The organism is Enterobacter cloacae complex sp. ECL72, assembly GCF_019056635.1.
Lineage (GTDB): Bacteria > Pseudomonadota > Gammaproteobacteria > Enterobacterales > Enterobacteriaceae > Enterobacter > Enterobacter hormaechei_C.
The window spans coordinates 1,886,122-1,943,344 of the sequence record NZ_CP077659.1 but is presented as its reverse complement, the minus strand read 5'-3'; the positions used below and the strand labels follow the sequence as shown (position 1 = coordinate 1,943,344).

Genomic DNA, 57,223 nt, shown 5'->3' with positions numbered 1-57,223 from the left:
AGAAAGACCCTAAGCATCCCTATCACAATGTTTCCAAGGGTAATTACGAATACTTTAATGACGTGGGCCTCGACAAGCTCATTCAGGATGTGAAAAAGATCGACGATTATCACGTTCAGTTCACGCTGAGTGAACCCAACGCGGCGTTCCTCGCCGACTGGGGAATGGACTTCGCCTCGATCCTCTCTGCCGAGTACGCGGACGCGATGCTGAAAAAGGGGACACCTGAATATGTGGACACCTGGCCAATCGGCACCGGCCCGTATGTGCTTCAGCAGTACAAGGTGGATTCGCTGATCCGCTACGTCGCCAATCCGAACTACTGGGAGGGTGAGGTGCCGACCAAACACCTGATCTTCTCCATCACGCCAAACGTTGAGACGCGTCTGGCGAAGCTGCAAACGAACGAGTGTCAGATCATTCCTGCGCCGTCGCCGGTGCAGTTTGAAGCGATCAAGAAAAACAAAGACCTGACCCTGCACTCGGTGGATGCGCTGAACGTGGGGTACCTGGCGTTCAACACGGAGAAAAAACCGTTTGATAACGTGCTGGTGCGCCAGGCTCTGAATTACGCAACGGACAAAAAGGCCATTGTTAACGCGGTCTTTATGGGGTCTGGTACGGTCGCTAAATCGCCGATCCCGCCGAACATGCTCGGCTTTAACAAAGACCTGAAGGATTACGGCTACGATCCGGAAAAAGCGAAAGCGCTGCTGAAGCAGGCGGGTCTGGGTAAGGGCGCGGAAGTGACCCTCTGGTCCATGCCGGTTCAGCGTCCGTACAACCCGAACTCGCGACGCATTGCGGAGATGATCCAGGCTGACTGGGCGAAAGTGGGCGTGAAGGCGAAAATCGTCTCATACGAGTGGGGGGAATATCTCTCCGGCATGCGTAAAGGCGAGCATGATTCCGCGCTGTTCGGCTGGATGTCTGATAACGGCGATCCGGACAACTTCGCCGATGTGCTGCTGGGTTGTAACAGCATCAAAACCGGATCTAACGCCGCGCGCTGGTGTGATAAGGGGTATGATGAGCTGGTGCAAAAGGCCAAACTGACCAGCAACCCGGACGAACGTGCGAAGCTGTATGGCCGGGCACAGGAGATTTTCTACCAGCAGGCACCGTGGATTGCGTTAGCTAACGGCAAAACGTTCTACGCGACCCGCAGCAACGTGACCGGGTACAGCGTGAGTCTGATGGGCAGTGACTTCTCGAAAGCGAAGCTGAACTGATCGTATTCTTGCCGGGTGGCGGCTATGCCTTACCCGGCCTACAGTTACCACCCGTAGGCCCGGTAAGCGTAGCGCCACCGGGCATTTGGAAAGGAGTGACAATGTCACATTTAAACGATGTTATCGCCCGCGTCGATGCCGCCATCGAAGAGAGCATAATTACCCACATGAACGAACTGCTGATCGAATTAAGCGACGATGCAGAGCTCAGCCGTGAAGATCGCTATACCCAGCAGCAGCGCCTGCGTACCGCGATTGCGCATCATGGTAAGCAGCATAAAGAAGAGGCGGAGGCGCGCCATGCCCACCTCACGCAGGGTGGGACTATCCTGTAAGGGTTAAAACTGGCGCCGTGCCACCAGCCAGGCGCCGACCACCAGCATCACTGCGCCGCAGACCGGGCCAACCAGCGCCCTCAGGGGGACACCGTTGCTCTTGAGGATGTCCATCACCAGGCCGCCAATCAGCTGGCTTGCTACCAGCACGGCAATGGTCGTTGCCGCGCCCACATTCTGATACCCGCTAATACTGGCAAAGACAAAAAATGACCCCAGCAGGCCGGGGATCAACGTCCACCAGCGCACCGTTGACGCCAGTTCGCTAAACCCCGCCAGGCCATTTTTCACCAGCAAAATGCTGACAAACAGCACAATCCCCACCAGCGAGTTCAGCAGCATGGCGATAAGAATAGTGGAAGAGGATTGCGTAATGCGCACCATCAGGGTGTTTTGCACCACCAGCCCAATCCCGGCGGCCACCAGAAACGCTAACGTCAACGATTGATTCATGGCAGAGCATCCGGATCGCTGCGCTCATCGAGCTGGAGTTGCATAAAGGTTAAATCCAGCCAGCGACCGAATTTGGTTCCCACCTGCGGCATATTTCCGGTGGTAATAAAGCCCAGGGTTTTGTGCAGATGAATCGACGCCTGATTCTGCGCCTCAATACCGGCAACCATCACATGTTTACCAATCTGGCGGGCTTCCTTGATTAATTCCGTCATCAGCAGCCGACCGATGCCTTTGCCCTGATGATCGGGATGAACGTAAACCGAGTGCTCCACCGTATGGCGAAAACCGTCGAACGCTCGCCAGTCGCCAAATGAGGCGTATCCCGTCACAACACCTTCTTCTTCACTGACCAGCACCGGATAACCCAACAGCGTGCGCGCCTCAAACCATGCAATACGGTTATCGGTGTCGACAGTTGTATCGTTCCAGATAGCGGCGGTGTGCAGCACCGCATGGTTATAAATTTCACCGATAGCGGCACAATCTTCTTTGCAGGCATGACGAACGATCATGGTTAACCTCTGGCTGTGTTGTTTACTATAGTAGTACGATTCACTCACAATATTACACAGTTCTTGTGTTGCATCGCTACGACAAAATCCCTATTTTTTTGTCACCAAACTGCCCCGAAAAACCATCCGTACACTATAGTATGACGTCATGAACACAATGACAGACAATATGAATCAACGCATTAGCGCCCGCATACGCCTTGAACGCGAGTCGCGGGGCTGGTCATTAAGCGAACTGGCCGAACGGGCAGGTATTTCACGCGCCATGATCCATAAGATTGAACGGGGGGACAGTAGCCCAACGGCGACGCTGCTTGCCCGGTTATCCGGTGCCTTCGGTATTAGCATGTCTACGCTCATTGCGCGCGCGGAAATGCAGGAGGGCAAACTGTTACGTCTGGCGAACCAGCCCGTCTGGCGCGATCCGCAAACCCACTATTTACGTCGTCATGTGTCGCCGCGCAGCGATATGCCTATTGACCTCGTCCAGGTGGAACTGCCCGCGGGCAGCGATGTGCCGATGCCCGCCTCCTCTTATGCGCTGGCGCGACAGCTGATTTGGTTGCAGGCAGGTGAACTGGTCTTTCTGGAGGGGGACACCCGCCATGAAATGAAGGCCGGAGATTGTCTGGAACTCGGGCCGCCGAACGACTGCCGGTTTATTAACGAAACGGATGAATCGTGCCTTTATCTGGTCGTGCGGCTTAATCAGTCCGGCTCATAATGCAAAGGCGATCCGCAGGATAACGTGCCAGACTTGAATGACATTTTCAGCTGTAAGGAGCGATGAATGAGTCAATCAACTACGCAAAACCGACGCTGGGTACTGGCTTCCCGTCCACACGGCGCACCGGTTGCCGAAAATTTCCGCCTGGAAGAGCAGCCGATCCCCACGCCCGCAGAGGGGCAGGTGTTATTACGCACCGTATGGCTCTCGCTTGATCCGTACATGCGGGGCCGTATGAGCGATGCCCCATCCTATTCACCTCCTGTCGAGATTGGCGCGGTGATGGTGGGCGGCACGGTAAGCCGCGTCGAGACCTCCCGCCATCCGGATTATAAAGAGGGCGAGTGGGTTCTGGGCTACAGCGGCTGGCAGGAGTATGAACTTTCCGACGGGAAAGGGCTGGTCAGGCTGGGCGAAAACCCGTCGCACCCTTCATGGGCACTCGGCGTGCTGGGAATGCCGGGCTTCACCGCGTATATGGGGCTGCTTGATATCGGCCAGCCTCAGGCGGGAGAAACGCTTGTCGTGGCGGCAGCCACGGGGCCGGTCGGCGCAACGGTGGGGCAGATCGGTAAAATCAAGGGGTGCCGGGTTATCGGCGTGGCTGGCGGGGAGGAGAAATGCCGTCATGCGGTCGACGTGCTCGGTTTCGACGCCTGTCTGGATCACCATGCGGATAATTTTTCCGAACAGCTGGCGAAAGCCTGCCCGCAGGGCATTGACGTGTATTATGAAAACGTCGGCGGTAAAGTCTTTGACGCCGTACTGCCGCTCCTGAATACCTCCGCGCGCGTACCTGTTTGCGGACTGGTCAGCGGCTACAACGCGACCAACCTGCCGGATGGTCCGGATCGCTTGCCGCTGCTGATGGGGACCATCCTCAAAAAACGCATCCGCATGCAGGGCTTTATCATCGCTCAGGACTATGGTCATCGTATCGACGAGTTCCAGCAGGAAATGGGACGCTGGGTGAAGGAAGGCAAAATTCACTATCGCGAGCAGGTCACCGAAGGGCTGGACGCGGCGCCGGAGGCGCTGATTGGGCTGCTGGAAGGGAAAAACTTCGGCAAGGTCGTGATCCGCGTGGCGGCGGACTAAACAGAGCATCGGTTATGGCGGGCAAAGTCCGCCATAATTATTTGTGAAGATACGATATATTGTCTTTAATTAATCCATAAGCATTGCGCGCCATCGGCCCAGCTGAGCCAGAAGTGGTAAACGTAATATTAATTGAACAATTTTTATTTTAACGCGCGCCCTTCATACCAGGCATGACGATACAGGATATATCAAACCGGCGATGTTTTTTTAAACAGTCGCTGAAAATGGCATTTTGTTTTGGCTACGGGAATTAAACATGCTTGATTTGGAAAATCTGGAAAAAGCACAAAGAATCAGTCTGACGATGCAAGTTGAGAACAGTTTAAAGGGAGCGTTAATTACGGGCTCATTAAAACCTGGGGCTCGACTCATCACGAAAGAGATTGCGGATAAATTAGGCACCAGCATCACACCGGTGCGCGAAGCCCTGCTGCGCCTGGTGTCGGCAGGCGCATTACAGGCCACGCCTGCTCAGGCGTTTTTGGTGCCAGAGGTTACGCTGGAGCGTTATAACGAAATTAACGCCATTCGAAAACAGCTTGAGCCGATGGCCGTTGCGGCGGCGTGTCAGAATATGACCGAGACCAAACTGGATGCATTACGCGCGCTGTCAGATAACTTCAGCACCGCCATGCATCAGGGCGACGTGCAGAAGGCGATCCATGCCAACCGCGTGTTCCGGTTTACGCTTTATCAGTATGCCGAAATGCCGACCCTGAACTCGCTGATTGAGCAGCTCTGGGTACGGATTGGTCCGTGTATCAACTACCTGCACGAAGAGATGAAAGATATCCCTGCAACGACTTACCATTATGCCGATCTGCTTTCTGCGCTTGAGCAAAGGGACGTGACGGCCAGTCGGGAAGCGATCGACCGAGCCATTGATGAAGCTAATATCCTCCTGCAACGGCAATACTACAGTTAAGGATCGCACTGGCGCACTTATTTTTTTATTCGTTTTAAACTTCCCTGAGTATATTCCCGGCGCTTAAGGCTACCGGGAATGATGTTATTTTTTACCGGCAACGTGCGCTGCCGGAAAATGTTTTACTCAAAGCGATAAGAGACCGACAGGCCCACGCCATAGTTACGGCCAGGGGCGGGTTCGTAATAGCGATTGTAGCCAGCGTTAACAATCTCTGAACCGACGTACTCTTTATCAAACAGGTTATCGACGCGACCAAAGATGTCCATTCCCCATTTGCCGTAATTGAGTTTATACCCGGTATTCAGACCGACCACGGTATAAGAGGGCGCTTTGGCGGTATTGGTGTCGTTTGTCATCACGTCGCTCATGTAGCGGGCATCTGCCCCCGCGTACCAGCCTTCCTCAGGCTCCCAGCCAAACGACGCATACCCCATGTTACGGGCAATACCCGGCATTCGGTTGCCGCTACAATCTGATTTATCACAGACGTTGGTACGGTAGGTCGCGTCAAGGTAGGTCCACGCCATTTTCAGCTTCCAGTTCTCGGCAAACTGCTGATCGAGCGCAATTTCCATACCCTGACGGCGCGTTTTACCGGCATTTTTATAGCTGGTACGGCGTTCATTGTCTTTATCTACCACGATCTCATTGTCGGTATCCGTGCGGAACAGCGCCGCCGTCAGGATGCCATTGCCGATGCGGGTTTTGCTGCCAATCTCATAGGTGTTGTTGGTTGACGGTTGCAGATTAATATTGAGGCCGCCTTTGCCATCAGAACGGTAGGAGAGTTCGTTGATGGTCGGGGTCTCAAATCCACGTCCCGCCGCGGCATACAGGTTCCAGGCGTCGGTCACGGCGTATTTCACCGCACCAGCCGGGAGCCATTTATGGTAGCTGGCGTCACCGCTGTCATCGCCGTTTTGCGGGGTAATGTAATGATCGTTGGAGTCAAACCAGACGGAGCTGTAACGCACGCCCGCCTCAACGGACAGCTTTTGCGTGAGCTGCCACTGGGTTTGCAGGTAGGGATCAAGGTTCCACATCAGGTTACGTTCGTCACGGCGTTTGTTACCCTTCACGCCAAAATCCGGCACGCCATTGTTCATCACGAAGTTTTCATACCCGCGGCGATTTTCACTCATATTTTCGTAGTTAAGGCCGGTGGTAAACGTTACCGGCACCAGCAGCTCGCCGCGGTGGGTCCAGCGGGTATCAATACCCTGATAATGGCGCTGCATATCAATTACGCCGCCCGAATGCGCAGGATTGTCACGCTGAGTGGACGCCGGAATGGACTGGTACTGGGTCATTTCACGCTCACCGGCATACATCATCACGCTGAGGTCGTCCTGTTCGCTCAACTGACGGTCGTAGCGGATCCCGGCCTGGGTCTGCTTAATGGTTTTACGCGTATTGTACTGATCGCCACGGGGTGACTGGCGCGGGTTGTTCTGCCACTCCTGATAACTCAGTCCGCCCGGATCGTTGGCTTTCATGTCCACGCTGTTAAAAATCAGCGTTAGCTTGCTGACATCATCAATGCGCACGCCCAGTTTCGCATTGGCGAGGTTTTTCCGTGCGCCGCTGTGGTCGCGATAGCCATGGGTGGTGAAACGGGTGGTGGATACCGCATAGTCCACATCCCCCGCCTGAGTCCCGTCGCCCACCGCACCGGTGGCCTTCATGCCGTAACGCCAGGTGCCGTAGCTGCCGTAATAGCTGCTGGCTTCAATTGTGGCTGGCTGTTGTCCGGTCTGGGTGTTGATGTTGATCACGCCGCCGGAGGCATTGCCGTACAGGGCAGAGAAGGGGCCGCGCAGCACGTCGACGCTCTCAATGCTGTTGAGGTCAATGTTAGACGTCTGCCCCTGGCCGTCGGGCATGGTTGCCGGAATGCCGTCCACGTACATGCGGATCCCGCGTACGCCGAAGGTCGAACGCGCGCCGAATCCGCGAACGGAAAGTTGCAGATCCTGAGCATAGTTCTGGCGGTTCTGGATTTGCAGGCCTGGTACGCTCCCAAGGGATTCAGAAAGGTTGATGCGCGGTGTGGCATGTCGCATATCCTCGCCGCTCACCACGCTGACTGCGGCCGGGGTGTCCAGTTCGGAGACGGTTTGCGGCGTGGCGCTGACGATCAGGGTCTGTTCATCCGCGGCCATCGCACTCAGCGGGCTAAAAATGACGGGAACGAAGAGCAGTGGTAGTGATGCCTTACGGGCAGTAATAATTTTCATGGAGTAAACCGGTTAAGAAAAATCGAACCAAATCAACTGGAACCTGTGTATATATGTTAAATCCTTTGTAAATGTTATGAAAACTATAACCGCACATTTCGTGAATGTAAGGTTTTGAAGGAAAGAAATACTCCACATTCAACTGATTAATGATTACTATTCTCATTAAAATAACGGCAAAGCGATGACTTTGCCCACCGGAAGTGATGTCAGTGGTAAATCTCCTCATTTAAAAAGGAATTGTTATGTCTTTACGTCATCTGTGCTCGCCGCGCCTGCGTGGGTCTCTGCTGTTGGGCTCTTTACTGTTTGCCGGTACGTTCCAGGTTCATGCCGCTGAAGAGATGCTGCGCAAAGCGGTCGGCAAGGGCGCGTATGAAATGGCCGTCAGCCAGCAGGAAAACGCGCTGTGGGTTGCGACGTCACAAAGCCGCAAAACCGATAAGGGCGGCGTGGTCTATCGTCTGGATCCGGTCACGCTGGAAGTGACGCAGGCGATTCATAACGATCTCAAGCCGTTTGGCGCCACGATCGATAACGCCACCCAGACGCTGTGGTTCGGTAACACCGTCAACAGCACCGTGACGGCGATTGACGCCAAAACGAGCGAGGTGAAAGGGCGCCTGGTGCTGGACGATCGCAAGCGTAGCGACACGGTGAAGCCGCTTCAGCCGCGCCAGCTGGTGGCCGATGACACGACCAATACGGTGTACATTACCGGTATCGGCAAGGAGAGCGTGATCTGGGTTGTTGATGGCGCAACGCTGAAGCTGAAGGACACCATCACCAACACCGGCACGTTCAGCACCGGTCTGGCCCTGGATGCGAAGGCAAAACGCCTGTATACCACCAATGCGGACGGCGAGCTGGTGACCATTGATACGGCAACCAACAAAATCCTCAGTCGTAAAAAAGTGCAGGATGACGGAAAAGAGCACTTCTACCTGAACCTGAGCCTGGACACTGCCGGCCAGCGTGCGTTTGTGACGGATTCAAAACAGCCAGAAGTGCTGGTGGTGAATCTGAAAGATGGCAGCGTGATGCAGAAAATCGCCGCGCCAGCATCGCTGGCCGTACTGTTTAACCCGGCGCGTAACGAAGCCTATGTGACGCACCGCGAGGCGGGCAAGGTGAGCGTGATTGACGCCAAAACCTACAAAGTGACCAGGACCTACGATACCCCGGTTTACCCGAACAGCCTGGCGCTGTCTGCGGACGGTAAAACGCTGTACGTAACGGTGAAACAGAAATCAACCCGTCAGCAGGAAGCGACCCAGCCTGACGATGTGATTCGTATCGCGCTGTGATGGTGGAATTGCCCGGTGGCGCTGCGCTTACCGGGCCTACAAAACCATGAGATGTAGGCCGGGTAAGGCGAAGCCGCCACCCGGCTTTTTTATTAACGCGAGGTTTCTTCTACCAGCGGTGCGTCGTGCTTTTCATCGTCGTGATGAAGCGGCGCGGTGCTGTGGATCTCGTGAACGCGCTTACGCACGCCGAACCAGCCAGCAATCAGCAGAACCGCCAGCAGTGGGATCGTCGCGATGGTGTAAGTACCGTTCGGGTAGTCAAACGCCATCAGCACCAGCACGCTGAACAGGAACAGCAGGGTAAGCCAGGAGGTCACCGGCGCGCCCGGCAGCCTGAAGCTGACATCAGCCGCTTTTCCTTCTTTGATCGCTTTGCGCAGACGCATCTGACACACCACGATAAAGGCCCAGGAGGCAATAATGCCCAGCGCAGCGACGTTCAGCACGATCTCAAACACCTGAGACGGCACCAGATAGTTCAGGAACACGCCAAAGACGTAAACCACCAGCGTGGCCAGAATACCCGCGTAAGGCACCTGCTGCTTGCTCATCTTCGACATAAACTTCGGCGCAGACCCCCCCATCGACATGGAGCGCAGGATACGGCCCGTCGAATAGAGCCCGGAGTTCAGGCTGGAGAGCGCGGCGGTCAGTACCACGATGTTCATGATGCTGCCCACGTACGGCACGCCCAGCTTAGAGAAGAAGGTCACAAACGGGCTTTGCCCCGCCTGGTATGCATTCCACGGCAGCAGCAGCACCAGCAGCACCACGGAACCCACATAGAACAGACCGATACGCCAGATCACGCTGTTGATGGCTTTTGGCACCATCGTCTGCGGATCTTTACATTCGCCTGCCGCCGTACCGACCAGTTCGATGGAAGCAAAGGCGAACACCACCCCCTGCACCAGAACCAGCGCTGGCAGCAGGCCGTGCGGGAAGAAACCACCGTTATCGGTAATCAGGTGGAAGCCGGTTGCGTTACCGTCCAGTGGTTTACCGGTACCGAGGAATACGGTCCCGACCACCAGGAAGATCACAATGGCCAGCACCTTCACCAGTGCGAACCAGAACTCCATCTCGGCGAACCATTTCACGCCGATCATGTTCATGGTCCCGACAATTGCCAGCGCCCCAAGGGCGAACACCCACTGCGGCACATCGCCAAACGCGCCCCAGTAGTGCATGTACAGCGCAACGGCGGTGATATCGACGATACCGGTCATCGCCCAGTTAACGAAGTACATCCAGCCCGCGACATACGCGGCTTTTTCACCAAGAAACTCGCGGGCGTAAGAGACAAAGCTGCCGCTGGAAGGGCGGTGAAGTACCAGTTCGCCGAGGGCGCGAAGGATGAAGAAAGAGAAGATCCCGCACACCAGATAGACCAGGGCGAGAGCGGGGCCAGCCATTTGCAGACGTGCGCCTGCACCTAAAAACAGACCTGTACCGATAGCGCCGCCGATGGCGATCATCTGCACCTGACGGTTGCCCATCGCCTTGTGATAGCCCTCTTCATGAGAGTTCAACCAGCGACGTTTCGCAGCATGATGATCGGCTGCGCTTTTATTGCTTGTATTCATTGAGTTACCTGTTTGCCTGTCTGAACCATTAACGTGATAGTCCTGCCTGGCAGATGCCGAAACAAACGATTGCTTCTGCGCAGACACATGCCGCCTTTCCAGTCATTCTGTGTATGGATAAGGCAAAACATGGCGAGGCATCCTACCCGCAATTGTTAAGCGACGCAAAATATAACCGTGTCGAAAGGGATGCTCGTCGAAGGAAATCGTGTGGTCAGAGCAGACGGCGATCACAACGCGCTGAATCGTGACGTTTTTTTAGGCAAAAAGGTCTGCGAATGCTGATTTAATCATCAGGTTTACTTAATAGTTACTTATAGGTAGAGCTTATGAATGCCGCAGGGCTGCAATAAGTAATGCAAACGCGGTAGTGTGCTGGCGGCGGCTCGGATAGTACAGATGGTATCCCGTAAAAGCCGGGCACCAGGCTTCAAGCACACGCACTAACCGGCTCTCAGCAAGGGCGTCCTGAACCGCATCTTCCGGGACGTACGCCAGCCCCAGACCGTTTTCGGCGGCATCGATGCGTTGCGGCAGGCTGTTGAGGATCAGCTGGCCGTCAACCCGCACGCGCAGCTCACGTCCGTCCCGTTCAAATTCCCAGGCATATAATCCGCCGCGTGTGGGCAGGCGCATATTAATGCAGCGGTGCTGATCAAGCTGCTCCGGCGTTTCCGGTACGCCGAAACGTTGCAAATACTCTGCCGACCCGACGACCGCCATGCGCATGTCCGGCGCAATACGAACGGCAATCATATCTTTCGCCACCTGCTCACCCAGACGCACCCCCGCGTCAAAGCGGCCATCGACAATATCAGTCAGCCCATTGTCCACCGTGACTTCAACGTTGATATCAGGATACTGCGCCATAAAGGGTTTAAGCACAGGCCACAGCACCGCAGACATGGCGTGCTCCCCGGCGGTAAGGCGAATATTCCCGGCAGGTCTGTCGCGGGTATCACGCAGCGCGGTGAGTTCCTGCTCGATCTCCAGCAGATGGGGGCTTAAGCGCATGAAGAGTTGCTCGCCGGCCTCGGTAGGGGCCACGCTACGGGTGGTGCGGGTTAACAGACGGACTTCCAGCCTCGTTTCCAGATTGCGCATTGCGTGGCTGAGCGCCGACTGAGATACCCCAAGCTGCGCCGCGGCGCGGGTAAAGCTGCGCTCCCGGGCGACGACCATAAAGGAAAGCAGATCGTTGAAGTTGTCTTTTAACATGGTGGTTTACTCGATTTATGAAATGAATTCATGGTTCCTTTCTGATTATGCACTCTAATGCTCCCCATGGCTTTACGCTACTGTTAACGCAACAGCAAACGAGGAGTTAATCATGAAAATTATCCGTAGCGGTTCGTTACCTTCCGTTCAGGGGCCAGAGGCCTGGTTTACCGGCTGCGTGCGCATTGACGCGCCTTTCCAGGCGACTGAACCGGCAAAAGTCGGCGGCGCGACCGTCACCTTTGAACCCGGCGCACGTACCGCCTGGCATACGCATCCTCTTGGACAAACGCTGATCGTGACGCAGGGGCGCGGCTGGTTACAGGAGTGGGGGAAAGAGGCGGAACCGCTGAATCAGGGTGATATCGCCTGGATCCCACCCGGCGTGAAGCACTGGCACGGCGCAAGCGCGCAGACGGCCATGACCCATATCGCCATCGCAGAAGCTGTCGACGGGAGCCCGGTGGCATGGCTGGAGAAGGTCACCGACGAGCAGTATCCGAACGAGTAGTCTGGCGTTTCGTAAACAAATTATTAACGTTATGATTCGATCCGTTTTCTTCAGCATGTGCAGGCGGAACGGTGAAAATCAATATCATAGGCACCAGCGGAAGTGGGAAAAGCACGTTTGGCAGGCGAATCGCGGAGGCGCTGGCTATCCCTTACATTGAGATGGACAGGCTTTACTGGCGAGCGAACTGGCAGGGAACACCGGATGATGAGTTTCTTGCAACCCTGGAAAAAGCGCTCGCCGCCTCGCCTGACTGGGTCCTGGACGGGAATTACAACCGCACACGCGACGTTAAGTGGCGCGACGTCGATCTGGTGGTGTGGATAGATCGTGGGTTTATCCGCACGCTCTGGCAGGCGGTGACGCGGGCCTCCAGACGCGCCTGGCACAAACAGGAGCTCTGGCCCGGCACGGGGAACCGCGAAAGCTTTCGTCGGTCGTTCCTTAGCAAGGACTCTATTATCATCTGGACGATCAAAACCTGGCGCAGCAACCGCAAACGATATGAGGCGGATATACAAAACCCGCAGTACGCACACATTCGCTTTCTCCGCATTACCCGACGGCAGGATGCGGAAAGACTCATTACATCGCTCAAATCACGCCGATGACAGACTCTCTATTGCCGTTTTCCGGCAATCCAAATGTAAATTAATTGTTTCTCAGAGGTGAAATCCACCTTTAATAATGACGACATGTTAAGTCAAACGAGAACGCAACATGTCATGGCGAATCAGCATTCTGGATAAAAGCCCCGTCGCAGAACACGAAACAGCCGCCGATGCGCTGGCGCGAACCTTAGCACTGGCGCAACAGGCAGAAACGCTGGGTTATCACCGCTTCTGGATTGCCGAACACCACAATACCCCGCAGCTTGCCAGCCCCTCGCCGGAGCTGCTGATTGCCTGGATCCTCGGGCAAACAAAACGTATTCGCGTGGGCTCAGGCGGCGTCATGCTGCAACATTACAGCCCCTATAAAGTCGCCGAAAATTTTAACGTACTGGCCGCCATTGCGCCGGGCCGGGTTGATCTGGGCGTTGGCAAAGCGCCCGGCGGTCTGCCGCTCTCTACCCGCGCCTTGCAGCACGGCCTTAATCCGCAGGAAAAAGGCAGCTTTGCTGAACAACTGACGCAGCTCGATCGCTGGATCCGCCCTGAAAATCAGTCAGCGGAGGAGGACGTTCGCGCCACGCCGCTGCCGCCGGTGCCTGCCCGGGGGTTTCTGCTGGGCGCCAGCACAGAAAGCGCGCTGCTGGCGGCCTCCCTCGACTGGCATTTTGTCTTTGCCGCCCATCTGAACGGTGATCCTGAGCTGCTGCGCGAGGTCGTCACAGCCTGGCGTCAACACAGCGTCCGGGAGGTGATTGTGGCCGTGCAGGCCATTGTTGCCCCAACCCAGGCTGAGGCCGATGCGCTGGCGCAGAAGGTTGAAGTGTGGGGCGTGGAGCTGGCAAACGGACAGCGCGTCACCGTCGCCAGCGAAGAACAGGCCTACGCCTTTGCGCGGCAGGCGGGGAGTGAACCGGTGCGCATCGCGCGTCGGGCGCAGTCTCTGCTGGCCGGAACGGCGGCGTCGGTGCTTGAACAGCTCAACGCGTTGCATCAGCAGTGGGGGATTGACGAATTTATCATCGACACGCCGGTCGCTGATGGCGCAACGCGCGTACAGTCCCTGCGACTGCTGGCCGAGGCGCGTCCTGACAGGGAGGTTACCGTATGAGCTTTAGCGAACAACTGATTGCCTGGCGCCGTGAGCTGCACCAGAACCCTGAACTCTCTGGTCAGGAGGTCGAAACAACGGCGCGCCTGCGCGAGTGGCTGACGGCAGCCGGGATTGCCCCGCTGCCTTACGATCTCCAGACCGGGTTGGTTGCGGAGATCGGCACGGGCAACGCACTGGTTGCGCTGCGCGCCGATATCGACGCGTTACCCATCGACGAGCGCAGCGGGGTGCCGTTTAGCTCCCGGCGCGCCGGGGTGATGCATGCCTGCGGACACGACATTCACACCAGCGTGATCCTCGGCGCCGCGCTAAAGCTGAAAGAGCGGGAAGCCTCGCTCAACGGTCGCGTGCGGATCCTGTTCCAGCCAGCGGAAGAGAATTTCGGCGGAGCGAAAAGCATGGTGCGGGCCGGGGCGTTACGCGACGTACGCGCGATTTTCGGGATGCATAACGAGCCGTCACTGCCGGTCGGCGAGTTTGCCACGCGCGGCGGCCCGTTCTATGCCAACGTTGATCGCTTCGTTATTCACGTGACCGGCAAAGGCGCGCATGCCGCACGTCCCCATGAAGGCAACGACGCCATCGTGCTGGCAAGCCAGCTGGTAACCGCGCTGCAAAGCGTAGCCAGCCGTAACGTCAACACGCTGGATTCGGTTGTTCTGAGCGTGACGCGCATCGCCGGGGGGAATACCTGGAACGTGCTGCCGGAAAGCGTTGAGCTGGAGGGCACGCTGCGCACGCACCGCACGGAAGTGCAGCAGAACGTGAAAGCGCGCGTCGGTGAAATCGCCGCCGGATTTGCCAGCGCCTTTAGCGCGCAAATCAACATCACCTGGTACGCCGGGCCCACCGCGCTGGTGAACGATGAGCACTGGGCCGGGTTTGCCACCTCGGTCGCGCGCGAAGCGGGATATGAAACCCGGCATGCGGAACTGCACATGGGCGGGGAGGATTTCGCGGTCTATCTGCAAAACATACCCGGCGCGTTTGTCAGCATTGGCAGCAACAGTCCGTTTGGGTTACATCACCCGGCATTTAACCCGGACGAAGCATTAATCGAACCCGCTGCCCGCTATTTTGCTCAGCTCGCGGAAAAAGCCCTGCAACACGTTTAATTAATTTGAGGTGAATATGTCTGCACATCGTCAATTGCGGCTGGGGACCATTTTGCATGGTGCATCCGGAAATATGTCTGCCTGGCGCCATCCGGCGGCGGTCGCGGATGCCAGCATTAATTTTGATTTCGTTAAAGTAACGGCTTTAAAAGCAGAAGAGGGCAAGCTCGACTTTATATTTGTGGCCGACGGTCTTTATATTAACGAGAAATCCATTCCGCATTTTTTAAACCGCTTTGAGCCGCTGACGGTGTTGTCCGCGCTGGCGAGTATCACCTCGCGCCTGGGGCTGGTCGGCACGTTATCCACCTCCTACAGCGAGCCTTTCACCGTTGCACGCCAGTTCGCCAGCCTCGATCACCTGAGCAACGGACGCGCGGGCTGGAACGTGGTGACGTCACCGCTGGAAGGGTCAGCCAGGAACTTCTCCCGCGAAAAACACCCGGAGCATGCGCTGCGCTACCGCATTGCCGATGAGTATCTCGACGTGGTGAAGGGGCTGTGGGATTCCTGGGAAGGGGATGCCTTTATCCGCAATAAAGAGAGCGGACAGTTCTTTGATGCGTCGAAACTGCATACTCTTGATCACCACGGTGATTTCTTCCAGGTTTCCGGCCCGCTGAATATTGGCCGCACGCCGCAGGGACGTCCGATTGTCTTTCAGGCTGGCGCGTCCGACGACGGTAAAAAGCTGGCGGCAAAACACGCTGACGCCATCTTTACCCACCATGACACGCGGGAAGAAGCCCAGGCTTTTTACCGCGATGTTAAACAGCAGCTGGAAAGTCACGGCCGCCGCGCAGAGGATTTACATATATTCCAGGGCGTCAGCGTGATTGTTGGAAACGACGCCGATGACGTAGAAAACCAGTATCAAACTACGGCGGCACTGGTCTCCATTAATGATGCGCTGAATTACCTCGGACGTTATTTCGAGCATCACGACTTCAGCCAGTATCCCCTCGACGCGCCGTTCCCGGATATTGGCGACTTGGGCAAAAACAGCTTCCGCAGCACCACCGATGAAATCAAGCGTAACGCCCGTGAGCGCAACTTAACTTTGCGTCAGGTCGCGCTGGAAGCCGCATCACCGCGCCCGCGTTTTTCCGGCACACCGGAGCAGGTGGCCGATGGTTTACAGGCCTGGTTCGAAGAGAAGGCGGCGGATGGCTTCATCATTCAGGGCGGCACGCCGGACACTTTCCCGCGCTTTGTCGACCAGGTGGTGCCTGTTTTACAGGCGCGCGGCCTGTTCCGCACCGACTATCCCGGCACCACGCTGCGCGAAAGTCTGGGCTTAGACGAGCCCAAAAATCAGTTCACACAACAATAAAAGAGAAAAACGCTATGCAGAAATCATCGCTTATTCTGGCGCTTGCGCTGGCCTTTACCCCTGCCGTCTGGGCAGAGAACGTCAATATTAACGGCACCGGCGTGAGCATTGAGGCCAATAAAACGCCGATCAATACCGCCAAAAACAGCGATGCGATCGCGCAACTGCCGAAAGACTATCGTTTTGCCGTGCCGGGGAAATTTACCGTGGCGGTGGCGGGACTGAATCAACCGCCACTGACGGTCTTTTCCGACGACAACAAAACTCTGCTGGGAAGTGAGGTCGACATCGCGCGTCTGGTAGCGGACAGCCTCGGACTGGAGCTGAACGTGGTGCCCACCTCCTGGGAGGATTGGCCGCTGGGGGTTGCCTCCGGGAAATACGACGCGGCTATCAGCAACATCACCGTCACTAAAGCGCGCAAAGAGAAGTTCGACTTCGCCACCTACCGCAAGGATTCACTTGGCTTCTACGTGAAATCCACCAGTCCGATCAACTCGCTTGTGAAGGCAGAGGATATCGCCGGGCTGCGCATCATCGTGGGTTCCGGCACCAACCAGGAGGCCATCCTTCTGGCATGGAACGAAGAGAACCTCAAAAAAGGGCTTAAACCCTTTACGCCGATCTACACCAAAGACGACGCGGCCCAAACGCTGGCGCTTCAGTCCGGACGCGCGGACGCCTACTTTGGCCCGAACGTGATCGGTGCCTGGAAAGCGGCGCTTAACGGTAAAACCAAACTGGTCGGCAGCGTCGACGGCGGCTGGCCGAAGGCGGCGCATATCGCGGTGACGCTGAAAAAAGGCAGCGGCCTGGTCGAGCCGGTTCAAACCGCGCTGAACGGCGCGATCAAGAACGGAGATTACGACAAAGTGCTGAACCGCTGGGGGGAAGGCGTGGAGCGTATCCCCAGTTCCGAAGTTAACCCGGCGGGTCTTGGCGATTAAGGAGGCGCTATGCGCGAACAATTTCGTGACGTTTCGCCGGAAGATGCCGATCTTCAGCCCATTATCGAGGGGCTTTTCGGTGAGTACGCCGCTCGTTACGGCGACTACTTTTCAAAGGATGCGGAAGTCGAGCTGACAGAGTGGTACCTGGCGCCGCAGGGGCTGTTTATCGTCCTGGAGCGCGATGGCGAGATCATCGCCACCGGTGCGTACAAGCCCTTCGACGAACATACCGCAGAGATCAAACGCATCTGGACGAATAAAACGCTGCGCCAGCAGGGACTGGCCGCGCGCGTAGTACAGGAGCTGGAGCGCCGGGCGGTGCTGGCGGGCTACAGCCGCATCTACCTGACCACGGGGTTTCGCCAGCCGGAGGCGGTGCGGCTCTATCTCAGTCAGGGGTATCAGCCGCAGTTCGATCTTAACCGTGATCCGGAAGAGTATAGCCAGCCGCCGTTCGACGGTCGGCTGCGTTTCACCAAGACGCTGATCCGCGAAGCGCTCAGCAAAACCGCATAAGGAGCGACGATGAGCAACGTTGAAACCATAAAAGTGGTCCCGGCACGTTATCCGCTGCGCGCTGCTGGCGCCGTGGTGGCGCTGTTTGTGCTGGCGGTCGTGATCCAGTCCGTGGCCTTTAATCCGCGCTGGGAATGGGCGGTATTTGCCCGCTGGTTCTTCGACCCGGTGATCCTCGAAGGCGTCGGCCAGACGCTGCTGCTGACGTTGATAAGCACCGTACTGAGCGTGGTGATTGGCGGCATGCTGGCGCTGGCGAGGCTCTCGTCATCATGGCTGTTGAGCAGCCTGGCGTGGGGGTACATCTGGCTGTTCCGTTCCCTGCCGCTGATCGTGGTGCTGATTATCCTCTATAACTTCTCCTATCTCTACGACACGCTCTCTCTCGGCGTGCCTTTTACCGGCATTACCTGGGGCAGCTTTGAAACCATCAATGTTCTAGGGCAGTTTTCTACCGCCATCGTGGGGCTGACGCTGGTGCAGAGCGCCTATACTGCGGAGATCATTCGCGGGGGGTTCCTTGGGGTCGACCACGGTCAGTATGAGGCGGCCGCTGCGCTAGGTCTGCCGGCATGGCGTCGCACGGTGCGCATAATTCTCCCGCAGGCGCTGCGCACCATCCTGCCGTCCGGGTTTAACGAAATCATCAGCCTCGCCAAAGGGACGGCGATGGTTTACGTGCTGGCGATGCCGGAACTATTCTACACGATCCAGATGATCTACAACCGCACCCAGGAGGTGATCCCGCTGTTGATGGTGGGGGCCGTCTGGTATCTGGTGATCACCACCGTACTGTCTGCCATCCAGCATGTTATTGAGCGTGTACTCGCCCGCAGCGAGCGCCGCTCCGCCGTAAACCAGAACCGGGCGGCCAGTCGCGCGCGCTCCGTCACCACTTCGCCAGCACAGGAGCCTGTTCATGCAAGCCTCTCCTGAAGGACACATTTCCATTACCGGCGTCAGTAAGTTTTTTGGCCGACATAAAGCGCTCGATAAGGTCACGCTTGAGATCCCGCCGGGCTCCGTGACGGTGATCCTTGGCCCCTCTGGATCGGGAAAATCGACGCTGCTGCGCACCATTAACCATCTGGAGCGCGTAGACGAAGGCTTTATTCAGATTGACGGGGATTACATCGGCTATCGCCGTCAGGGTGACAAACTCTACGAGCTCAAAGAGAAAGAGATCCTCAAACAGCGCGTCAACGTTGGGTACGTGTTTCAGAACTTCAATCTTTTTCCGCATCTCACGGTGCTGGAAAACCTGATTGAAGCACCTATCGCGCATAAAAAATTCAGTAAAAAAGAGGCTGTTGAAAACGCCTACAGCCTTCTGGATGTGGTAGGTCTGCGCGATAAAGCCGATGCATGGTCGCGTCACCTCTCCGGCGGCCAGCAGCAGCGTATCGCCATTGCCCGCGCGCTGGCGCTGCGCCCGCGCGTGATGCTGTTTGATGAACCCACCTCGGCGCTGGATCCAGAACTGGTTGGCGAAGTGCTGGACGTGATTAAAAAGCTCGCCCGTTCCGGCACTACGCTGGTGGTGGTCACCCATGAGATCGGCTTTGCCCGGGAAGTGGCGGACCAGGTGGTATTTATGGTCGACGGTAAAATTGTGGAGCAGGGCAGCAGCGACGACGTGTTAAACCGACCGTCGCATCCGCGAACGCGCCAGTTCCTCTCAAAAGTGCTGTAAGGAGCGCAGATGAAATATGGACTCTTGGCGGGGCTGGTCTTCACGACGGCGAGCTACGCCAGCATTGATTTAAAGGCCAACGAACAGCCGCTGCCGGTGACGGTTGATCAACAGGCAGTGGCGAAAATCCCGGCGAACTATAAATTTGTTGAGCCGGGTACCCTCACGGTGGCGATTTCAGCCCTGAATTCTCCGCCGCTGGCGCTGCTGGCCAGTGATAACCGCACCCGTATTGGCAGCGACCCGGATATCGCCCGGTTGCTGGCGGGCAGTCTGGGGCTGAAGCTGAAGCTGGTGCCAACGGCGTGGGAAGACTGGCCGCTGGGGATCACTTCCGGGCGCTATGACGTGGCGTTGGTGAATATCGCCGTCACCGAGCAACGTAAGGCGAAGTTCGATTTTGCGACCTATCGCGTCGATTCCCTTGCCTTCTCGGTGAAATCCACCAGCAACGTACAGTCGATCACCCGTGCGAAAGATCTGGCCGGTAAAAAGGTGATTGTCGGGTCAGGCACCAATCAGGAACGTATTCTGCTGGGCTGGAACGAAGAGAATAAAAAGGCCGGGCGCGAGCCTGCGTTGCCGTTTTATCTGACCGACGACGCCTCAGGCAATCTTTATATTCAGTCCGGCAGGGCGGATGTTTTCTTTGGACCGCAGTCCGTTTCTGCCTATAAAGCCGCGTTAACCGGCAAAACCCGCGTCGTGGGATTAGGGCCGAAGAAAGCCTATGTCGCCACCACAACCAAAAAAGGCAATGGGCTGGTGTATGCGTTGCAGGCTGCGCTGGACGGTGCGATTAAGCGCGGGGAGTATCAAAAGGTGCTGGCGCGCTGGGGGGAAGCGGGCGAAGCGGTGACGTCTTCAGACGTTAATCCGCCCGGGATAACCTACTAATGGTGCTCTACACTTAGGGTTTTCATCCCTGAGGGGGCAACATGATCAAACTCTATGGCGTACCCGGCTGGGGATCGGCAATCAGTGAAGTGATGCTGACTCTGGCAGACATCCCGTATCAGTTCGTCAACGTGGACGGGTTTGACCAGCCCGGCCCGCAGCGCGAATTGCTGTTGAAACTGAACCCGCTGTGCCAGGTGCCGACGCTGGAGCTGGAAAACGGGGCGATCGTGACGGAAACCGCGGCGATCGCCCTGATGGTGCTCGACAGACGTCCCGACCTCGCGCCGCCCGTAGGGCAGGCCGAGCGCCAGCAGTTTCAGCGCCTGCTCATCTGGTTTGTGGCGAACGTCTATCCCACCTTTACGTATGCAGATTACCCGGAACGCTGGGTGCCTGATGCCCCGGAACAGCTGAAGAAAAATTGCATTGAGTACCGAAAATCGCTCTATCTGTGGTTCGACAGCCAGCTCAGCGCCTCGCCGTTTGCGTTTGGCAAACAGCTGACGCTGCTTGACGTCTATATTGCCGTTGCGCGTACCTGGGGGCCACGTCATGAGTGGTTTGCCACTAACACGCCTAATATTACCGCCGTCGCGGATGCCGTCTGCGCGCTGCCGGAACTGCACAAGGTGCTAAAAGCTAACGATATAATCTGATAACGTGGAACGCTCACCTATAAAAGGAGCCCTGCCCATGCCACACGTTGATATCAAATGTTTTCCACGCGATCTGACTGACGAACAAAAAACGGCCCTGGCGGCGGATATCGCCGAAGCGATCGCCCGTCATCTGAACAGCAAAGATCGCTCAATCTCCGTGGCGCTTCAGGAGGTTCAGGAAGCTGACTGGAAGGCGCAGGTCTGGGATACCGAGATCGGCCCGAAACTGGATGAACTGATTAAGAAGCCCGGCTATTCGATGTAATTTACCTGCCGGGTGGTGCAATATCACCCGGCGATCCCCACTTTTATTCCCTTTCGCAAAAATCGATAATAAAAACCATAACGATTCCGCTACAATTCATCCATCCGAACAATATCCGTTAAATCAGCAGGTAAACACTGCAACTGCACCAGATAAAGTACAAATTAGTAAAAGGATAATTTTTCCATGACAAAATTACCTCAGTTTTCACTCGCGTTTATTCATCCTCGTTACTGGCTCAGCTGGGCAGGCATTGCCGCGCTTTGGTGCACGGTTCAGCTTCCGTACCCGCTGCTGTTGAAAACAGGTCACGGGCTTGGGCGTCTGGCCATGCGCCTGCTACCACGCCGCGTGGAGATCGCCAGACGAAATCTTGAGCTTTGTTTTCCTGATATGAAAGAGGACGAGCGCGAGCGTTTACTTGAGCGTAATTTTGAATCGGTTGGAATGGGCGTCATCGAAACCGGTATAGCGTGGTTCTGGCCAGACTGGCGCGTACGGAAACACTTCAGCGTGACCGGCTACGAACATATGGAACAGGCGCGGGCGCAAGGAAGGGGCGTGGTGCTCATTGGCATGCATTTTCTCACGCTGGAATTAGGCGCACGCATCTTTGGCATGCTCAACGCGGGTATTGGTGTGTATCGTCCCAACAAGAATGCGTTGCTCGACTGGCTGCAAACGCGCGGTCGTCTGCGTTCCAATAAAACCATGCTTGACCGCTATGACCTGAAGGGCATGATCCGCGCGCTGAAGCAAAACGAGATCCTGTGGTATGCCCCGGACCACGATTATGGCAAAACGAATAGCGTGTTTGTGCCGTTTTTTGCCGTCCCGGACGCCGCGACAACTGCCGGGAGCTACATGCTGGTGAAAAGTGCCAGACCGGCCGTGATCCCGTTTGTACCGCGCAGAAAAGCAGATGGCACAGGGTATGAGCTGATTATTCTGGAAGATATTAGCGATACCTTGCAGGGAGGCGACAAAGCGTCGGTGGCCACGCAAATGAACAGAGCGATTGAGCGCGCCGTGATGATGGCGCCTGAGCAATATATGTGGCTGCATCGGCGGTTCAAAACCCGCCCTGAAGGCCAGCCGGACCGGTATAAACGCAAAAAACAGATCCCATCTTCTGCAAGAACCTTATCTGCCAGCGATATTTCGGACCGGTCGAGTATCCAGCAGTAGCCCGGCAGGGCGGATGCCGGTGCGCTCCGCCCTTTATAAATCCTGCCGCGCTGGATAGAATTACCGCATCCACATTGACGGGATGCCCAACATGACCGGAAGAGTCGATTATCATCTGGAAAAATACCTCCTCACCGAAGCCGGTGAGCCGGAACGTCTGACGCGCCAGTGGGCGGAGGTGATGCGCGAGTGTCATGACCAGAAATCCGGGGCAGAAGAGCGGCTGCGTCTCGCGCTGCTGAACGTGGATTATGTGACCAGCTTTGAGCTTCCCTTCCGGTTACTTCTTACCCGTGCACCGCAGCTGATTGATAGCATCAGAAATGAGTTTCAGCTCAGTCAAAAAAATGTCCTGTTCAACGGGAAGCGGTTTGGCTGCGTCTACAGCCTTAAACAGGATTTGAACGGCATTCCGGATGAATTTACCTACCACCTGAAGACCCGTATTCAGCGGATCGATGCGTCCGGCGGTTCGGAAGTGCCTTACCGGCAAATCGCTCAGCAGGTGAAAGCCCCCCGCGAGCGCCTCCAGCTGGCGCTGGAACAGGGGCTTGCGGTCACCGCGCTTGACGGGCTTTTCTGGTTTGGCCTCCAGCGCATAGCCGCCGAGGTGCAGCGGTTAAGGAAGACCGGGATGAGAATAGTCACGTCCGATACGGAGGTGTTCGACACCCTTACCGGAACAATACGGCGCATTCCGGTTTATCGTCTTGAGGACGCTGCCGCTACTTAGCCTGGAGCAGGATCGCCAGCAGTCCAGGAAAGCGGGCGTCCAGATCCTCTCTTCTCAGTGAGATCATATTCTCGCGCCCCTGCGGGCGCTGCCAGATCACGCCGCTGTCGCGCAGCACGCGCCAGTGGTGAGTCATAGTAGATTTCACCACCTCTTCCGGGCGCAGCGCGTTACAGCTCAGTTCGCTGCCGTCGGCCAGCCTGCGGATAATCGCTAATCGCAGCGGGTTGCCGAGGGCGAACAGCACATTTTCCAACACTATTTGTTCAGGTTCCGGGTGGTTTGGGATCATCGTTTTCCTGCGTCTCGCGTGAGATTGAGCTATATCAACAATAGGTCAACCGTTAAAAAATAGTTCGATAATACTCGTACAATAGGACTATTATAACAAACGAACGAACACGCGACCATCCCGGTCGTCACAAACCAGTCATGAAGACTTAAGGAAATAACATGCCCCGACCCATTCCACTCGAACGTTATCGCAACATCGGTATCTCCGCGCATATCGATGCCGGCAAAACAACCACCACTGAGCGCATCCTGTTTTACACCGGGATGAGCCACAAGCTGGGTGAAGTACACGATGGCGCGGCAACCACCGACTGGATGGCGCAGGAGCAGGAGCGCGGGATCACCATTACGTCGGCGGCGGTAAGCTGTTTCTGGCCCGGTATGGACAGAGGCTTTGAACCGCACCGCATCAATATTATCGACACCCCCGGGCACGTGGATTTCACCATTGAGGTGGAACGTTCCATGCGTGTGCTCGACGGCGCGGTGATGGTCTATGACTCCGTCGGTGGCGTGCAGCCGCAGTCGGAGACCGTCTGGCGTCAGGCGAATAAATATCACGTCCCGCGCCTGGCATTTGTCAACAAAATGGACCGCCCGGGTGCGGATTTCTTCCGCGTGGTGCAGATGATGCAGGAGCGGCTGAAAGCCAATCCGGTCCCGATTGTGATCCCCGTGGGGGCAGAAGAACACTTCACCGGCGTGGTGGATCTCATCAGGATGCGCACTATTCTTTGGGATGATGCGACGCAGGGCATGGCGTTTAGCTATGCGCCAGTGCCTGACGATCTGCTGAGCACCGCCCAGGCGTGGCGAGAAAAAATGGTTTCGGCTGCGGCAGAAGCCAGCGATGAGCTTATGGATAAGTACCTTGAGACGGGCGAACTGGATGAAGCGGAAATCATCAAAGGGCTGCGGATCCGGACTATCTCCGGCGAAATACAGCCCATGCTGTGCGGCAGCGCCTTCAAGAACAAGGGCGTGCAGCGCATGCTCGACGCGGTGATTGAATTGATGCCGTCTCCACTGGACGTGCCCGCTATTGATGGGGTAGACGAAGACGGACAGCACGCCGAGCGCCACCCAAGCGATGATGAACCGTTCTCCGCGCTGGCCTTCAAGCTGATGAGCGATCCGTACGTCGGCCAGCTGACCTTTATCCGCGTCTATTCCGGCATACTGCGTAAAGGCGACGCGGTGTACAACCCGGTGAAGGGTAAGAAAGAACGTATCGGGCGCATCGTGCTGATGCATGCCAACGATCGCCATGAGGTGGACGAGCTGCGCGCAGGGGATATCGCGGCCTGTGTCGGGCTGAAAGACGTCACCACCGGTGACACGCTGACCGACCCGAATGCGGTGATCACCCTTGAACGGATGGAGTTCCCGGACCCGGTTATTTCGCTGGCGATTGAGCCGAAAACCAAGGCCGATCAGGAGAAAATGGGGATCGCCCTACAGCGCCTGGCGGCGGAGGATCCGTCGTTTCGCCTGCACACGGACGAAGAGTCCGGACAGACCATTATCTCCGGGATGGGCGAGCTGCATCTGGAGATCATCGTTGACCGCATGAAGCGTGAGTTTGGCGTTGAGGCGAACATTGGTCGTCCGCAGGTCACCTACCGTGAAACTCTGCGTAAAGCGGTGAAGGATATTGAAGGTAAATTTGTCCGACAGTCCGGCGGGAAAGGGCAGTACGGTCATGTGGTCCTGAGCCTTGAGCCGTTAGCCGCCGGGAGTGGTTTTGTGTTTGAAGATGCCACCAAAGGCGGGGTGGTGCCGCGGGAGTACATCCCGTCGGTGGAAAAAGGCTTGCGAGAAGCCATGAATACGGGAGTGCTGGCGGGCTATCCGGTGGTGGATGTGAAAGCGACCCTGACGTTTGGTTCCTACCATGACGTTGACTCCTCGGAGATGGCCTTCCGCATGGCGGCGATCCTCGGCTTCAAAGAGGGCGCACGGCGGGCGGATCCGGTTATTCTTGAGCCGGTCATGCACGTTGAGGTGGAAACTCCGGAAGAGTACGCCGGGAACATTATGGGCGATCTCTCCTCCCGTCGCGGCCTGGTGCAGGGGATGGCAGAGCAGTACGGCAGCCAGATTATTCGCGCTGACGTCCCGCTGGCTGAGATGTTTGGCTACGCCACCACGCTGCGCTCGATGTCCCAGGGGCGCGCGACGTATACGATGGAGTTCCATCATTTTGCGGAAGCTCCGCGGAATGTGGCGGATGAGATTATTGCGAAGCGTGTGAAGAGTTAATTAATTGCACATGGTAGTCATTTGGCTACCATGTGCCTTTATTATTACGACAGGGAGTTTATGCCTGTTACTTAATTAGCGTCGCCGATCGCACTTTCCATTTTCCTTGCTCTTCAACGAGACAATCTGCAATCACATGATCTTGCTTCTTACCAAATGCGACATAGACGTTTGTGCAAACGGCGTCAAAATCAGAATGTAAGACGGTTATCTGATTCCAGTCATCATCCCAGTCCTGCGCTTTGATAAACATATCCGCATCGGGCATATCTTTGTCGTTACTGTCGCCAGAGTACATTTCTTTAATTGCTGCAATGGTCCCTGAGGCTACGTACTCGTTCATAATGTCTGGATTGAGTACGGGTGGTTTGTTCTGATCTAACTGCGCTATATACCATTGATTGAATTTAAGCGCCACTAGCCCCGGTGCATAGGTGGTTTCCGCGCCCGCTAAGGAAGACAGGATGAAAAGTAAAAAGAAGAGTGGCTTCGATGACATAATGTGCCCAATTACCGATGCTTTTTGCTTGAGCATTTTATTTGGAATATAAAATTTCGCCATATCTATCCAGGACATTAATATTTCCTTAACGGGGAATTGCTAACTCAGCAACTCAAGAAATATCCTCCGTTCTACAACGCAGTGGTAAACATAAAATGCCATAGAAATTTTATATAATTCAGATGGGTATAATTAAAAAATCATTCCAGCGCCTTCACCATTTTCCCGCTCGCGACAAACGTACCCGCACCCAGATGATGCAGCGTATTCAGCTTATCCCCGTCAAACTGCCAGCGTCCGGCGACAAATGCGCGTTCATCCGCCGCGGCGGAAACCACTTCGCCAAACAGAGTGTCATATTTCTCGGCCGCAGAGGTTACAGGTAATAACCGGCACTCCATCCACGCCAGACATTTCTCTTCTATAACCGGCAGGCCAAGCTCAGGGCCATAAATAACCGGGATCCCGTAGCAGTTAAATTTATCCTCGTCGCGCCCGCTGACGCTGCCGACCGCCCAGGTCCAGTTGGCTGCCGCCACGCCGGGGATCACAATGCCGAATTTCCCGCTGCGTTCGATCAACTCCCGTGACCACGCGCTTTTGTCTACCACAATCGCGATACGCGGGGGCTCAAATTCCACCGGCATAGACCATGCGGCGGCCATGACGTTGCGACGATCGATGGTCTCATCCCGGCTGGTGATGAGCACGGTTGGACCGTGATTCAGAAGACGGCTGGCATGGCGTAATCCAACAGGGCGAAAGTGGTTCATAGGATCTCCTCATGTACACGATGAGTATGACGAAAAAGCACTTTTGCGCATATGCATAAGGGAAAATAGTTTATAAACAGGGGATATCACATCCTGGAGCAAATCATGTCCCCATTTCTGAGTGCTTATTTCGCCCGCACGGGCTGGCAGCAGCCCGTACAGGTTGATATCGATACCCTGCGGGGGCTGCATTTACACCATAACTGCGCAATCCCTTTCGAAAATATCGATGTTGTTTTGCCGCGTGAAATCCATCTGGACGACGGGTGTCTGGTGGATAAACTTGTCACCGCGCGGCGGGGGGGATATTGCTTTGAGCAAAACGGCCTGTTTGAGCGGGTGTTACGCGAAGTCGGTTTTACGGTGCGCAGCGTGCTGGGGCGGGTTGTGCTGGCTAATCCGTCGCAGATGCCGCCGCGTACGCACCGGTTGCTGCTGGTTGAGCTGAACGGCGAGCGCTGGATCGCCGATGTGGGATTTGGCGGACAAACGCTGACGGCGCCGATTCGTTTGATCGCCAACGAGGAACAGGAAACCCCGCACGGGAGTTATCGTTTGCTGAGCGAGGGTAACGACTGGGTACTGCAATTCCGCCATCACGAGCACTGGCAGTCAATGTACCACTTCGACCTGGCGACCCAGTACTTCAATGATTACGTGATGGGAAACTTCTGGTCGGCGCACTGGCCGCAGTCCCATTTCCGTCATCACCTGCTGATGTGTCGCCACCTGCCGGACGGGGGCAAGCTGACGCTGACCAACTTTAATTTTACCCACTGGCAGAACGGGCATGTGGAGGATCAGATCCATTTGCCGGATGCGGAGGCGCTGTATAAGCTGATGCAGGCGCGGTTTGGCCTGGGCGTTGATGACCCGAAGCACGGCTTTACCCTGGCCGAGCTGACGGCCGTGATGGCGGGGTTTGATACGCATCCACAGGCAGGGAAATAGCCCGGTGGCGGCTACGCCTTACCGGGCCTACAGCGGCTTGAAACGTAGGTCGGGTAAGGCGAAGCCGCCACCCGACAAAATCAACGGCGCGATCTCACCACCTGATAGCGACGGGTAAAATACTCAAACGGCGCACTCCAAACGTGCACCAGACGGGTGAACGGGAAGATAAGGAAGATCGTCATCCCCAGCACCAGATGCACGCGGAAGATCGGTGCGACGCCGCTCAGCATTTCTGACGAGCCTCCCTTAAACGTCACGATCCCCTGCGCCCAGCCGACCAGCTTCATCATCTCGCTTCCGTCAGGATACTGGGCGGAGAAAGGAATGGTCGACAGCCCAAGGATGCACTGAAGCAGCAGGATACTCATGATGATAATATCCGGCGTGGTGGACGTGGCACGCACTCGCTGGTTGAACAAGCGGCGGTAAAGCAGCATCGACCCGCCAACCAGCGTCAATACGCCGCACACACCACCCGCCATCATCGCCAGCTGCTGCTTAACCGCGACGGGTAAAAACCAGGCGTACATCCAGTGCGGGGTTAACATGCCGAACAAATGCCCGAAGAAGATCCCCAGAATGCCAATATGAAACAGGTTAGAGCCCCAGTTCATACCGCGCTTGCTGAGCATCTGGCTGGACGATGCGCGCCAGGTGTACTGGCCGTAATCATAGCGCAACCAGCTGCCAAGGAAAAACACGGTGGCGCAGATGTACGGATAAATGTCATAGAAAAACACGTTCAGGTAATGTGTCATTTTGGGCCTCCTGCGCTGACGTCCATGTACTGCGGCGCGACGTCCTGGCTAAAGCGTCGTTGATATTGCTGCATCGGCGAGCTGTCGCACGATGTGGCGTTGTCTTCGATAAACTTCACCTGTTCCTCTTCCCACACGGCGTCCAGCGCCTGACGGGTATCATCCCGTTTTTCACCAGACACATGCTTCGCCACGCTGTCGCTGGAAAGCCGTGTACCGGCCATCGTCAGCAGGGCGTCAAACAGCTGGTAATGCGCCACCTCGCGCTGTTTCAGCCGGCCGCCAATCAGCGCCAGAATCGGCGCGACGTTTTGCAGCCCTTCACGCGCCTCGTCATCGCTGACGATACTGAGATATTCCAGATAGAGCGGCAGATAGTCCGGTAGCTCGCGGCAGTCCAGCTGGAGCCCGGCTTTCTCATACTGGCTCATCAGGTCGACCATCGCCTGACCGCGATCGCGGGACTCGGCGTGAACGTGTTCGAACAGCAGTAGCGAGGTTGCGCGCCCGCGTTCAAACACTTCGCACCATTCGGCCTGCTTATCCAGCAGCGGGGCGCTCAGGTGCTGCTGCGCAAACGGCAGCAGCATGGGCGCGTCCTGTTCCACCAGGGAAAGCGCTTCGTCACGGTTTTCCCACAGCAACTCATCGGGATACTCAATGAGCAGCGCGATGATTTTGAGGATCTGCATTATTCTCCTTCCCCGTGTTCGCGCACTTCGGTGATGTTGATCGCGTCGATGCGGCTGCTGTTGAAGAGGTTGAATTTGGTGTCGGAACCGTGGCAGCCGTCGCCAAAGGTGAAGCCGCAGCCGTTTTTCTCCGGGAAGGCGTCGCGCGCCATTTCGCGGTGGCTGGTCGGGATCACGAAGCGGTCTTCGTAGTTGGCAATCGCCAGGTAGCGATACATCTCTTCTACTTGTTCTTCCGTCAGGCCGACCTCTTCGATGGCGCGGGTGTCGGTCACGCCTTCCACGGTCTGGGAACGCTTGTAGTGGCGCATCGCCATCATGCGCTTCAGGGCGCGCAGCACCGGACCGGTATCGCCCGCGCTGAGCATGTTTGCCAGGTACTGCACCGGAATGCGCAGGCTTTCGACCGCAGGCAGCACGCCGTCGCTCTGCGGCAGACCACCCGCGTCGGCGTAGGACTGAATCGGTGACAGTGGCGGCACATACCAGACCATTGGCAGGGTGCGGTATTCCGGATGCAGCGGCAGGGCAAGCTTCCAGTCCATCGCCATTTTGTAAACCGGGGAACGCTGTGCCGCGTCGATGACGTTCTGCGGAATACCCTGTTTCAGCGCTTCCTCAATCACCGCCGGATCGTTCGGGTTAAGGAACACGTCGCACTGGCGCTCGTACAGATCGGTTTCATGCTCGGTGCTGGCCGCCTCTTCAATGCGGTCCGCGTCATACAGCAGCACGCCAAGGTAGCGGATGCGCCCGACGCAGGTTTCCGAGCAGACGGTCGGCTGGCCGGACTCAATGCGCGGGTAGCAGAAGATGCACTTCTCTGACTTGCCGCTCTTCCAGTTGAAGTAGATTTTCTTGTACGGGCAGCCGCTGATGCACAGACGCCAGCCGCGGCATTTGTCCTGGTCAATCAGCACAATGCCGTCCTCTTCACGCTTGTAAATCGCACCGCTCGGGCAGGTGGCAACGCAACTGGGGTTCAGACAGTGCTCGCACAGGCGCGGCAGGTACATCATGAAGGTGTTTTCAAACTGGCCGTACATCTCCTTCTGGATCTTCTGGAAATTGCGGTCGCGGGCGCGTTTTTCGAACTCGCCGCCCAGCAGCTCTTCCCAGTTGGGCCCCCATTCGATTTTATCCATTCGCTTGCCGTCAATCAGCGAGCGCGGGCGGGCGGTAGGGAGGTGATCGCCCTCTGGCGCGCGGTGCAGATCCTGGTAATCGAAGGTGAAGGGTTCATAGTAATCGTCAATCTGCGGCAGGACGGGGTTAGCGAAAATCTTCGACAGCACGCCCATTTTGCCGCCGAGGCGCGGGGTCAGCTTGCCGTGAATACCGCGGATCCAGCCGCCTTGCCACTCATCCTGATCTTCCCAGTTTTTCGGATAGCCGATACCCGGTTTGGTTTCGACGTTATTAAACCACGCGTACTCCATCCCTTCGCGCCCGGTCCAGACGTTCTTACAGGTGACCGAGCAGGTGTGGCAGCCAATGCATTTATCGAGATTCAGAACCATGCCAACCTGTGAGCGTATTTTCATTTTTTCGCCTCCTGTACCTGATCCCGACCTTCGCCGTCCAGCCAGTTAATGTTTTTCATTTTGCGGATCATGATGAACTCGTCGCGGTTCGAGCCGACGGTGCCGTAATAGTTGAAGCTGTACGCCAGCTGCGCGTAGCCGCCGATCATGTGGGTCGGTTTCGGGCAGACACGGGTGACCGAGTTGTGGATCCCGCCGCGCCGTCCGGTTACTTCTGACCCCGGAATGTTCAGAATGCGCTCCTGAGCGTGGTACATCATGGTCATGCCCGGCGGCACGCGCTGGCTGACCACCGCGCGGGCGGTGAGGGCGCCGTTGGCGTTGAAGGCTTCGATCCAGTCGTTGTCCTCAATGCCCAGCTCGCGCGCGTCGGTTTCGCTGATCCAGACGATTGGCCCCCCGCGCGACAGGGTTTGCATCAGCAGGTTTTCGCTGTAGGTGGAGTGAATGCCCCATTTCTGGTGCGGCGTCAGGAAGTTAAGCGCTTTTTCCGGGAATCCGTTCGGCGGGATTTCGCGCATATGGGTAACGCTGCGGGTGTCAATCGGTGGACGATAGGCCACCAGACTCTCCCCGAAGGCGCGCATCCAGGCATGATCCTGATACAGCTGCTGGCGGCCCGAAATCGTGCGCCACGGGATCAGCTCGTGAACGTTGGTATAGCCTGCGTTATAGGAGACGTGCTCGCTCTCAAGGCCGGACCACGTCGGGCTGGAGATGATTTTACGCGGCTGCGCCTGAATATCGCGGAAGCGGATTTTCTCATCTTCTTTGTTCAGCGCCAGATGAGTGTGATCGCGCCCGGTCAGTTCGCCGAGGGCTTCCCAGGCTTTGACCGCGACCTGACCGTTGGTTTCCGGCGCAAGGGCGAGGATCACCTCTGAAGCGTCAATGGCGGTCTCGATGCGCGGACGACCTTTCGCCGGGCCGTCGAGCTTGACGTAGTTGAGCTTGCCGAGGAAATCGACCTCGTTCTGGGTGTTCCACGATATGCCTTTTCCGCCGTTGCCGAGCTTGTCCAACAGCGGCCCAAGGGCCGTGAAGCGCTCGTAGGTTTCCGGATAGTTGCGCTCGACGACTGCAATGTTTGGCGCGGTTTTGCCGGGGATCAGATCGCACTCGCCTTTGCGCCAGTCCAGAATATCAAAAGGCTGCGACAGCTCCCCCGGGGAGTCATGCTGAAGCGGCTGTAGCACCACGTCAGTTTCGGTGCCGAGATGTCCGACGCACACTTCAGAGAAGACTTTGGCGATGCCCTTGTAAATCTCCCAGTCGCTGCGGGACTCCCACGCCGGGTCAACGGCTGCGGAAAGCGGGTGAATAAACGGATGCATGTCCGAGGTATTCATATCGTCTTTTTCATACCAGGTGGCGGTGGGCAGGACGATATCCGAGAACAGGCAGGTGCTGGACATACGGAAATCGAGCGTCACCAGCAGATCCAGCTTGCCCTCAATGGCGGCGGTTTGCCATTCCACCTCTTCAGGTTTCACGTCGTCCGTTGAGCCTAAATCCTCACCCTGAATACCGCTCTCGGTGCCAAGCAGGTATTTCAGCATGTATTCATGGCCTTTCCCGGACGAGCCAAGCAGGTTAGAACGCCAGACAAACAGGTTGCGCGGGTGGTTCTTACCGTTATCCGGCTGTTCGCAGGCGAAGCGGATATCGCCCGATTTTAACGCCTGCACGGTGTAGTCCTGCGGCGACATCCCGGCGGCGTCCGCCCGGGCCTTAACGTGCAGCGGATTAAGGTTGAGCTGAGGGGCCGACGGCAGCCAGCCCATGCGCTCGGCGCGCACGTTGAAATCGATCAGGTGTCCGGTGAATTTCGTCGCGTCTGCAAGGGGAGAAAGCAACTCCTGGGCGGTCAGCTTCTCATAGCGCCACTGGCTGGCGTGGTTGTAGAAGTAGGAGGTGCTGTTCATCTGGCGTGGCGGGCGGTTCCAGTCCAGCGCGAAGGCCAGCGGCAGCCAGCCGGTTTGCGGGCGCAGCTTTTCCTGGCCGACATAGTGCGACCAGCCGCCGCCGCTCTGCCCGACGCAGCCGCAGAAGACCAGCATGTTGATCATCCCGCGGTAGTTCATGTCCATGTGGTACCAGTGGTTCACACCGGCCCCGAGGATGATCATCGAACGACCGTGAGTTTTGTGCGCCGTGTCGGCAAATTCACGGGCGATTTTTTCTATCAGATAAGCGGGGACGCCGGTAATTTGTTCGCCCCAGGCCGGGGTGTAGGCTTTTATCTCGGCGTAGTTTGTCGCCGCGTTACTGTCTTCCAGACCGCGATCGAGGCCGTAGTTTGCCAGCACCAGATCGTACACGCTAACCACGCGTCTCTGGCTGCCGTCGGCCAGCGTCAGGGTTTTACTCGGTACGCGGCGCGTCAGCACCGGCTCCTGCTTCACGCTGCGGAAATGCGGATTCTCGTTGCCCCCGAAGTAAGGGAAGGCCACGTCTGCCACGCTGTCGTGGGTGATGAGCAGGGAAAGCGTCAGCTCGGTTTCCTGTCCCGCAGCCAGCGACTCCAGGTTCCATTTGCCTTTTTCACCCCAGCGGAAGCCGATGGAACCATTCGGCGCCACCAGATTTCCGGCCACGTCAAAGGCGATGGTTTTCCACTCCGGATTATTGGTTTCACCCAGCCCGTCGGCCAGATCCGACGCGCGCAGCATGCGGCCCGGCACCACGCGACCGTCAGCCTGTTCATCCAGCAGGACCAGCATCGGCATGTCGGTGTAGCGGCGGCAATAGTTGAGGAAGTACTCGCTCGGGTTATCGAGGTGGAACTCTTTAAGGATCACATGGCCCATCGCCATGGCAAGGGCGCTGTCGGTACCCTGTTTGGGGGCCAGCCACTGGTCGCTGAGCTTCGCCACCTCCGAGAAGTCCGGCGTAATGGCGACGGTCTTGGTGCCCTTGTAACGCACTTCGGTAAAGAAGTGGGCGTCCGGGGTGCGCGTCTGCGGCACGTTCGACCCCCAGGCAATGATATAGCTGGAGTTGTACCAGTCCGCGGATTCCGGCACGTCGGTCTGTTCGCCCCAGGTCATCGGCGACGCCGGTGGCAGATCGCAGTACCAGTCATAGAAGCTCAGGCAGGTGCCGCCGAGCAGGGAGAGATAGCGCGTACCGGCGGCATAAGAGACCATCGACATGGCCGGGATGGGGGAAAAACCGGCTACCCGATCCGGGCCGTAGTTTTTGATGGTCCAGACGTTGGCGGCAGCAATCAGCTGGTTAAGCTCTTTCCAGTTTGAGCGGATAAAACCGCCTTTTCCGCGCGCTTTCCTGTAGCTCTGCGCTTTCTGCGGATCGTTCTGGATGGCATCCCAGGCCAGCACCGGATCGGTATGCTGCGCCAGCGCCTCGCGCCAGAGTTCGATCAGCCTGCGGCGTACCAGCGGGTACTTGAGACGGTTGGCGCTGTAGAGATACCAGGAGTAGCTTGCGCCACGTGGGCAGCCGCGAGGTTCGTGGTTAGGCAGGTCAGGGCGGGTGCGCGGGTAGTCGGTCTGCTGGGTTTCCCAGGTCACCAGGCCATTTTTGACATAAATCTTCCAGCTACAGGAGCCGGTGCAGTTAACGCCGTGGGTGGATCGCACAATCTTGTCGAACTGCCAGCGCTGACGGTAGCTGTCCTCCCAGTCGCGGTTGGTGTGGTACACCTGCCCGTGCCCATCGGCGAAACTGTCGCCTTTTGTTTTGAAGTAACGGAAGCGGTCCAACAGTTTGCTCATGACATTTCTCCTGCTTCGATAGCATGGCCGGAGGGTGAGACATCACGCTCCGGCGAAGAGGTAGTTATTATTTTTGTGAGGATTTGCGGCCGTACACCAGCCAGGTGACGAGCACGCAGACGATGTAAAACACGAGGAAGACTTTCATGGCGCCCACCGGGGAACCAGTCATCGCCAGGGATGTGCCAAAGGCTTTGGGAATAAAGAACCCGCCTACCGCACCGATGGCAGAGATAAAGCCCAGCGCGGCAGCCGTTTCGGTCACCGCTTCATGCTGTGCCTGTTCGTCGCTCCCACCCTGTTTTTTCACGCGGTCGAGGGTGATTTTGCGAAAGATAATCGCGATCATCTGGAAGGTCGAGCCGCTGCCCAGCCCGGCGGTGAGGAACAGGCCCATAAAGACCAGATAGAAGGCGATAAAACTGCCTGAACCAGAGCCGGGCAGCGTCAGGAAAATCAGGGCGCTAAAGATGGCCATAAAGACGAAGTTGATCAGCGTCACCCGTACGCCGCCCAGCCTGTCCGAGATCATCCCGCCAGCCGAACGCGCCAGGGCGCCGATCAGCGGGCCAAAGAAGGCGAGGTGGAGGATATTTACGTCCGGAAACTGGGTTTTTGACAGCATAGCAAAGCCTGCCGAGAAACCGATAAACGAGCCGAAGGTTGCCAGATAAAGCAGGCTCAGCAGCCAGAGGTGAAAGCGCTTAAGCACCGGAAGCTGGCTGGCAATGGACGCTTTCGAGCTGGCGATGTCGTTCATGCCAAAAAACGCCGCAAGAGTAGCAAGAATCAGCAGCGGCGCCCAGATCCACGCCGCGTTCGCCAGCCACATCGTCGAGCCATCCTCCTGGGGGACGCCGTGAACGCCGAGGAAGGTAAACATCGGCAGAAAAATCACCAGCGGCGCAACCAGCTGCATCACGCTCACGCCCAGGTTACCCAGCCCGCCGTTAATGCCCAGCGCGCTGCCCTGTCTGGCTTTCGGGAAGAAGAAGCTGATGTTTCCCATGCTGGAAGCGAAGTTGGCGCCGGCAAAACCGCACAGCAGTGCGATGATGATAAAGACCCAGTAAGGCGTGGCGGTATTCTGGATGGCGATCCCAAGCCAGACACAGGGTACGACCAGGATAACGGTACTTAACACGGTCCAGTAACGTCCGCCAAATATCGGCACCATAAAAGAGTAGGGGACACGTAATATCGCGCCGGAAAGAGAAGGTAATGCCGTTAGCATAAAAAGCTGATCGGTGCTGAAATTAAATCCGACCTTATTAAGATTTACCGCAATAGCGCTAAACAACATCCATACACAAAACGCGAGAAGCAAACACGCCACGGAAATCCACAGGTTTCTACGTGCGATATGTTTCCCTTTATTCTCCCAAAATTGCGCGTTTTCCGGTTTCCAGTTACTCAACAGATGCTGATTACTCTTCTCGCTTTGATGTGACATATCACCCTCTTGCTTACCCAAATGGAGAGAAAAAAGAAGTGAAAACAGAAAGATACCTTTCGGCAGTTTGTAGAAATTTTTGGATGTTATGGGATACATCTGAAAGGATAGATAAAAAAGCGAATCCCTGAGTTTGGAATGGGAATCAGGGTTCGCTTTATGTGTTACTAATTGTAACTGTTTGCGAAAATTAATACCCCGATGGGAGTATTAAAACAATTCGAGGGAAATAAGCTTATCCAGATGCTTATTAAATGCCGCGTCGTCCATTTCAGGCATATTTAATACGTATATGCCATCCAGGCCACATACCAGACCAATTAAACGCCAGGCGATATTTTCCGGCTGGTCAGCAAGCGTAAAGGCGTTGGCCTCCGCCCCGGCGCGGATAATCGCGACCGTTTCCTGGTGCCACATCTCCATGGTCAAAACGTAGGCGCCTTTGATATCGCTATCCCGGCTGGCGAGAATTTGTGCCTCCCGCCACAGTCGAATGTAGGGCTCGAACCCGCCGTCATCGCTGCCGAGCATGGCATGCAGGCGCTCGCGCCAGCCGGCGTTTTCGCCAACGATTTCAGCATCCAGCAAATCGCGGATTAGCCGGACAAACGCCAGCGACTTAAGCTCGCCCGCCGACGCAAAGTGGTGATGCACCTGCCCGGTGGCGACGCCCGCTTCGGTGGCGATGCGGCGCACGGTCATCGCAGCGAATCCTTCGGTCAGCGCCACGCGCATCGCGGCCTGGAGGATCTCTTCCCGCCGCTCGTCCTTGCTCAGATAACGCATAATTTCTCACTCTCAATGGCAACGAAACGAGTGTAACAAAGAGCTGGACAAGTGTTCAACTTTACGTAGGATCGCATTCTGGACATGTGTCCAGTTTTTAACTGAAAAGGAAATTTATGTTTCGTCAGTGGTTAGCGTTAGTGATTATCGTGCTGGTGTATATCCCGGTGGCGATTGACGCGACGGTGCTGCACGTGGCGGCGCCAACATTGAGCATGACGCTGGGTGCCAGCGGCAACGAATTGCTGTGGATTATTGATATTTACTCGCTGGTGATGGCGGGGATGGTGCTGCCGATGGGCGCGCTGGGCGATCGCATAGGTTTTAAGCGCCTGCTGATGATCGGCAGCGTGCTGTTTGGCCTGTCATCGTTAGCGGCGGCTTTTGCGCCGTCCGCGGGCTGGCTGATTGCCGCCCGCGCGTCGCTGGCGATTGGCGCGGCGATGATCATTCCGGCTACGCTTGCAGGGATCCGCACCCTGTTTATTGACGTGCGGCACCGTAATATCGCCCTCGGCGTCTGGGCTGCCGTTGGGTCGGGCGGCGCGGCGTTTGGCCCGCTGATTGGCGGCATGCTGCTGGAGCACTTTTACTGGGGGTCGGTGTTCCTGATTAACGTGCCGATCGTGCTGATCGTGGTTTCGCTTGCTGCGCGCCTGGTGCCTGCTCAGCAGGGGCGGCCCGAGCAGCCGCTCAATATCAGCCATGCCATTATGCTGATTGTGGCGATTTTACTGCTGGTCTATAGCGCCAAAAGCGCCCTGAAAGGGGGGCTGTCGCCGTGGATGGTGGCCTGTACGCTGCTTACCGGAGCGGTAATGCTGTTTATCTTCGTCCGTATCCAGCTACGCGCGCGCGTGCCGATGATCGACATGCGCCTGTTTTGCCATCGCATTATTTTAAGCGGCGTGGTCATGGCGATGACCGCCATGATTGCGCTGGTGGGCTTTGAACTGCTGATGGCGCAGGAGTTGCAGTTCGTGCATGGTTTTACGCCGTTTGAAGCAGGGATATTTATGCTGCCGGTGATGGTGGCGAGCGGATTTAGCGGGCCGATCGCGGGTGTGCTGGTCGGGCGTCTGGGGCTGCGCATTGTCGCGGCCGGAGGCATGGGGCTTAGCGCGGTCAGTTTTATCGGCCTGTCGACGCTCGATTTCAGCACCCAACAGTGGCAGGCGTGGAGCCTGATGGTGCTGCTGGGCTTCAGTGCCGCCAGCGCACTGCTGGCATCGACGTCAGCGATCATGGCTGCCGCGCCGAAAGAGAAAACGGCCGCCGCAGGCGCGATCGAAACCATGTCCTACGAGCTGGGTGCTGGTCTGGGGATCGCCATTTTCGGTCTGCTGTTAACCCGCAGCTTTTCGGCGTCTATTGTACTGCCGCAGGGGCTGAGCGCGTCGCTGACCGATAAAGCCTCGTCGTCCATCGGTGAAGCGATGAAGGTGGCGCAGGAGCTGACGCCGTCGCTGGCCGAGCCGGTGATGACGGCGGCGAAAACCGCGTTCATCACCTCGCACAGCGTGGCCCTGGGCAGTGCGGGAGGCATGCTGCTGATTCTGGCGGTCGGGATCTGGTTTAGTCTGGCGAAGGTCGGAGGGCAGCAGTAATAAAAAAGGCCAGCCGCGAGGGCTGGCCTTTTGAACTAACAGATCTTAGAACTGGTAGGTCAGACCTACAGCTACGATGTTGTCGGTAGCCACTTTGGCATCTTTGGTGAACTGGCTGTCATCCACGAGGTTGATTTTGTAATCAACATAGGTGGACATGTTTTTGTTGAAGTAGTAGCTCGCGCCAACGTCAACGTATTCAACCAGGTCCTGGTCGCCATAAGAACCGATGTCTTTACCTTTGGATTTCAGGTAAGCGATGGACGGACGCAGACCGAAGTCGAACTGGTACTGAGCCACAACTTCGAAGTTCTGCGCTTTGTTGGCAACGTGACCGTTACCGAACGCCGTCATGTTGCGGGTTTCAGAGTAGGTGGTTGCCAGGTAGATGTTGTTCGCATCGTACTTCAGGCCAGCAGCCCAGACTTCTGCGTTTTCGCCACCGGCGTTCAGGTTGCTTGCAGCACGAACCTGACGGTCGGTACGGTCAGATTTCGCGTAGGTCGCACCCACACCGAAGCCGTCGAATTCATAGGTAGAAGACAGACCCCAGCCGTCACCGTTGGATTCGGTGATATCGTCACGGTCGTTTTTACCCTGGTACTGAGCAGCCACGTTCAGGCCGTCAACCAGACCAAAGAAGTCGGTGTTACGGTAGGTTGCAACGCCAGTGGTACGGCCGGTCATGAAGCCGTCAGTCTGCGTCCAGGTATCGCCACCGAACTCTGGCAGAACGTCAGTCCACGCGCCGATGTCATAAGCCACACCGTAGTTACGACCGTAGTCGAAGGAACCGAATTCATCGAATTTCAGACCAGCGTACGCCAGACGGGTTTTGTTGCCGTCGGAACCTTGAGCTTCAGAGCGATTGCCCTTGAACTCATATTCCCACTGACCGTATCCGGTCAGCTGATCGTTGATCTGAGTTTCACCTTTGAAGCCCAGACGAACATACGTTTTGTCGCCGTCGCTACCAGCATCATCAGAAAAATAGTGCAGACCAGTAACTTTGCCGTACAGATCCAGTTTGTTACCGTCTTTGTTAAAAACTTCAGCCGCGTTAACAACGCCAGCTGCCAACATGGAAGTCACTGCCACTGCAACTAATTTAAGTTTCATCTTAAATAATCCTTATAATTTTATTTAGGTATTTCCTAAGCCACCTGAGCGATTTTTAAACGAGGCTTATCGTCAATGGCAGACTATTTTTAAAATTCCGTAGACTGCTTTCAATAATAAGTTTCAAAATATTAAAGATAATTTCAATTAGTGTGATCCTGATCGGATAAATTGCCCTTAAATCGGCCAGTAAGGTTAATATATAGACATAAAGTGATTATTAACAAATCAAGATAATATGGCTGTGAATAGTTGTCGGACGTTTTAGTTTTTTGGTGGGATTAAAAGGGTTTGGCAGGGAATGTCAAAGCATGTGGCAGGATAACCTTTTTTAAAACAGTTGATTATAAATTTCTCGGGAAACCAGAACCTGTTTTTTAAGAGAAATATTCAGAAATAAACTATTGCACTTTGTGCTATATAGCGCGGGAATATTGGCGCTGAATTAATTACCTGCGTTGTCAGTTTATGTCAATTTCCACAACAACTCTGGCTTTCTGACAGCACTCTATACAGAGATTTAATTACTCTCTAATGTTACGAATTATATTCAAGGGTGTGATCACATATTAAAATATTGTTAATATTTTGCCGGGCATATTCGGTACCCGGCAAAAATAAAAATGCTATTTGCGGGTGGCATACCAGCACAGTAACGATCCGGCGCACACCATCAATGCCCCTTGCCAGAATGAGAGTGAAAGCGGAGAACTCAGCAGAATAGCCGCCAGTGCGGCGGAAAGAACTGGCGTGAAATAAGAGACAGCCGCAAGCACCGTGACGTTACCGTGAAGAATACCGATATTCCAGGCGGCGTAGCCAAAGCCAAGCGCAACCCCACACATCAATAGCTTCACCACAACCGGGACGCTGAACACCATTTCGGGCTGATCGCTGACGGCATATTTGACCCACAGGCTCAGGGCGGTCAGCAGGACGAAAAGGGTAATGCCATTTTGCCCTTTGGCATACTTGCTGGTGACGGTGCAGTAGGCGGCCCAGATAAAAGCGCCAGCAAACGCCAGCCCATAACTTAGCGGACTGGAAACGACGTTCTGCATGATGTCATTCAGTTGCAGACCGTTTTCGCCACCTAAAACCCAGCACACACCCAACAGCGAGATGAGAAGCCCAGGGATCACCCACAGGGTGGTTTTTTGCCCGTTGAACAAAATCGCGAACGCAATCGTCAGGCTTGGCCACAGATAATTGACCATACCGACTTCAATCGCCTGTGAGCGCGTCGCGGCATACCCCAGCGACAGGGCCAGGCACATCTCATAGCTGACAAACAGGATGCTGCCCGCAATGAGATAGCGCGTGGAAAAACGCCGAAGATCGGGAAAACCCACCGTCACCAGACACAACAGCCCGCTGACGGTGTAAATCATCGCCGCGCCGCCCACCGGGCCCAGTCCTTCACTGACGCTGCGGATGAGACCCACCATGGTGCTCCACAACAATATGGCCGCCAGGCCTGTCAGCGTTGCTCTTTTTCTGTCCATTACCCTGCCAGTCGTCTAAAAATCAAAGGGAAAACTTATAGCATCTATTTGCTACACCTGGCGAATTTTCAAAGAGCCTGTTAACCCGAAAGGATTAGCAAATCGTACCGGCAGTGACTATTAAGGGGGCGAAGTCTGACGACCTTGATTTGACGCAAAAAAAACAGGGGCTTTGCTGTTAGTTTGCGGCGCGAAGTCTTATCAGATAACGAGGACAGCAATGGACGTCAGCCGCAGACATTTTTTTAAAATCTGCGCGGGCGGTATGGCCGGAACAACAGCCGCAATGCTGGGATTCGCTCCCAAAATGGCGCTGGCTCAGGCACGCAACTATAAACTGCTGCGCGCGAAAGAGATCCGTAACACCTGCACATACTGCTCCGTGGGTTGTGGGCTATTAATGTATAGCCTGGGTGATGGCGCAAAGAACGCCAAAGAAGCGATTTATCATATTGAAGGGGACCCGGACCATCCGGTGAGCCGCGGGGCGCTTTGCCCGAAAGGGGCGGGGCTGCTGGACTACGTCCACAGTGAAAACCGTCTGCGCTACCCGGAATATCGTGCGCCGGGCTCTGACAATTGGCAGCGTATCTCCTGGGACGAAGCCTTCTCCCGAATTGCAAAACTGATGAAAGCGGATCGCGACGCCAACTTTATTGAGAAGAACGAGCAGGGCATCACGGTAAACCGCTGGACCTCCACCGGGATGCTGTGTGCCTCTGCGGCAAGTAATGAGACCGGCATGCTGACGCAAAAATTTGTGCGCTCCCTCGGCATGCTGGCGGTTGATAACCAGGCGCGCGTCTGACACGGACCAACGGTAGCAAGTCTTGCTCCAACATTTGGTCGCGGTGCGATGACCAACCACTGGGTTGATATCAAAAACGCTAACGTCGTGGTGGTAATGGGCGGTAACGCCGCTGAAGCCCATCCGGTGGGATTCCGCTGGGCGATGGAAGCGAAAAACAACAACGATGCGACGCTGATCGTCGTCGATCCGCGCTTTACGCGTACGGCATCGGTGGCTGATATCTATGCGCCGATCCGCTCCGGTACGGACATCACGTTCCTGTCCGGCGTGCTGTTGTACCTGATCGAAAATAACAAAATTAACGCGGAATACGTTAAGCATTACACCAATGCCGGCCTGCTGGTACGGGAAGATTTCGCCTTCGAAGATGGCCTCTTCAGCGGCTATGACGCCGGGAAACGTCAGTACGATAAATCGTCCTGGAACTATCAGTTCGACGAAAACGGCTACGCGAAACGAGATGAGACCCTGAGCGATCCGCGCTGCGTGTGGAACTTGCTGAAACAGCACGTTTCCCGCTATACGCCGGACGTGGTGGAAAACATCTGCGGTACGCCGAAAGCGGACTTCCTGAAAGTATGTGAAGTGCTGGCTTCCACCAGTGCCGCCGACAGAACCACTACATTCCTGTACGCGCTGGGCTGGACGCAGCATACCGTGGGCGCGCAGAACATCCGTACCATGGCGATGATCCAGCTGCTGCTCGGCAACATGGGGATGGCCGGTGGCGGCGTGAACGCCCTGCGCGGGCACTCTAACATTCAGGGCTTAACCGACCTCGGCCTGCTGTCGACCAGCCTGCCGGGTTACCTGACCCTGCCGTCCGAGAAGCAGACCGACTGGCAAAGCTGGCTTGACGCCAACACGCCAAAAGCGACGCGTCCGGACCAGGTGAACTACTGGAGTAACTATCCGAAGTTTGCCGTCAGTCTGATGAAATCGTTCTACGGCGACGCGGCGCAGAAAGAGAATGACTGGGGCTTTGAGTGGTTGCCGAAATGGGACCAGGCTTACGATGTCATCAAGTATTTCAACATGATGGATAAGGGCGACGTCACGGGTTACATCTGCCAGGGCTTTAACCCGGTAGCGTCATTCCCGGATAAAAACAAAGTCGTTCGCAGCCTGAGCAAGCTGAAGTACATGGTGGTTATCGATCCGCTGGTCACCGAAACGTCTACGTTCTGGCAGAACCACGGTGAATCAAACGATGTCGATCCGGCAGCGATTCAGACCGAGGTGTTCCGCCTGCCGTCGACCTGCTTTGCGGAAGAGGACGGTTCAATTGCCAACTCTGGCCGCTGGCTACAGTGGCACTGGAAAGGTCAGGATGCGCCGGGCGAAGCGCGTAATGACGGCGAAATTCTGGCCGGGATTTACCATCGTCTGCGCGAGATGTACCGCGCAGAAGGCGGCAAAGGCGCTGAGCCGCTGCTGAAGATGAGCTGGAACTACAAGCAGCCGGATCATCCTGAGTCCGAAGAGGTGGCAAAAGAGAACAACGGCGTGGCGCTGGCCGACCTGTACGATGCCAACGGCAATCTGGTGGCGAAGAAAGGACAGCTGCTCAATAGCTTCGCGCTGTTGCGTGACGACGGTACCACGGCCTCTTCCTGCTGGATCTACACCGGCAGCTGGACGGAGCAGGGTAACCAGATGGCCAATCGCGATAACGCCGATCCGTCAGGCCTGGGCAATACCCTGGGCTGGGCATGGGCGTGGCCGTTGAACCGCCGCGTACTGTACAACCGTGCCTCCGCAGACGTGAACGGTAAGCCGTGGGATCCGAAACGCATGCTGATCGAGTGGAACGGCACGAAGTGGACGGGGAACGATATCCCGGACTTCAACACCGCCGCGCCGGGCAGCAACACCGGGCCGTTTATCATGCAGCCGGAAGGGCTGGGACGTCTGTTTGCTATCGACAAACTGGCGGAAGGGCCGTTCCCGGAACACTACGAGCCGATGGAAACGCCGCTCGGCACTAACCCGCTGCACCCGAATGTGGTCTCCAGTCCGGTGGTACGCATCTATGAAGACGACGTGCTGCGTTTAGGTAAAAAGGACAAGTTCCCTTATGTCGGCACCACCTACCGCCTGACCGAGCATTTCCATACCTGGACCAAGCACGCGCGGCTTAACGCCATCGCGCAGCCGGAACAGTTTGTGGAGATAAGCGAAACGCTGGCGAAGGCGAAAGGCATTGCCAACGGCGATCGCGTGAAGGTCAGCAGCAAGCGCGGCTTTATTCGCGCGGTGGCGGTGGTCACCCGTCGTCTGCAAACGCTGAACGTGCATGGCCAGCAGGTGGAAACCGTCGGTATACCACTGCACTGGGGCTTTGAAGGGGTAGCGCAGAAAGGCTACATCGCCAATACCCTGACGCCAAACGTCGGCGATTCCAACTCGCAAACGCCGGAGTATAAAGCGTTTCTGGTCAACATCGAGAAAGCGTAAGGAGCGATTAAATGGCGATGGAAACACAAGACATTATTAAACGCTCCGCGACCAACCCGATAACGCCCGCGCCTCGTGCGCGGGATTACAAGGCAGAAGTCGCCAAGTTGATCGATGTCTCCTCCTGCGTGGGCTGTAAGGCCTGCCAGGTGGCCTGCTCGGAGTGGAACGATATTCGCGACGAGGTGGGGCACTGCGTTGGTGTCTATGACAATCCTGCTGATCTGAGCGCCAAGTCCTGGACGGTGATGCGCTTTAGCGAAACCGACCAGAATGGCAAGCTGGAGTGGCTGATCCGTAAAGACGGCTGTATGCACTGTGAAGATCCGGGCTGCCTGAAGGCATGCCCGTCTGCCGGGGCAATCATTCAGTACGCCAACGGGATCGTCGACTTCCAGCAGGATAACTGCATCGGCTGCGGTTACTGTATTGCAGGTTGTCCGTTTAATATCCCGCGCCTCAATAAAGAGGATAACCGGGTCTATAAATGCACGCTGTGCGTCGATCGCGTCAGCGTCGGCCAGGAGCCTGCCTGCGTGAAGACCTGTCCTACCGGGGCGATCCACTTCGGTACCAAAAAAGAGATGCTGGACGTGGCACAGCAGCGGGTGGATAAGCTCAAAGCGCGCGGCTATGACAAGGCCGGGATTTATAACCCGCAGGGTGTCGGCGGTACGCACGTCATGTATGTTCTGCACCACAATGACCAGCCGGAGCTGTATCACAATCTGCCGAAAGATCCGGCGATCGATACCTCAATCAACCTGTGGAAAGGGGCGCTTAAGCCGCTCTCAGCAGCGGGCTTTATCGCCACCTTTGCCGGGCTGATTTATCACTACATCGGTATCGGGCCGAATAAAGAGGTGGATGACGACGAGGAGGAGCATCATGAGTAAGTCGAAAATGATAGTGCGCACAAAATTTGTCGATCGCGCCTGTCACTGGACGGTGGTCATCTGCTTCTTCCTGGTGGCGGTATCCGGCATATCGTTCTTCTTCCCGACGCTACAGTGGCTCACGGAAACCTTCGGGACACCGCAGATGGGGCGCATTCTGCACCCGTTCTTCGGCGTGCTGATTTTCGTGGTGCTGATGTTTATGTTCGTGCGTTTCGTTCATCACAACATCCCTGACAAGCAGGATATTCCCTGGATTAAAGGGATTGTTGAGGTTCTGAAAGGCAACGAGCATAAAGTCGCGAAGGTGGGCAAATACAACGCCGGGCAGAAGATGATGTTCTGGACCATCATGAGTATGATTTTCGTGCTGCTGGTGACCGGAGTGATTATCTGGCGTCCGTATTTTGCCCAATATTTCCCGATCCAGGTGGTGCGCTACGCACTGCTGATCCACGCGACCTCGGCCATTATTCTGATCCACGCCATCCTGATCCATATGTATATGGCCTTCTGGGTGAAAGGATCGATTAAAGGCATGATTGAAGGGAAGGTGAGCCGCCGCTGGGCGCAAAAACACCATCCGCGCTGGTATCGGGACGTCGAGCGTCTTGAAGCGCAAAAAGAGAGTTCGGAAGGGTTGAAGTAAACCTCGCGCCGTCGGCATTGTCCGGCGGCGCTGCACTTGCGCGGCTCTGAGCTACGTATTGGTAATTAACGCATCAATTCCTGCAAGAACACTACTTCTTGCACTGCGCAGATTACATACATAATTCTTATTATTAAGTTTCTTTGTCTCCACGTGTGTGATGTTGGCTGTATTAAGAAAATATGTCTGGAATTGAATGTTCACCAGTGGCGTTGCAGCGTTTGAATGTCCTCTTAAATGATTGTGATAGCTTAACGGTACAATAAGTCTCGTTGATAAGTCGTCATAAAAATCGTGCTGAATAATCATAAAATAGGGCTGGTATTCACGCGTTCTGTCTGATGGGTTGCGATAAACGTCAAACTGAAAACACATCAAAGCCCTCCAAAATAAGGGTCATCCGATAATAGCCCTGCTTTGGCCGTTAATTCATTCATCGCTTTAATAAATCCCTGATCCTGTTGATGCTGTCGCTTGTGCTCTGCTGTTGTAGAGAGTGGGCGAGGCTTTTTCCCCGTAAAAGGCTTTGTTGTAACACATCTTTCTGTGCGGTTCGGTTTCATGTTTTCTCCTTTGTTGGTGCGGTCATTATCAACCGCAGCCAACAAAAAACAATACTGTTTCCCCTGGTAATCTACATTATGCGAGCCGTCTTCCAGTAATATCAAAACCGCTCTGCAATATAGCGGAAGGGATATTTTGTAGGCTTCACTTTGCCGATCTTGCGTTTCGGTAAATCCACTTTGTCTACGTGAATTTCTTTATAGGGGATCTGGGAAAGCAGATGCGAAATAATATTCAGCCGCACCCGTTTTTTATCTTCTGAGCGCGCCACAAACCACGGCGCCCAGGCGGTGTCGGTCGCTTTAAACATCGCGTCGCGGGCGAGGGTATACTCATCCCACAGATTGAAAGATTTAATATCCATTGGAGACAGCTTCCAGATCTTGCGACCATCATTAATGCGATCGCGAAGGCGTCGCTCCTGCTCTTTTGGCGTTACTTCAAGCCAGTATTTCAACAAAATGATCCCGGCATCGACCATCGCTTTTTCCATCACCGGCGTTCCATCAAGAAATTTTTCGGCCTGCTCCTCGGTACAGAAACCCATGACTCTTTCCACGCCCGCACGGTTGTACCAGCTGCGGTCAAAAATAACGATTTCCCCGGCAGAGGGCAGATGGGGAACGTAACGCTGAAAATAGAGCTGACTTTTCTCTTTATCGGTGGGAGCCGGTAACGCAACAACGCGAAACACCCGAGGGCTGACGCGTTCGGTGATGGCTTTGATGACGCCGCCTTTACCGGCGCCGTCTCGTCCTTCAAAAACAATACAGACCTTTAACCCTTTGGCGACCACCCATTGCTGGAGCTTAACCAGTTCAACATGGAGGCGGCGAAGCTCTTGCTCGTACGCTTTGGTTTTGAGCGGCGCGTTTTTAACGACATCATCAACAACACGGGTTTTCTTCTTACTGACCATGGTGGGTCTCCCTTTGTATCCGGTCGCGGGATCGAGGCCGTACTAAGAGTGTAATCGGCCTGAATGAATGGATTAATGTGTCAGAAATCTGATTTGAACTGGTTCACCATACAAGTTTAATCAATAATGCACGCTGCATTTTTTTAACAGTGGTCGCGGTATGAAAAAGACAATTTTTTCGTTAGCACTGGGTACCTTTGGCCTGGGGATGGCTGAGTTTGGCATTATGGGCGTGCTGACCGAGCTGGCTCATGATACGGGCATTTCGATTCCCTCCGCCGGAAATATGATTTCGTTTTACGCTTTTGGCGTGGTGATCGGCGCGCCGATTGTGGCGCTGTTCTCCAGCAAATTTTCGCTGAAAACAACGCTGCTGTTTCTGGTGGCGATGTGCGTCGTCGGTAACGCGCTCTTTACCTTCTCTGACTCCTACGTGGGACTGGCGGCGGGGCGCTTAATCTCTGGTTTCCCGCATGGCGCGATTTTCGGAGTGGGGGCGATAATCCTGTCAAAAATCGCGCCGCCGGGTAAAGTGACGGTCGCTGTGGCCGGGATGATTGCCGGGATGACCGTTGCCAACCTGCTTGGCGTGCCGCTCGGGACGTGGCTGGGACATGAATTTAACTGGCGTTACACCTTCTTTTTGATTGCGGTCTTTGACGCGCTGGTGATCCTGTCTGTTCTGCTGTGGGTGCCTGACATTCACGACACGACAACCACCCGGCTGGCAGAACAATTCCACTTCCTGAAGAAACCGGAACCGTGGCTGATTTTTGCCGCTACGATGTTTGGCAATGCCGGGGTGTTTGCCTGGTTTAGCTTCGTGAAGCCGTTTATGGTCAACGTGTCAGGCTTTTCTGAGGGCGTCATGACCGCGATCATGATGCTGATGGGGCTGGGCATGGTGCTGGGAAATGTCTTCAGCGGCAAGCTGTCGTCACGCTTTAGCCCGCTGCGCATTGCTGCCACCACTGACCTGGTGATTGTGGCTTCGCTGCTGGCGTTGTTCGCCTTTGGCGAGCTTAAAACAGCTTCACTGGTCATGGGATTCATCTGCTGCGCCGGGCTGTTTGCGCTCTCTGCGCCGCTGCAAATTCTGCTGCTGCAAAATGCGAAAGGCGGCGAGATGCTGGGGGCCGCAGGCGGGCAAATGGCGTTTAACCTCGGCAGCGCAATTGGCGCCTATTTCGGTGGATTAATGATTACGCTCGGCTTTAGCTGGAGCTATGTCACGCTGCCGGCCGCGATTTTATCCTTCTCTGCGATGACCTCTCTGCTGATGTATGGTTATTTATGTGCCAAAAAGCGTCAGGCCAACGCAGGTGCGCTGGCCTGATTGCACACTTTGCCCGCTGGTCGCGGGCGCAGAAGGGGACTAAACGAATTTCGCCAGCGGGTCAGCGGCGGCAAAAGCGACCGCTTTGTCTGCTGCTGGCGGGTAAATCAGTTCGTTGGTGATGGCGACTTTGATCTTTTTGCCTTCCTCGCGCACGGATTTAACGCGCTGTTCCCAGCCCTCGGTGTATACCGCGCCCCAGCCACCTAAATCCAGACAGGTGACGTAGTTCACCTGACGGTAAGGGTACGGCTCCAGATTTAACAGGCTGGCCGCCGCGTTGTGTCCGGCGAATTTCCCCAGCTGGATCGCGTGCTGGCAGGTCATCAGCGCCGTGTTGCCCGCATCGTCCGTTTTGGCGTGCGCCATATCACCCGTCGCGTAAACCTCAGGATGCGCAGGAACCTGCAACGTGTCGTTGACGATCAGCCGACCCTGAGTATCGCGTTCCCCGTCAATTTGCAGGCTGAGGAGGTTAGCTTCTACCCCTGCCGTCCACACTACAGTGGCGCTGGCAATGCGCTCTCCGTTTTTCAGCGTTACGCCGCTGGCATCGATGGCTTCAATTTCACTGTTTAAACGCCATTCAACGCCGAGCGCGTTGCTTGCTTCTTCAATTGTGTTACGCAGCGCCTCGCTATAACGCCCGCCGATGGTTGCACCTCTTTCAACTACGATTACTTTAGTCTTTGTATCAGCGCCGAAGCGAGTACGGAGTCGGGCAGGGAGTTCCGTTGCCAGTTCGATGCCGGTAAAGCCGCCGCCACACACGACCACGGTATTACGCTCCGGGGTGGAGGGGCGCGAAACCAGCGAATCAAGATGCTGCTCGAATAATCTGGCGGAGTCGAGTTGGTCGATATCAAAGGCGTATTCAGCCAGACCGGCAACAGGAGGACGTTTAGTCTGGCTACCGGTTGCGAGGATCAGACGTTCCCAGGCGACGTCAGCAATCGCGCCGTTTGAATCGCGATACAAAACGGTTTTAGACGAGGTATCAATACGTTGTGCTTCGCCCGCAATAAAGGCGATACCCAGCTCAGCAAACAGTTCGGTCAGCGGCGCGACCATCGTCGACACGTTCTCTTCATAAAAGCGTGGGCGAACGCGCAGCTCCGCAACAGGGGCCAGCACGGCAATGCTGAGGCTATTGTTACCCGCCAGAGCAGAAAGGCGCGCGGCGCTGACCGCAGCCCACATACCGGAAAACCCACTACCCACAATTAAAATCTGCTTTTTCATACTCGATCCTTTAGTGCGTCAGGCTGTATGTCTGACATAACTGCCACTATACTTGTCGGAGTTAACTGCGACAACTTCTTTCTGAGTTAAAAATCGTTATAATGCAGCGAACAATGACCCGGAGTGAGCCATGGCGTTTTACAGTTCTGGTGTGGAATATGGCATTCATAGCCTGATGTGTATGGTGGATGCAAAAGGCAATGAACGTGAGATGAGCGTCCGGGAGATGGCGGCCTTGCAGGGCGTGCCGTACGACTATCTTGGAAAAATCTTCACCCGTTTATCACGCGCGGGGCTGGTCATCAGCACCGAAGGCAAAGGGGGAGGCTTCCGGCTGGCGCGTCCGGCAGAGCTGATCAGCGTGCTGGACGTGGCGCATGCCATTGACGGCGAGAAGAATATGTTTGAGTGTCGGGAAGTGCGTCAGCGCCTGGCGGTGTTTGATGAAACGCCACCTGCCTGGGTCTGTGACGGCCCGTGTGGGGTGCGCTCGGTCATGGACAGCGCGCAGCAGCGGATGGAAGAGGAGTTAGGGCGCCATACCATCCTGGATCTGGCGCGGAAGATGTATCGAAAAGCGCCGGACACGTTCCAGATCGAGGTTCAGGAATGGATTTCCGATCGCCGTTCGTCCACGTGAAAAGCCGGGCAGGGCAGAGCCGCTACCCGGCCACCGCGGTTAAGAACGTAAATCAATCACCATACGGCCACGGATCTGGCCCTGTTCCATCTCTTTGAAGATGGCGTTGATATCTTCCAGTGGGCGCATTGTAACTTTCGGTTTCACCTTACCTTCAGCCGCAAACTGGAAGGCTTCGAGCAGATCCTGACGGGTACCCACCAGGGAACCCACTACCTGAATCCCATCCAGGACCAGACGTGGAATATCCAGGCTCATCGCTTCCGGCGGCAGGCCTACAGCCACCACGCGGCCTCCGGCGCGAACTGCGTCAACGGCAGAGTTGAAGGCCGCTTTCGCTACCGCCGTCACCACCGCCGCATGTGCACCGCCGGTTTTCTCCTGAATCACTTTTGCCGCATCTTCACTGCGGGAGTTCACGGTTAAGTCTGCGCCCATGCTGGCAGCGAGCTTCAACTGTTCGTCATTCACGTCAATGGCGATAACCTTCGCATTGAAGACATTTTTGGCGTATGGCAGCGCGAGGTTGCCCAGACCGCCCAGGCCATAGATCGCAATCCACTGGCCGGGTTTGATGTCAGAGACTTTTACCGCTTTGTAGGTGGTGACCCCGGCGCAGGTGATGCTGCTGGCCGCCGCAGAGTCCAGTCCGTCCGGAACTTTAACCGCGTAATCCGCGGTTACGATGCACTCTTCCGCCATGCCGCCGTCAACGGAGTAACCCGCGTTTTTCACGTCACGGCACAGCGTTTCGTTGCCGGTATTACAATATTCACAGTGGCCACAGCCTTCGAAAAACCACGCCACGCTTGCACGATCGCCTACTTTTAGCGACGTGACGCCAGGACCAATCTCTTTGACGATACCAATCCCTTCGTGGCCGAGGATCACCCCGGTTTTGTCGCCAAAATCGCCATTCTTAACATGGAGATCGGTATGGCAAACGCCACAGCACTCCATCTTCAGCAGCGCTTCACCATGTTTGAGCGCGCGTAAGGTTTTTTCTGTGACATTAACCTGATGATCCTGAGTGACAACAGCAGCCTTCATGTGTTTCTCCTTTCATGATGAGTATCTGCATAGCAGGTCTGATTACCCATTAAGGATTAATACTTTGGCGCTGTAATGCAAGGCAACCGCAACATAATGTCATTATTTGATGCATTTTCGGATTAAGAAAAGGCTGTACCCCTCATAAATTGGGGTGAAAAACACTGGCCCGGCGACGCCACCGCCGGGCTCAGATTTACAGTTGCGCTTCTATGACCTTAATCTCTTTTCGCCATTGCGCCTGTAACTGCGGTTTTTGGTGTTTTGGCTTACGCGCCAAATCTTCTTCCAGCAGCGTTTCCAGGGCAACCAGGCGTTCGAGCAGATCGTCAGACGCTGAAGAGGGTGCCTTCGATGCGGCCTTCGACGCTTCAGGTACAACCGGACCGGTGTCCTCACGCAGACGCTCAAACACCGCCTCCGCATCGTGCCATTCGCTCAGCCTGCCGTCCTCAATCAGCCAGAAGCGGTTACAGCTCTGGCTAATTAACTGACGATCGTGGCTCACCAGCAGCACTCCGCCTTCAAACTGTTGCAGCGTTTCCGCCAGCGCCTCTTTGCCTTCCATGTCCAGATGATTGGTCGGTTCATCCAGCATCAGCAGGCTATAACGGGCAAGCGTCAGGCCGACGAACAGCAGGCGCGAACGTTCCCCGCCGCTCAGCGTACTGACTTTTTGCCCGTGACGCGCCCACGGGAACCCGGCACTGATGAGCGCCATTTTACGGGTCTGCGGATCTGGCGCGAAAGGCTCCAGCGCATCAAGCAGCGCCGCATCATCTGGCAACTGGTGCAGCGTCTGGTCATAGTAGCCGGGTGAGACGCGCGGATGACGCTTAAGCCGCTCGTCCGCGATCTCGTCGCGAAAATGTCGCCAGATAAGCTTCAGCAGCGACGATTTTCCGCAGCCGTTACGACCCACAATCGCCACGCGATCGCCGCTCTTCAGCCGCGCGCTGTCGAGAGTAAACAGGTCTGGCAGACCCGGCACCGGGGGGACGCCGAGGTGAGTCATTTCCAGCAGGCGGTCGGCGCGAAGCGCGTCCCCGCGCAGGGTTAAGGTCCACGGGCTTCCCGCCGTCAGTTCCGTCTGGGTCTCTTTCAGGCGTTCGACCTGTTTTTCCATCTGCTTAGCCTTACGGGAGAGATCTTCGTTGTCATAGACCTTGCCCCAGGTCGCGAGACGCCGTGCGCTGGCCGTGACGCGGTCGATCTCTTTTTGCTCTGCCTTATGGCGCAACGCATCGCTTTCGTCTTTTGCGTCGAGCGCCAGACGGGCGGCAGTGCAGGGAAGGGCAAAGGCGTGCAGCGTTTTATCGCGCAGGATCCAGCTGCCGTTGGTTACCGCGTCCAGCAGTTGCCTGTCGTGTGAGACCAGCACAAAGCTGCCGGACCAGTTTTGTAGAAACTGCTCCAGCCACAGCAGGGTCGGCAGGTCAAGGTGGTTGCTCGGTTCGTCCAGAAGCAGCAGATCCGGATCGCTTATCAACGCTCGTGCCAGCAGCAACCGCGTATGCTGGCCGCCGCTCAGCGTGGCGGAGGTTAACGCCGTTTCCTGCGTCGTGAAGCCCATTCCGGCCAGCAGCGACTCGGCTTTCCAGCGCAAACTGTCGCGCTCACCGATCGGCAGCTGCGCCAGCACCGCATCCAGCATGGTCAGGGGATAAAGGGCCTCCGGCAGATGTTGTTCCACGCGCGCCAGCAGGCAATGCCCCGCCAGTGAAACGGTTCCGGCAGCAGGGGACTGCGTCCCGTCGAGGATTTTCAGCAGCGTACTTTTTCCGCAGCCGTTATCACCCAGCAGGCCGATGCGATCGCCTTTTTTCAACGTAAAGGAGAGAGAGTCGAAGAGCGTGCCGAACGCCGTATCAACGCGTAAAGAATGTGCAGTGAGTAAAGTGCTCATTGTTGCTTACCCAGGAGTTACAGGCATGTTTATGCCTCGTCAAACATCGCTGACGATAACTCAGTAAGCCCGAGAGAAGGGATTTCAGGGGTTGGTGTCTTCGCTCAAGCGGAAGTTATCGCAGCACGATACCGATAACGCTTGAGCTGGTGCGATCACCAAATGTATGTGAAACATTGAAAATTTCACAGTACAGCATAATTGGCCTCCTTATATATTCAGTAGGTTAATGGATGAAGGGAGTGTAGCGGGGGAAAATGGGTTTGGCTAGTGGGAGGTGCCGTATATTCCCCTCACCCAGCCCTCTCCCCTTTGAGGAGAGGGCTGGGTGAGGGGCAATGCTTAAATAGAAGTACGACGATAGCTACGGTATTCCGGCATCCAGAAGTTATCGTCAATCGCCTGCTGCAACGCATCGGCAGAGGTTTTCACCGCGACGCCTTGCTGCTGCGCCATTTTGCCTACCGCGAAGGCAATTGCGCGGGACACTTTATGAATGTCTTTCAGCTCCGGCAGTACCAGGCCTTCACCGTTATTCACCAGCGGTGAGTGACCTGCCAGCGTTTCGCTCGCGGACATCAGCATTTCGTCGGTGATGCGTGACGCGCCGGAGGCGATAACCCCCAGACCAATACCCGGGAAGATATAGGAGTTATTGCACTGTGCGATGGGATAGAGTTTGTCCTTCCACAGCACCGGATCAAACGGGCTGCCGGTCGCGACCAGTGCCTTACCTTCTGTCCAGGCGATGATATCCTGCGGCGTTGCCTCCACGCGTGAAGTCGGGTTAGACAGCGGCATCACGATAGGGCGTTCGCAGTGCTTGTGCATCTCGCGAATAATCTCTTCCGTGAAGAGGCCGGTCTGCCCGGATACGCCGATCAGAATGTCCGGCTTCACGTTGCGCACCACGTCAAGAAGCGAGAGCACTTCGTTATCCGTATCCCAGTTTTTCAGGTTTTCACGCTTCTGCACCAGTTTGGTCTGGAACGGGAGCAGGTTTGGCATACCGTCGGTCAGCAGGCCAAAACGGTCCACCATAAAGACGCGGGAGCGAGCCAGCTCTTCGCTTAAGCCTTCGCGCTGGGTCTGGGCAATAATTTGCTCGGCGATGCCGCAGCCCGCGGAGCCTGCACCCAGGAAGACAATTTTCTGATAGCTGAGCTGGCTGCCTGCCGCACGGCTCGCGGCAATCAGCGTCCCCACGGTCACTGCCGCAGTGCCCTGAATGTCATCGTTGAACGAGCAGATCTCATCGCGGTAGCGGTTCAGCAGCGGCATGGCGTTTTTCTGTGCGAAGTCTTCGAACTGCAACAGCACGTCCGGCCAGCGGTGCTTCACGGCCTGGATGAAATCATCAACAAACTGATAGTACTCGTCGTCGGTAATGCGCGGGTGACGCCAGCCCATGTACAGCGGATCGTTCAGCAGTTGCTGGTTGTTGGTCCCCACGTCCAGCACAACCGGCAGCGTGTAGGCCGGGCTGATCCCGCCGCAGGCGGTATACAGCGAGAGCTTACCGATGGGGATCCCCATCCCACCAATGCCCTGGTCGCCAAGGCCCAGAATACGTTCGCCATCGGTTACCACGATCACCTTGATGTTGTGATTAGGCACGTTTTGCAGAATGTCGTCCATGTTGTGACGGTTCTGATAGGAGATGAACACGCCGCGGGAACGTCGGTAGATCTCTGAGAAGCGTTCACACGCCGCGCCGACGGTTGGGGTGTAAATGACGGGCATCATCTCTTCGAGATGGTTCTGCACCAGGCGGTAGAAGAGGGTTTCGTTCGTGTCCTGGATATTACGCAGGTAGATGTGCTTATCGATTTCGGTTTTAAAGCCCTGATACTGGATCCAGGCGCGTTCCGCCTGTTCTTCAATGGTTTCAACCACTTCAGGCAGCAGACCCAGCAGGTTAAAGCTGCTGCGCTCTTCCATGCTAAAGGCGCTGCCTTTGTTCAGAAGGGGAAACTCCAGTAAAACCGGACCGGCGTAAGGAATATAAAGGGAACGATGTTTTTTCAGTTTGTTGTCCATGTCACTCACTCTTTTTAAGAAGATCCGTCCCTGACACTGCTGTTTGTCATCTTTCTGGCCTGTGCTACGGGGTGCGGTCGGGCGGTATTATAAAGGAGCTAAATATTAATTACCGCAACACATAAACAAAAACACCACCGGGGTAACCGATGGTGTTGTGGATTTCGTACTGGAACTTACTTGCCTGCCTGACGTTTCCTGCCGGTGGCGTGGGTCACTTGCGTTTCGCTCCCCTCTTCAATAACCACTTTGCGCTGGTTAGAGAGCTTGTAGTTCAGTCCCAGAATGTGGCGTGCCTGACGGTTCGATTTCATATTAACTCCTCAATCCCGTTGATAGTTTTAAGGACAAGTTTGCTCACGCAAACGAAATGTAACCCCTTAGGTTGCAGATCCAGCTTAGCAGGTTTTTACAAAGGTGCATTTTGCCCGCTGACCACATAGTTGATGGTTTGCTGGTAGATGTCACTGAGGATGTCATTGTCTGTGGCTTCCACCCACCTGGTCAGTTCCATCAAAATGTCATCTTCGGTAACAACACCGTGCTCCGCCTGGAGACCCTGCGCAATCGCGTTAACGAGTTCGGGTTGTGCTGCTGTGGTATGTGCCGGGTAATAAGTAAACATGCTGCCTCCGTGTCGTTGTCTGTTTAATGTTACGGCGTGCAAAATCGTAATTCGCATTCAGATTGGCAAATATTTTCGCCGTTGTGGTTCAGATTCGTCCTGGAAATAAAAATATCATCTCCTGTAGCACAGAAATAAAATTCAGGGTTTCCAGCGGCGTAAATTTGTCGTTTTTTCATAAGGCATGGGCGTTGGCCAGGAAATCAACTCTACAATGCTGCCCAAGGGGGTTTGCCCATAGCAGAAAGCATTACCTTCACCTTGCTCATCCGGAAACGTGAGCGGCTTTGGCGCGGTAAACATCTCCCCGCCAGCAGCGGTGAAAGCGGCTATCGCCTTATCAAAATCATCTACATAAACAGCAAAATGCTGGAGGCCAAAGTCGCTGGCGCGGGCGGGCATTCCCTGTTCAGGGCCATGCATTTCGAAAAGTTCTATGCCGGGTCCGTGGGGCATGACGAGCATGCGAATGGCGTGAATTTTTGTGCCGGGAAATAATTTTAAGGTGTGCTGCTGGGCGGGCTGATCAATATTATCGGTTTGCGCATCGACAGAATGATATAAAACCTGGGCGTCGAAAGCGCGTTCAAAAAATAGGGTGGCTTTTTCAATGTCGGGCACCGTAATACCGATATGGTCGATGCCCCTTACTGAAGATGGCATAGTTAACTCCTGCTATAAAAAATTTAAATATAGCAGGAGATAATCAGGCTATTACCACTTCATTTCGCCGGTATTCACTTTGGCACTCAGTTCCAGCGAACTGGCTTCCGCCAGATTCGGCCACTGTTTTTTCATTGTGTTGATGACGCCGGTTGACGCTTTATCTGCCGTGAGGGCCTGTTCAAACTGCTGTAGATAGCGACGGGTAA

General features: G+C 55.8%; 53 protein-coding genes and 1 pseudogene (2 of these 54 running past the window's edge). 27 read left to right on the top strand and 27 right to left on the bottom strand.

Annotated elements, in window-relative coordinates; translation table 11 throughout:
- Positions 1-1,232 carry the 3' portion of an ABC transporter substrate-binding protein gene (locus KTH07_RS09345; protein WP_217310934.1) on the top strand. 367 nt of this gene lie to the left of the window's left edge, so only the last 1,232 of its 1,599 coding nucleotides appear in the window; its start codon lies off the left edge, out of view; its stop codon occupies positions 1,230-1,232.
- Between the two features lie 101 nt (positions 1,233-1,333).
- Entirely contained in the window at positions 1,334-1,567 is a 234-nt protein-coding gene (locus KTH07_RS09340) for a YdcY family protein (protein ID WP_017382275.1), read from the top strand.
- Positions 1,568-1,570: 3 nt separating this feature from the next.
- On the opposite strand, the gene KTH07_RS09335 is transcribed toward KTH07_RS09340, so the two are convergent.
- Complete coding sequence (locus tag KTH07_RS09335; RefSeq protein WP_015570448.1) at positions 1,571-2,020, bottom strand: DMT family transporter; 450 nt, start codon at positions 2,018-2,020, stop codon at positions 1,571-1,573.
- On the bottom strand, positions 2,017-2,535 hold the full coding sequence (locus KTH07_RS09330) for a GNAT family N-acetyltransferase (protein WP_032619622.1): 519 nt from the start codon (positions 2,533-2,535) through the stop codon (positions 2,017-2,019). Before KTH07_RS09330 ends, KTH07_RS09335 begins: the two co-directional genes overlap by 4 nt.
- A gap of 148 nt (positions 2,536-2,683) precedes the next feature.
- Between KTH07_RS09330 and KTH07_RS09325 the strand changes: the two genes are divergently transcribed.
- From KTH07_RS09325 to KTH07_RS09315, 3 genes are all read left to right on the top strand, one after another.
- Complete coding sequence (locus KTH07_RS09325) at positions 2,684-3,259, top strand: helix-turn-helix domain-containing protein (protein WP_017382277.1); 576 nt, start codon at positions 2,684-2,686, stop codon at positions 3,257-3,259.
- 66 nt (positions 3,260-3,325) lie between these two features.
- Complete coding sequence (locus KTH07_RS09320) at positions 3,326-4,360, top strand: NADP-dependent oxidoreductase (protein ID WP_023303792.1); 1,035 nt, start codon at positions 3,326-3,328, stop codon at positions 4,358-4,360.
- A gap of 259 nt (positions 4,361-4,619) precedes the next feature.
- On the top strand, positions 4,620-5,288 hold the full coding sequence (locus tag KTH07_RS09315; protein WP_003856981.1) for a GntR family transcriptional regulator: 669 nt from the start codon (positions 4,620-4,622) through the stop codon (positions 5,286-5,288).
- Between the two features lie 122 nt (positions 5,289-5,410).
- On the opposite strand, the gene pqqU is transcribed toward KTH07_RS09315, so the two are convergent.
- Positions 5,411-7,528 carry a TonB-dependent receptor PqqU gene (pqqU, locus tag KTH07_RS09310; RefSeq protein WP_023303791.1) on the bottom strand — a complete coding sequence of 706 codons (2,118 nt, stop codon included), beginning with the start codon at positions 7,526-7,528 and terminating at the stop codon, positions 5,411-5,413.
- Between the two features lie 245 nt (positions 7,529-7,773).
- Between pqqU and KTH07_RS09305 the strand changes: the two genes are divergently transcribed.
- The gene (locus KTH07_RS09305; RefSeq protein WP_023303790.1) at positions 7,774-8,835 is read left to right on the top strand and encodes a YncE family protein; all 1,062 of its coding nucleotides are present in this window, start codon (positions 7,774-7,776) and stop codon (positions 8,833-8,835) included.
- Positions 8,836-8,927: 92 nt separating this feature from the next.
- Here the strand turns inward: KTH07_RS09305 and ansP are convergent, their stop codons facing one another.
- Complete coding sequence (ansP, locus tag KTH07_RS09300; RefSeq protein WP_032619623.1) at positions 8,928-10,424, bottom strand: L-asparagine permease; 1,497 nt, start codon at positions 10,422-10,424, stop codon at positions 8,928-8,930.
- A 327-nt stretch (positions 10,425-10,751) separates the two neighbouring features.
- Positions 10,752-11,642, bottom strand: a complete 891-nt coding sequence (locus KTH07_RS09295) for a LysR family transcriptional regulator (RefSeq protein WP_015570455.1) — start codon at positions 11,640-11,642, stop codon at positions 10,752-10,754.
- 112 nt (positions 11,643-11,754) lie between these two features.
- Between KTH07_RS09295 and KTH07_RS09290 the strand changes: the two genes are divergently transcribed.
- The 13 genes and pseudogenes from KTH07_RS09290 (at position 11,755) to KTH07_RS09225 (ending at position 23,230) form a co-directional block, all read left to right on the top strand.
- Positions 11,755-12,153: a cupin domain-containing protein gene (locus KTH07_RS09290; RefSeq protein WP_015570456.1), complete on the top strand. Its 399-nt coding sequence runs from the start codon at positions 11,755-11,757 to the stop codon at positions 12,151-12,153.
- Positions 12,154-12,224: 71 nt separating this feature from the next.
- On the top strand, positions 12,225-12,764 hold the full coding sequence (locus KTH07_RS09285) for a shikimate kinase (RefSeq protein ID WP_023303788.1): 540 nt from the start codon (positions 12,225-12,227) through the stop codon (positions 12,762-12,764).
- A 109-nt stretch (positions 12,765-12,873) separates the two neighbouring features.
- Positions 12,874-13,875: an LLM class flavin-dependent oxidoreductase gene (locus tag KTH07_RS09280; protein WP_023303787.1), complete on the top strand. Its 1,002-nt coding sequence runs from the start codon at positions 12,874-12,876 to the stop codon at positions 13,873-13,875.
- Positions 13,872-14,993 carry an amidohydrolase gene (locus KTH07_RS09275; RefSeq protein WP_017382285.1) on the top strand — a complete coding sequence of 374 codons (1,122 nt, stop codon included), beginning with the start codon at positions 13,872-13,874 and terminating at the stop codon, positions 14,991-14,993. Before KTH07_RS09280 ends, KTH07_RS09275 begins: the two co-directional genes overlap by 4 nt.
- Positions 14,994-15,009: 16 nt before the next feature.
- Positions 15,010-17,273: pseudogene (locus tag KTH07_RS23460) on the top strand (NtaA/DmoA family FMN-dependent monooxygenase).
- A 9-nt stretch (positions 17,274-17,282) separates the two neighbouring features.
- Positions 17,283-17,792 carry a GNAT family N-acetyltransferase gene (locus KTH07_RS09260; RefSeq protein ID WP_015570459.1) on the top strand — a complete coding sequence of 170 codons (510 nt, stop codon included), beginning with the start codon at positions 17,283-17,285 and terminating at the stop codon, positions 17,790-17,792.
- A gap of 9 nt (positions 17,793-17,801) precedes the next feature.
- Complete coding sequence (locus tag KTH07_RS09255; protein WP_017382287.1) at positions 17,802-18,728, top strand: amino acid ABC transporter permease; 927 nt, start codon at positions 17,802-17,804, stop codon at positions 18,726-18,728.
- The gene (locus tag KTH07_RS09250; protein WP_017382288.1) at positions 18,712-19,485 is read left to right on the top strand and encodes an amino acid ABC transporter ATP-binding protein; all 774 of its coding nucleotides are present in this window, start codon (positions 18,712-18,714) and stop codon (positions 19,483-19,485) included. Before KTH07_RS09255 ends, KTH07_RS09250 begins: the two co-directional genes overlap by 17 nt.
- 9 nt (positions 19,486-19,494) lie before the next feature.
- Positions 19,495-20,382 (top strand): transporter substrate-binding domain-containing protein, encoded by an 888-nt coding sequence (locus tag KTH07_RS09245; RefSeq protein ID WP_023303784.1) that lies wholly within the window; start codon positions 19,495-19,497, stop codon positions 20,380-20,382.
- Positions 20,383-20,423: 41 nt separating this feature from the next.
- Entirely contained in the window at positions 20,424-21,041 is a 618-nt protein-coding gene (locus KTH07_RS09240; RefSeq protein ID WP_006810732.1) for a glutathione S-transferase family protein, read from the top strand.
- Between the two features lie 37 nt (positions 21,042-21,078).
- The gene (gene pptA, locus KTH07_RS09235) at positions 21,079-21,309 is read left to right on the top strand and encodes a tautomerase PptA (protein WP_003857012.1); all 231 of its coding nucleotides are present in this window, start codon (positions 21,079-21,081) and stop codon (positions 21,307-21,309) included.
- Between the two features lie 186 nt (positions 21,310-21,495).
- Positions 21,496-22,497: a Kdo(2)-lipid IV(A) acyltransferase gene (locus tag KTH07_RS09230; RefSeq protein WP_032619624.1), complete on the top strand. Its 1,002-nt coding sequence runs from the start codon at positions 21,496-21,498 to the stop codon at positions 22,495-22,497.
- 91 nt (positions 22,498-22,588) lie between these two features.
- Complete coding sequence (locus tag KTH07_RS09225; protein WP_023303783.1) at positions 22,589-23,230, top strand: hypothetical protein; 642 nt, start codon at positions 22,589-22,591, stop codon at positions 23,228-23,230.
- Here KTH07_RS09225 and KTH07_RS09220 read toward each other — a convergent pair.
- On the bottom strand, positions 23,223-23,522 hold the full coding sequence (locus tag KTH07_RS09220; RefSeq protein ID WP_000612740.1) for a helix-turn-helix transcriptional regulator: 300 nt from the start codon (positions 23,520-23,522) through the stop codon (positions 23,223-23,225). The two genes, KTH07_RS09225 and KTH07_RS09220, sit on opposite strands and share 8 nt — an antisense overlap.
- A gap of 161 nt (positions 23,523-23,683) precedes the next feature.
- Here KTH07_RS09220 and fusA point away from each other — a divergent pair, with 161 nt between their 5' ends.
- A complete protein-coding gene (fusA, locus tag KTH07_RS09215) occupies positions 23,684-25,786 on the top strand; it encodes an elongation factor G (protein ID WP_032619626.1) in 2,103 nt (700 codons plus the stop codon).
- A 67-nt stretch (positions 25,787-25,853) separates the two neighbouring features.
- On the opposite strand, the gene KTH07_RS09210 is transcribed toward fusA, so the two are convergent.
- Positions 25,854-26,285, bottom strand: a complete 432-nt coding sequence (locus tag KTH07_RS09210) for a DUF3828 domain-containing protein (RefSeq protein ID WP_032620331.1) — start codon at positions 26,283-26,285, stop codon at positions 25,854-25,856.
- A 203-nt stretch (positions 26,286-26,488) separates the two neighbouring features.
- Positions 26,489-27,061, bottom strand: coding sequence for a flavin reductase family protein (locus KTH07_RS09205; protein ID WP_023303780.1), 573 nt, complete (start codon positions 27,059-27,061; stop codon positions 26,489-26,491).
- Between the two features lie 105 nt (positions 27,062-27,166).
- Between KTH07_RS09205 and nhoA the strand changes: the two genes are divergently transcribed.
- Positions 27,167-28,012 carry an N-hydroxyarylamine O-acetyltransferase gene (nhoA, locus tag KTH07_RS09200; RefSeq protein ID WP_023303779.1) on the top strand — a complete coding sequence of 282 codons (846 nt, stop codon included), beginning with the start codon at positions 27,167-27,169 and terminating at the stop codon, positions 28,010-28,012.
- Positions 28,013-28,092: 80 nt separating this feature from the next.
- Here the strand turns inward: nhoA and narI are convergent, their stop codons facing one another.
- The 6 genes from narI to KTH07_RS09170 all read right to left on the bottom strand — a co-directional run bounded on the left by narI (position 28,093) and on the right by KTH07_RS09170 (position 36,985).
- Complete coding sequence (narI, locus tag KTH07_RS09195) at positions 28,093-28,773, bottom strand: respiratory nitrate reductase subunit gamma (RefSeq protein WP_023303778.1); 681 nt, start codon at positions 28,771-28,773, stop codon at positions 28,093-28,095.
- On the bottom strand, positions 28,770-29,465 hold the full coding sequence (narW, locus tag KTH07_RS09190; protein WP_023303777.1) for a nitrate reductase molybdenum cofactor assembly chaperone: 696 nt from the start codon (positions 29,463-29,465) through the stop codon (positions 28,770-28,772). The genes narI and narW overlap by 4 nt, the downstream gene beginning before the upstream one ends.
- Positions 29,465-31,009, bottom strand: a complete 1,545-nt coding sequence (gene narH, locus KTH07_RS09185; protein ID WP_015570469.1) for a nitrate reductase subunit beta — start codon at positions 31,007-31,009, stop codon at positions 29,465-29,467. The genes narW and narH overlap by 1 nt, the downstream gene beginning before the upstream one ends.
- Complete coding sequence (locus KTH07_RS09180) at positions 31,006-34,746, bottom strand: nitrate reductase subunit alpha (RefSeq protein ID WP_032634382.1); 3,741 nt, start codon at positions 34,744-34,746, stop codon at positions 31,006-31,008. Before KTH07_RS09180 ends, narH begins: the two co-directional genes overlap by 4 nt.
- 67 nt (positions 34,747-34,813) lie before the next feature.
- Positions 34,814-36,199, bottom strand: a complete 1,386-nt coding sequence (locus KTH07_RS09175; protein ID WP_032620334.1) for a NarK family nitrate/nitrite MFS transporter — start codon at positions 36,197-36,199, stop codon at positions 34,814-34,816.
- A 210-nt stretch (positions 36,200-36,409) separates the two neighbouring features.
- A complete protein-coding gene (locus KTH07_RS09170) occupies positions 36,410-36,985 on the bottom strand; it encodes a TetR family transcriptional regulator (protein ID WP_015570471.1) in 576 nt (191 codons plus the stop codon).
- 116 nt (positions 36,986-37,101) lie between these two features.
- On the opposite strand from KTH07_RS09170, the gene KTH07_RS09165 reads away from it, so the two are divergent.
- Positions 37,102-38,592 carry an MFS transporter gene (locus KTH07_RS09165; RefSeq protein ID WP_075606862.1) on the top strand — a complete coding sequence of 497 codons (1,491 nt, stop codon included), beginning with the start codon at positions 37,102-37,104 and terminating at the stop codon, positions 38,590-38,592.
- A 45-nt stretch (positions 38,593-38,637) separates the two neighbouring features.
- Here KTH07_RS09165 and ompC read toward each other — a convergent pair whose 3' ends face one another.
- Positions 38,638-39,711, bottom strand: coding sequence for a porin OmpC (gene ompC, locus KTH07_RS09160; RefSeq protein ID WP_017382300.1), 1,074 nt, complete (start codon positions 39,709-39,711; stop codon positions 38,638-38,640).
- 626 nt (positions 39,712-40,337) lie between these two features.
- Positions 40,338-41,216 carry an aromatic amino acid DMT transporter YddG gene (gene yddG, locus KTH07_RS09155; protein WP_032102980.1) on the bottom strand — a complete coding sequence of 293 codons (879 nt, stop codon included), beginning with the start codon at positions 41,214-41,216 and terminating at the stop codon, positions 40,338-40,340.
- A gap of 220 nt (positions 41,217-41,436) precedes the next feature.
- Between yddG and fdnG the strand changes: the two genes are divergently transcribed.
- The 3 genes from fdnG to fdnI are packed head-to-tail and all read left to right on the top strand — an operon-like array spanning position 41,437 to position 46,029.
- Positions 41,437-44,484 carry a formate dehydrogenase-N subunit alpha gene (gene fdnG, locus KTH07_RS09150; protein ID WP_100134720.1) on the top strand — a complete coding sequence of 1,016 codons (3,048 nt, stop codon included), beginning with the start codon at positions 41,437-41,439 and terminating at the stop codon, positions 44,482-44,484.
- Positions 44,485-44,495: 11 nt separating this feature from the next.
- Positions 44,496-45,380, top strand: coding sequence for a formate dehydrogenase subunit beta (gene fdxH, locus KTH07_RS09145; RefSeq protein WP_015570476.1), 885 nt, complete (start codon positions 44,496-44,498; stop codon positions 45,378-45,380).
- Positions 45,373-46,029 (top strand): formate dehydrogenase-N subunit gamma, encoded by a 657-nt coding sequence (fdnI, locus tag KTH07_RS09140; RefSeq protein WP_015570477.1) that lies wholly within the window; start codon positions 45,373-45,375, stop codon positions 46,027-46,029. The genes fdxH and fdnI overlap by 8 nt, the downstream gene beginning before the upstream one ends.
- A 51-nt stretch (positions 46,030-46,080) precedes the next feature.
- Here the strand turns inward: fdnI and KTH07_RS09135 are convergent, their stop codons facing one another.
- From KTH07_RS09135 to ppk2, 3 genes are all read right to left on the bottom strand, one after another.
- Entirely contained in the window at positions 46,081-46,338 is a 258-nt protein-coding gene (locus KTH07_RS09135; RefSeq protein WP_230199840.1) for a CcdB family protein, read from the bottom strand.
- Between the two features lie 65 nt (positions 46,339-46,403).
- The gene (locus KTH07_RS09130) at positions 46,404-46,592 is read right to left on the bottom strand and encodes a hypothetical protein (RefSeq protein ID WP_017382306.1); all 189 of its coding nucleotides are present in this window, start codon (positions 46,590-46,592) and stop codon (positions 46,404-46,406) included.
- A 101-nt stretch (positions 46,593-46,693) separates the two neighbouring features.
- Complete coding sequence (ppk2, locus tag KTH07_RS09125; RefSeq protein ID WP_017693386.1) at positions 46,694-47,512, bottom strand: polyphosphate kinase 2; 819 nt, start codon at positions 47,510-47,512, stop codon at positions 46,694-46,696.
- A gap of 160 nt (positions 47,513-47,672) precedes the next feature.
- Here ppk2 and araJ point away from each other — a divergent pair, with 160 nt between their 5' ends.
- Entirely contained in the window at positions 47,673-48,848 is a 1,176-nt protein-coding gene (araJ, locus tag KTH07_RS09120) for an MFS transporter AraJ (RefSeq protein ID WP_032619633.1), read from the top strand.
- A 39-nt stretch (positions 48,849-48,887) separates the two neighbouring features.
- Here the strand turns inward: araJ and KTH07_RS09115 are convergent, their stop codons facing one another.
- Positions 48,888-50,090: an NAD(P)/FAD-dependent oxidoreductase gene (locus KTH07_RS09115; RefSeq protein ID WP_017382309.1), complete on the bottom strand. Its 1,203-nt coding sequence runs from the start codon at positions 50,088-50,090 to the stop codon at positions 48,888-48,890.
- Between the two features lie 130 nt (positions 50,091-50,220).
- Here KTH07_RS09115 and KTH07_RS09110 point away from each other — a divergent pair, with 130 nt between their 5' ends.
- A complete protein-coding gene (locus KTH07_RS09110) occupies positions 50,221-50,730 on the top strand; it encodes an Rrf2 family transcriptional regulator (RefSeq protein WP_015570482.1) in 510 nt (169 codons plus the stop codon).
- 39 nt (positions 50,731-50,769) lie between these two features.
- Here the strand turns inward: KTH07_RS09110 and adhP are convergent, their stop codons facing one another.
- The 7 genes from adhP to KTH07_RS09075 form a co-directional block, all read right to left on the bottom strand.
- Complete coding sequence (adhP, locus tag KTH07_RS09105) at positions 50,770-51,780, bottom strand: alcohol dehydrogenase AdhP (protein WP_217310932.1); 1,011 nt, start codon at positions 51,778-51,780, stop codon at positions 50,770-50,772.
- A 196-nt stretch (positions 51,781-51,976) separates the two neighbouring features.
- Complete coding sequence (locus tag KTH07_RS09100; RefSeq protein WP_023303770.1) at positions 51,977-53,686, bottom strand: ABC-F family ATP-binding cassette domain-containing protein; 1,710 nt, start codon at positions 53,684-53,686, stop codon at positions 51,977-51,979.
- A gap of 342 nt (positions 53,687-54,028) precedes the next feature.
- The gene (locus tag KTH07_RS09095) at positions 54,029-55,726 is read right to left on the bottom strand and encodes an NAD-dependent malic enzyme (protein WP_006810704.1); all 1,698 of its coding nucleotides are present in this window, start codon (positions 55,724-55,726) and stop codon (positions 54,029-54,031) included.
- Between the two features lie 176 nt (positions 55,727-55,902).
- On the bottom strand, positions 55,903-56,040 hold the full coding sequence (sra, locus tag KTH07_RS09090; RefSeq protein ID WP_000841561.1) for a stationary-phase-induced ribosome-associated protein: 138 nt from the start codon (positions 56,038-56,040) through the stop codon (positions 55,903-55,905).
- Between the two features lie 95 nt (positions 56,041-56,135).
- Positions 56,136-56,351 carry a biofilm-dependent modulation protein gene (gene bdm, locus KTH07_RS09085; RefSeq protein ID WP_015570485.1) on the bottom strand — a complete coding sequence of 72 codons (216 nt, stop codon included), beginning with the start codon at positions 56,349-56,351 and terminating at the stop codon, positions 56,136-56,138.
- Between the two features lie 141 nt (positions 56,352-56,492).
- Positions 56,493-57,014 carry a VOC family protein gene (locus tag KTH07_RS09080; protein WP_217310930.1) on the bottom strand — a complete coding sequence of 174 codons (522 nt, stop codon included), beginning with the start codon at positions 57,012-57,014 and terminating at the stop codon, positions 56,493-56,495.
- 51 nt (positions 57,015-57,065) lie between these two features.
- Positions 57,066-57,223, bottom strand: the 3' end of a protein-coding gene (locus KTH07_RS09075) for a Vmh family MBL fold metallo-hydrolase (protein WP_023303769.1). Its footprint extends 694 nt past the window's final position; 158 of the gene's 852 nt are visible here — the last part of the coding sequence; its start codon lies beyond the right edge, outside the window — the gene reads right to left on this strand; its stop codon occupies positions 57,066-57,068.

What these genes read in the sequence shown, in the direction of transcription:
- KTH07_RS09080 (WP_217310930.1), bottom strand. Translation starts at nt 57,014, where the DNA reads ATGCCATCTTCAGTAAGGGGCATCGACCATATCGGTATTACGGTGCCC.
- pqqU (WP_023303791.1), bottom strand. Translation starts at nt 7,528, where the DNA reads ATGAAAATTATTACTGCCCGTAAGGCATCACTACCACTGCTCTTCGTT.
- bdm (WP_015570485.1), bottom strand. Translation starts at nt 56,351, where the DNA reads ATGTTTACTTATTACCCGGCACATACCACAGCAGCACAACCCGAACTC.
- KTH07_RS09230 (WP_032619624.1), top strand. Translation starts at nt 21,496, where the DNA reads ATGACAAAATTACCTCAGTTTTCACTCGCGTTTATTCATCCTCGTTAC.
- KTH07_RS09335 (WP_015570448.1), bottom strand. Translation starts at nt 2,020, where the DNA reads ATGAATCAATCGTTGACGTTAGCGTTTCTGGTGGCCGCCGGGATTGGG.
- KTH07_RS09245 (WP_023303784.1), top strand. Translation starts at nt 19,495, where the DNA reads ATGAAATATGGACTCTTGGCGGGGCTGGTCTTCACGACGGCGAGCTAC.
- KTH07_RS09220 (WP_000612740.1), bottom strand. Translation starts at nt 23,522, where the DNA reads ATGATCCCAAACCACCCGGAACCTGAACAAATAGTGTTGGAAAATGTG.
- KTH07_RS09280 (WP_023303787.1), top strand. Translation starts at nt 12,874, where the DNA reads ATGTCATGGCGAATCAGCATTCTGGATAAAAGCCCCGTCGCAGAACAC.
- pptA (WP_003857012.1), top strand. Translation starts at nt 21,079, where the DNA reads ATGCCACACGTTGATATCAAATGTTTTCCACGCGATCTGACTGACGAA.
- KTH07_RS09275 (WP_017382285.1), top strand. Translation starts at nt 13,872, where the DNA reads ATGAGCTTTAGCGAACAACTGATTGCCTGGCGCCGTGAGCTGCACCAG.
- ompC (WP_017382300.1), bottom strand. Translation starts at nt 39,711, where the DNA reads ATGAAACTTAAATTAGTTGCAGTGGCAGTGACTTCCATGTTGGCAGCT.
- KTH07_RS09305 (WP_023303790.1), top strand. Translation starts at nt 7,774, where the DNA reads ATGTCTTTACGTCATCTGTGCTCGCCGCGCCTGCGTGGGTCTCTGCTG.
- KTH07_RS09210 (WP_032620331.1), bottom strand. Translation starts at nt 26,285, where the DNA reads ATGTCATCGAAGCCACTCTTCTTTTTACTTTTCATCCTGTCTTCCTTA.
- KTH07_RS09290 (WP_015570456.1), top strand. Translation starts at nt 11,755, where the DNA reads ATGAAAATTATCCGTAGCGGTTCGTTACCTTCCGTTCAGGGGCCAGAG.
- KTH07_RS09175 (WP_032620334.1), bottom strand. Translation starts at nt 36,199, where the DNA reads ATGTCACATCAAAGCGAGAAGAGTAATCAGCATCTGTTGAGTAACTGG.
- KTH07_RS09170 (WP_015570471.1), bottom strand. Translation starts at nt 36,985, where the DNA reads ATGCGTTATCTGAGCAAGGACGAGCGGCGGGAAGAGATCCTCCAGGCC.
- yddG (WP_032102980.1), bottom strand. Translation starts at nt 41,216, where the DNA reads ATGGACAGAAAAAGAGCAACGCTGACAGGCCTGGCGGCCATATTGTTG.
- sra (WP_000841561.1), bottom strand. Translation starts at nt 56,040, where the DNA reads ATGAAATCGAACCGTCAGGCACGCCACATTCTGGGACTGAACTACAAG.
- KTH07_RS09180 (WP_032634382.1), bottom strand. Translation starts at nt 34,746, where the DNA reads ATGAGCAAACTGTTGGACCGCTTCCGTTACTTCAAAACAAAAGGCGAC.
- araJ (WP_032619633.1), top strand. Translation starts at nt 47,673, where the DNA reads ATGAAAAAGACAATTTTTTCGTTAGCACTGGGTACCTTTGGCCTGGGG.
- ppk2 (WP_017693386.1), bottom strand. Translation starts at nt 47,512, where the DNA reads ATGGTCAGTAAGAAGAAAACCCGTGTTGTTGATGATGTCGTTAAAAAC.
- narH (WP_015570469.1), bottom strand. Translation starts at nt 31,009, where the DNA reads ATGAAAATACGCTCACAGGTTGGCATGGTTCTGAATCTCGATAAATGC.
- narI (WP_023303778.1), bottom strand. Translation starts at nt 28,773, where the DNA reads ATGACACATTACCTGAACGTGTTTTTCTATGACATTTATCCGTACATC.
- KTH07_RS09260 (WP_015570459.1), top strand. Translation starts at nt 17,283, where the DNA reads ATGCGCGAACAATTTCGTGACGTTTCGCCGGAAGATGCCGATCTTCAG.
- fdxH (WP_015570476.1), top strand. Translation starts at nt 44,496, where the DNA reads ATGGCGATGGAAACACAAGACATTATTAAACGCTCCGCGACCAACCCG.
- fdnI (WP_015570477.1), top strand. Translation starts at nt 45,373, where the DNA reads ATGAGTAAGTCGAAAATGATAGTGCGCACAAAATTTGTCGATCGCGCC.
- KTH07_RS09325 (WP_017382277.1), top strand. Translation starts at nt 2,684, where the DNA reads ATGAACACAATGACAGACAATATGAATCAACGCATTAGCGCCCGCATA.
- KTH07_RS09165 (WP_075606862.1), top strand. Translation starts at nt 37,102, where the DNA reads ATGTTTCGTCAGTGGTTAGCGTTAGTGATTATCGTGCTGGTGTATATC.
- KTH07_RS09095 (WP_006810704.1), bottom strand. Translation starts at nt 55,726, where the DNA reads ATGGACAACAAACTGAAAAAACATCGTTCCCTTTATATTCCTTACGCC.
- KTH07_RS09115 (WP_017382309.1), bottom strand. Translation starts at nt 50,090, where the DNA reads ATGAAAAAGCAGATTTTAATTGTGGGTAGTGGGTTTTCCGGTATGTGG.
- ansP (WP_032619623.1), bottom strand. Translation starts at nt 10,424, where the DNA reads ATGAATACAAGCAATAAAAGCGCAGCCGATCATCATGCTGCGAAACGT.
- fusA (WP_032619626.1), top strand. Translation starts at nt 23,684, where the DNA reads ATGCCCCGACCCATTCCACTCGAACGTTATCGCAACATCGGTATCTCC.
- KTH07_RS09320 (WP_023303792.1), top strand. Translation starts at nt 3,326, where the DNA reads ATGAGTCAATCAACTACGCAAAACCGACGCTGGGTACTGGCTTCCCGT.
- KTH07_RS09100 (WP_023303770.1), bottom strand. Translation starts at nt 53,686, where the DNA reads ATGAGCACTTTACTCACTGCACATTCTTTACGCGTTGATACGGCGTTC.
- KTH07_RS09250 (WP_017382288.1), top strand. Translation starts at nt 18,712, where the DNA reads ATGCAAGCCTCTCCTGAAGGACACATTTCCATTACCGGCGTCAGTAAG.
- adhP (WP_217310932.1), bottom strand. Translation starts at nt 51,780, where the DNA reads ATGAAGGCTGCTGTTGTCACTCAGGATCATCAGGTTAATGTCACAGAA.
- KTH07_RS09255 (WP_017382287.1), top strand. Translation starts at nt 17,802, where the DNA reads ATGAGCAACGTTGAAACCATAAAAGTGGTCCCGGCACGTTATCCGCTG.
- nhoA (WP_023303779.1), top strand. Translation starts at nt 27,167, where the DNA reads ATGTCCCCATTTCTGAGTGCTTATTTCGCCCGCACGGGCTGGCAGCAG.
- KTH07_RS09330 (WP_032619622.1), bottom strand. Translation starts at nt 2,535, where the DNA reads ATGATCGTTCGTCATGCCTGCAAAGAAGATTGTGCCGCTATCGGTGAA.
- narW (WP_023303777.1), bottom strand. Translation starts at nt 29,465, where the DNA reads ATGCAGATCCTCAAAATCATCGCGCTGCTCATTGAGTATCCCGATGAG.
- KTH07_RS09340 (WP_017382275.1), top strand. Translation starts at nt 1,334, where the DNA reads ATGTCACATTTAAACGATGTTATCGCCCGCGTCGATGCCGCCATCGAA.
- KTH07_RS09295 (WP_015570455.1), bottom strand. Translation starts at nt 11,642, where the DNA reads ATGTTAAAAGACAACTTCAACGATCTGCTTTCCTTTATGGTCGTCGCC.
- KTH07_RS09110 (WP_015570482.1), top strand. Translation starts at nt 50,221, where the DNA reads ATGGCGTTTTACAGTTCTGGTGTGGAATATGGCATTCATAGCCTGATG.
- KTH07_RS09225 (WP_023303783.1), top strand. Translation starts at nt 22,589, where the DNA reads ATGACCGGAAGAGTCGATTATCATCTGGAAAAATACCTCCTCACCGAA.
- KTH07_RS09240 (WP_006810732.1), top strand. Translation starts at nt 20,424, where the DNA reads ATGATCAAACTCTATGGCGTACCCGGCTGGGGATCGGCAATCAGTGAA.
- KTH07_RS09315 (WP_003856981.1), top strand. Translation starts at nt 4,620, where the DNA reads ATGCTTGATTTGGAAAATCTGGAAAAAGCACAAAGAATCAGTCTGACG.
- KTH07_RS09130 (WP_017382306.1), bottom strand. Translation starts at nt 46,592, where the DNA reads ATGAAACCGAACCGCACAGAAAGATGTGTTACAACAAAGCCTTTTACG.
- KTH07_RS09205 (WP_023303780.1), bottom strand. Translation starts at nt 27,061, where the DNA reads ATGAACCACTTTCGCCCTGTTGGATTACGCCATGCCAGCCGTCTTCTG.
- KTH07_RS09135 (WP_230199840.1), bottom strand. Translation starts at nt 46,338, where the DNA reads ATGATTATTCAGCACGATTTTTATGACGACTTATCAACGAGACTTATT.